The 57671-nt window shown below is 42.6% G+C and carries 45 protein-coding genes, 1 tRNA gene, 2 pseudogenes and 1 riboswitch (1 of these 49 running past the window's edge); of the genes and pseudogenes, 28 read left to right on the forward strand and 20 right to left on the reverse strand.

Going from position 1 to position 57671, the window contains the following annotated elements:
* Positions 1-305: 305 nt before the first annotated feature.
* The 4 genes from F8S12_RS34650 to F8S12_RS34665 all read left to right on the forward strand — a co-directional run bounded on the left by F8S12_RS34650 (position 306) and on the right by F8S12_RS34665 (position 3452).
* Positions 306-911, forward strand: a complete 606-nt coding sequence (locus tag F8S12_RS34650; RefSeq protein ID WP_196520785.1) for a PEP-CTERM sorting domain-containing protein — start codon at positions 306-308, stop codon at positions 909-911.
* 183 nt (positions 912-1094) lie between these two features.
* Positions 1095-1916, forward strand: a complete 822-nt coding sequence (thiD, locus tag F8S12_RS34655; protein ID WP_196520786.1) for a bifunctional hydroxymethylpyrimidine kinase/phosphomethylpyrimidine kinase — start codon at positions 1095-1097, stop codon at positions 1914-1916.
* 226 nt (positions 1917-2142) lie between these two features.
* Positions 2143-2751, forward strand: a complete 609-nt coding sequence (locus F8S12_RS34660) for a hypothetical protein (RefSeq protein WP_196520787.1) — start codon at positions 2143-2145, stop codon at positions 2749-2751.
* 362 nt (positions 2752-3113) lie between these two features.
* A complete protein-coding gene (locus F8S12_RS34665) occupies positions 3114-3452 on the forward strand; it encodes a P-II family nitrogen regulator (RefSeq protein ID WP_196520788.1) in 339 nt (112 codons plus the stop codon).
* Positions 3453-3551: 99 nt separating this feature from the next.
* Here the strand turns inward: F8S12_RS34665 and rdgB are convergent, their stop codons facing one another.
* On the reverse strand, positions 3552-4133 hold the full coding sequence (gene rdgB, locus F8S12_RS34670) for an RdgB/HAM1 family non-canonical purine NTP pyrophosphatase (protein ID WP_196520789.1): 582 nt from the start codon (positions 4131-4133) through the stop codon (positions 3552-3554).
* 86 nt (positions 4134-4219) lie between these two features.
* Positions 4220-5656 (reverse strand): phosphoglucomutase/phosphomannomutase family protein, encoded by a 1437-nt coding sequence (locus F8S12_RS34675; protein WP_196520790.1) that lies wholly within the window; start codon positions 5654-5656, stop codon positions 4220-4222.
* A gap of 1632 nt (positions 5657-7288) precedes the next feature.
* Between F8S12_RS34675 and hetF the strand changes: the two genes are divergently transcribed.
* Entirely contained in the window at positions 7289-9841 is a 2553-nt protein-coding gene (gene hetF, locus F8S12_RS34680) for a cell division protein HetF (RefSeq protein ID WP_196520791.1), read from the forward strand.
* 122 nt (positions 9842-9963) lie between these two features.
* On the opposite strand, the gene F8S12_RS34685 is transcribed toward hetF, so the two are convergent.
* Entirely contained in the window at positions 9964-10104 is a 141-nt protein-coding gene (locus F8S12_RS34685; RefSeq protein WP_196520792.1) for a hypothetical protein, read from the reverse strand.
* Positions 10105-10290: 186 nt separating this feature from the next.
* On the opposite strand from F8S12_RS34685, the gene F8S12_RS34690 reads away from it, so the two are divergent.
* On the forward strand, positions 10291-10638 hold the full coding sequence (locus tag F8S12_RS34690; protein ID WP_230968482.1) for a hypothetical protein: 348 nt from the start codon (positions 10291-10293) through the stop codon (positions 10636-10638).
* Here the strand turns inward: F8S12_RS34690 and F8S12_RS34695 are convergent.
* The 3 genes from F8S12_RS34695 to F8S12_RS34705 all read right to left on the reverse strand — a co-directional run bounded on the left by F8S12_RS34695 (position 10572) and on the right by F8S12_RS34705 (position 12205).
* The gene (locus F8S12_RS34695; RefSeq protein ID WP_196520793.1) at positions 10572-11192 is read right to left on the reverse strand and encodes a Uma2 family endonuclease; all 621 of its coding nucleotides are present in this window, start codon (positions 11190-11192) and stop codon (positions 10572-10574) included. The two genes, F8S12_RS34690 and F8S12_RS34695, sit on opposite strands and share 67 nt — an antisense overlap.
* Positions 11193-11243: 51 nt before the next feature.
* A complete protein-coding gene (locus F8S12_RS34700) occupies positions 11244-11867 on the reverse strand; it encodes a Uma2 family endonuclease (RefSeq protein WP_196520794.1) in 624 nt (207 codons plus the stop codon).
* 167 nt (positions 11868-12034) lie between these two features.
* Positions 12035-12205 carry a hypothetical protein gene (locus F8S12_RS34705; protein WP_196520795.1) on the reverse strand — a complete coding sequence of 57 codons (171 nt, stop codon included), beginning with the start codon at positions 12203-12205 and terminating at the stop codon, positions 12035-12037.
* Between F8S12_RS34705 and F8S12_RS34710 the strand changes: the two genes are divergently transcribed.
* Both F8S12_RS34710 and F8S12_RS34715 read left to right on the forward strand, forming a co-directional pair.
* Positions 12198-12365, forward strand: coding sequence for a hypothetical protein (locus tag F8S12_RS34710; protein ID WP_196520796.1), 168 nt, complete (start codon positions 12198-12200; stop codon positions 12363-12365). The two genes, F8S12_RS34705 and F8S12_RS34710, sit on opposite strands and share 8 nt — an antisense overlap.
* A gap of 239 nt (positions 12366-12604) precedes the next feature.
* The gene (locus F8S12_RS34715; RefSeq protein WP_196520797.1) at positions 12605-13870 is read left to right on the forward strand and encodes a Na/Pi cotransporter family protein; all 1266 of its coding nucleotides are present in this window, start codon (positions 12605-12607) and stop codon (positions 13868-13870) included.
* A gap of 244 nt (positions 13871-14114) precedes the next feature.
* Here the strand turns inward: F8S12_RS34715 and F8S12_RS34720 are convergent, their stop codons facing one another.
* Together F8S12_RS34720 and F8S12_RS34725 are read right to left on the reverse strand one after the other, a co-directional pair.
* Entirely contained in the window at positions 14115-14717 is a 603-nt protein-coding gene (locus tag F8S12_RS34720) for a thioredoxin family protein (protein WP_196520798.1), read from the reverse strand.
* Positions 14718-15166: 449 nt separating this feature from the next.
* On the reverse strand, positions 15167-17077 hold the full coding sequence (locus tag F8S12_RS34725; protein ID WP_196520799.1) for an acetate--CoA ligase family protein: 1911 nt from the start codon (positions 17075-17077) through the stop codon (positions 15167-15169).
* Between the two features lie 316 nt (positions 17078-17393).
* On the opposite strand from F8S12_RS34725, the gene F8S12_RS34730 reads away from it, so the two are divergent.
* From F8S12_RS34730 to F8S12_RS34760, 7 genes and pseudogenes are all read left to right on the forward strand, one after another.
* Positions 17394-17597, forward strand: a complete 204-nt coding sequence (locus F8S12_RS34730) for a hypothetical protein (protein ID WP_196520800.1) — start codon at positions 17394-17396, stop codon at positions 17595-17597.
* Between the two features lie 459 nt (positions 17598-18056).
* Positions 18057-18914: a cyanophycinase gene (locus F8S12_RS34735; RefSeq protein ID WP_196520801.1), complete on the forward strand. Its 858-nt coding sequence runs from the start codon at positions 18057-18059 to the stop codon at positions 18912-18914.
* Between the two features lie 482 nt (positions 18915-19396).
* Positions 19397-20191, forward strand: a complete 795-nt coding sequence (locus tag F8S12_RS34740) for a peptidylprolyl isomerase (RefSeq protein ID WP_196520802.1) — start codon at positions 19397-19399, stop codon at positions 20189-20191.
* A gap of 82 nt (positions 20192-20273) precedes the next feature.
* Positions 20274-20522 (forward strand): annotated as a pseudogene (locus F8S12_RS34745) (DUF29 domain-containing protein); the annotation flags it as partial.
* A 330-nt stretch (positions 20523-20852) separates the two neighbouring features.
* Positions 20853-21329, forward strand: coding sequence for a hypothetical protein (locus F8S12_RS34750; RefSeq protein ID WP_196520803.1), 477 nt, complete (start codon positions 20853-20855; stop codon positions 21327-21329).
* Between the two features lie 30 nt (positions 21330-21359).
* Positions 21360-21707: a hypothetical protein gene (locus F8S12_RS34755; RefSeq protein ID WP_230968483.1), complete on the forward strand. Its 348-nt coding sequence runs from the start codon at positions 21360-21362 to the stop codon at positions 21705-21707.
* A gap of 277 nt (positions 21708-21984) precedes the next feature.
* Positions 21985-25005 carry a HEAT repeat domain-containing protein gene (locus F8S12_RS34760; RefSeq protein WP_196520804.1) on the forward strand — a complete coding sequence of 1007 codons (3021 nt, stop codon included), beginning with the start codon at positions 21985-21987 and terminating at the stop codon, positions 25003-25005.
* 232 nt (positions 25006-25237) lie between these two features.
* Here F8S12_RS34760 and F8S12_RS34765 read toward each other — a convergent pair whose 3' ends face one another.
* The gene (locus F8S12_RS34765; protein WP_196520805.1) at positions 25238-26080 is read right to left on the reverse strand and encodes a methyltransferase domain-containing protein; all 843 of its coding nucleotides are present in this window, start codon (positions 26078-26080) and stop codon (positions 25238-25240) included.
* 156 nt (positions 26081-26236) lie between these two features.
* Here F8S12_RS34765 and F8S12_RS34770 point away from each other — a divergent pair, with 156 nt between their 5' ends.
* A complete protein-coding gene (locus tag F8S12_RS34770; RefSeq protein ID WP_196520806.1) occupies positions 26237-27574 on the forward strand; it encodes a TrkH family potassium uptake protein in 1338 nt (445 codons plus the stop codon).
* A gap of 164 nt (positions 27575-27738) precedes the next feature.
* Positions 27739-28434 (forward strand): potassium channel family protein, encoded by a 696-nt coding sequence (locus F8S12_RS34775; RefSeq protein WP_196520807.1) that lies wholly within the window; start codon positions 27739-27741, stop codon positions 28432-28434.
* A 10-nt stretch (positions 28435-28444) separates the two neighbouring features.
* On the opposite strand, the pseudogene F8S12_RS42540 reads toward F8S12_RS34775, so the two are convergent.
* The 3 genes and pseudogenes from F8S12_RS42540 to aroF form a co-directional block, all read right to left on the reverse strand.
* Positions 28445-28534, reverse strand: a pseudogene (locus F8S12_RS42540) (tetratricopeptide repeat protein); the annotation flags it as partial.
* 138 nt (positions 28535-28672) lie between these two features.
* Entirely contained in the window at positions 28673-28864 is a 192-nt protein-coding gene (locus tag F8S12_RS41855; RefSeq protein ID WP_196520829.1) for a hypothetical protein, read from the reverse strand.
* Positions 28865-28880: 16 nt separating this feature from the next.
* Positions 28881-29975: a 3-deoxy-7-phosphoheptulonate synthase gene (gene aroF, locus F8S12_RS34790; RefSeq protein WP_196520808.1), complete on the reverse strand. Its 1095-nt coding sequence runs from the start codon at positions 29973-29975 to the stop codon at positions 28881-28883.
* Positions 29976-30454: 479 nt separating this feature from the next.
* Here aroF and ureE point away from each other — a divergent pair, with 479 nt between their 5' ends.
* The 5 genes from ureE to F8S12_RS34815 all read left to right on the forward strand — a co-directional run bounded on the left by ureE (position 30455) and on the right by F8S12_RS34815 (position 37536).
* Positions 30455-30901: an urease accessory protein UreE gene (gene ureE, locus F8S12_RS34795; RefSeq protein ID WP_196520809.1), complete on the forward strand. Its 447-nt coding sequence runs from the start codon at positions 30455-30457 to the stop codon at positions 30899-30901.
* Entirely contained in the window at positions 30876-31568 is a 693-nt protein-coding gene (locus F8S12_RS34800; RefSeq protein WP_196520810.1) for an urease accessory protein UreF, read from the forward strand. The genes ureE and F8S12_RS34800 overlap by 26 nt, the downstream gene beginning before the upstream one ends.
* 138 nt (positions 31569-31706) lie before the next feature.
* A complete protein-coding gene (locus F8S12_RS34805) occupies positions 31707-36515 on the forward strand; it encodes an eCIS core domain-containing protein (RefSeq protein WP_196520811.1) in 4809 nt (1602 codons plus the stop codon).
* Positions 36516-36555: 40 nt separating this feature from the next.
* Positions 36556-37062 carry a hypothetical protein gene (locus F8S12_RS34810; protein ID WP_196520812.1) on the forward strand — a complete coding sequence of 169 codons (507 nt, stop codon included), beginning with the start codon at positions 36556-36558 and terminating at the stop codon, positions 37060-37062.
* A gap of 321 nt (positions 37063-37383) precedes the next feature.
* Positions 37384-37536: a hypothetical protein gene (locus F8S12_RS34815; protein ID WP_196520813.1), complete on the forward strand. Its 153-nt coding sequence runs from the start codon at positions 37384-37386 to the stop codon at positions 37534-37536.
* Between the two features lie 65 nt (positions 37537-37601).
* On the opposite strand, the gene F8S12_RS34820 is transcribed toward F8S12_RS34815, so the two are convergent.
* Entirely contained in the window at positions 37602-40646 is a 3045-nt protein-coding gene (locus F8S12_RS34820; RefSeq protein WP_196520814.1) for a PA14 domain-containing protein, read from the reverse strand.
* Between the two features lie 1526 nt (positions 40647-42172).
* Between F8S12_RS34820 and mgtE the strand changes: the two genes are divergently transcribed.
* Complete coding sequence (gene mgtE / locus F8S12_RS34825; RefSeq protein WP_196520815.1) at positions 42173-43573, forward strand: magnesium transporter; 1401 nt, start codon at positions 42173-42175, stop codon at positions 43571-43573.
* A 62-nt stretch (positions 43574-43635) separates the two neighbouring features.
* On the opposite strand, the gene F8S12_RS34830 is transcribed toward mgtE, so the two are convergent.
* From F8S12_RS34830 to F8S12_RS34845, 4 genes are all read right to left on the reverse strand, one after another.
* Positions 43636-43893, reverse strand: a complete 258-nt coding sequence (locus F8S12_RS34830; protein ID WP_196520816.1) for a hypothetical protein — start codon at positions 43891-43893, stop codon at positions 43636-43638.
* A gap of 264 nt (positions 43894-44157) precedes the next feature.
* Positions 44158-45027, reverse strand: a complete 870-nt coding sequence (locus F8S12_RS34835; protein WP_196520817.1) for an inositol monophosphatase family protein — start codon at positions 45025-45027, stop codon at positions 44158-44160.
* 259 nt (positions 45028-45286) lie between these two features.
* Entirely contained in the window at positions 45287-46051 is a 765-nt protein-coding gene (locus F8S12_RS34840; RefSeq protein WP_196520818.1) for a cobalt-precorrin-6A reductase, read from the reverse strand.
* Positions 46048-46473, reverse strand: coding sequence for a DUF1636 family protein (locus F8S12_RS34845; protein ID WP_196520828.1), 426 nt, complete (start codon positions 46471-46473; stop codon positions 46048-46050). Before F8S12_RS34845 ends, F8S12_RS34840 begins: the two co-directional genes overlap by 4 nt.
* Before the next feature lie 22 nt (positions 46474-46495).
* Positions 46496-46680: riboswitch (cobalamin riboswitch) on the reverse strand.
* 162 nt (positions 46681-46842) lie between these two features.
* Here F8S12_RS34845 and F8S12_RS34850 point away from each other — a divergent pair.
* Positions 46843-46916 (forward strand) — tRNA-Val (locus tag F8S12_RS34850).
* A gap of 234 nt (positions 46917-47150) precedes the next feature.
* Here the strand turns inward: F8S12_RS34850 and F8S12_RS42545 are convergent.
* The 3 genes from F8S12_RS42545 to cas12k all read right to left on the reverse strand — a co-directional run bounded on the left by F8S12_RS42545 (position 47151) and on the right by cas12k (position 49931).
* Positions 47151-47423 (reverse strand): hypothetical protein, encoded by a 273-nt coding sequence (locus F8S12_RS42545; RefSeq protein WP_442946847.1) that lies wholly within the window; start codon positions 47421-47423, stop codon positions 47151-47153.
* A 17-nt stretch (positions 47424-47440) separates the two neighbouring features.
* Positions 47441-47662 (reverse strand): hypothetical protein, encoded by a 222-nt coding sequence (locus tag F8S12_RS42550; protein WP_442946848.1) that lies wholly within the window; start codon positions 47660-47662, stop codon positions 47441-47443.
* A gap of 349 nt (positions 47663-48011) precedes the next feature.
* Positions 48012-49931, reverse strand: a complete 1920-nt coding sequence (gene cas12k / locus F8S12_RS34855; protein ID WP_196520819.1) for a type V CRISPR-associated protein Cas12k — start codon at positions 49929-49931, stop codon at positions 48012-48014.
* Between the two features lie 80 nt (positions 49932-50011).
* On the opposite strand from cas12k, the gene F8S12_RS34860 reads away from it, so the two are divergent.
* The 4 genes from F8S12_RS34860 to pglX all read left to right on the forward strand — a co-directional run.
* Positions 50012-50464: a MerR family transcriptional regulator gene (locus F8S12_RS34860; RefSeq protein ID WP_196520820.1), complete on the forward strand. Its 453-nt coding sequence runs from the start codon at positions 50012-50014 to the stop codon at positions 50462-50464.
* A 290-nt stretch (positions 50465-50754) separates the two neighbouring features.
* Positions 50755-51348 carry a DUF1788 domain-containing protein gene (locus F8S12_RS34865; protein ID WP_196520821.1) on the forward strand — a complete coding sequence of 198 codons (594 nt, stop codon included), beginning with the start codon at positions 50755-50757 and terminating at the stop codon, positions 51346-51348.
* Positions 51345-54887 (forward strand): BREX system P-loop protein BrxC, encoded by a 3543-nt coding sequence (gene brxC, locus F8S12_RS34870; protein ID WP_196520822.1) that lies wholly within the window; start codon positions 51345-51347, stop codon positions 54885-54887. Before F8S12_RS34865 ends, brxC begins: the two co-directional genes overlap by 4 nt.
* 64 nt (positions 54888-54951) lie before the next feature.
* Positions 54952-57671, forward strand: the 5' portion of a protein-coding gene (gene pglX / locus F8S12_RS34875; protein WP_196520823.1) for a BREX-1 system adenine-specific DNA-methyltransferase PglX. The gene runs 838 nt beyond the window's last position; only the first 2720 of its 3558 coding nucleotides appear in the window; it begins with the start codon at positions 54952-54954; the stop codon falls past the right edge of the window.

Here is a 57671-nt window from a genome sequence, read left to right on the forward strand (position 1 = left end):
CCCCTTTTCCTCTTCGCTGACTGCATAGTTATTTTTGCCATGCTGCAATATGTTCAGCCCGGAAAACAGGGCTAAAATCCTTACTACTCATTGATCTATAGGGACAGGTATCTTTGGTGTTAAACTACCATTGGTTTTGGGTTGTGCCGTAGCTTAACTCAACCTATATAGAACTTACGCATAGAGACCCCCTTTTTAAGGCTTGCTCCGGGGGATCAAGCTTTCAAGTTTTCAGTGCGTAAGTCCTGCTATAAGATCCGCGTTCGCCTCTCGCGTGCTGAAAGTAATCACACTAACTACCTGCCATGAAAAATTTAGTTGTATTATCTGCCACAGCCCTCGCCGCCACATCTGGAATGGTTTTTGGGACAATGCAAGCCGCCTTTGCTTTAGGTTGGAACTGGAATTATTCTGGTACTGGCATAGCGGCAAGCGGTACTTTCACCACTAATGATACCCCTAACGACTTGGGTTTTTACCTAATTTCTGAAATTACTGGTACACGAAATGGTGAAACAATTACTGGTTTGCAAGCTACCGATACTCCAATACCGGGAAACGAACCTTTTAATGTTGACAATTTAATCAGTCTAAATATTCAGCAGTTAACGGGTGACGGTTTTGGGTATTCCACCTCAGAGGGAAACTATTCTAGCCCGTTTTTCGCTAGTTTTTTGCCGACACCGGGTTATTTAGAGGTTTTTTCAGCACCACCATTCATACCAGGTTTTGAAAATTTGGGACTGGAAGATAGTGAGTTACCAATTAGTTTTTCTGCAACCATAATCACCGTACCTGAACCCACCTCTATCCTGAGCTTGCTTGCCCTCGGCACTCTCGGCGCTGGTTCTGCACTGAAACGTAAGAAGCTATCCAAGTTCATCGAGAATAAGCTCGAAAAAGTTTCCTAAAAACCATCAATAAAAACTGATAATTCCTCCTTCATTTACTCTCTTGAAGGAGTTATTTTTTTCGTGCTAATCCAATTACTATCATGCGATCGCTATCCACTGGATACAATTGCATCAAATGATATTAAAAATTACTTCACCCACTGCTGTTACTATAATATCCCACTGAGTTGAACCCGCTATATGAACGCTGAAATAAACTCCAGGATACCTGTTGCTTTAACCATTGCTGGTTCAGATAGTGGTGGCGGTGCAGGAATTCAAGCTGATTTACGCACCTTTGCTTTTCACTGTGTCCACGGTACTAGCGCTATAACCTGCGTCACGGCACAAAATACTCTAGGAGTGATAAGAGTTGATGCCATGCCAATAGAGGCTGTTGTGGCTCAAATTCAGGCAGTTGTTGAGGATATTGGCGTACAAGCTGCCAAAACGGGAATGTTGCTCAATCAGGAAATTATTTTTGCTGTTGCCCAGCAGGTGGAAGCTTTACAAATCAATAATCTAGTAGTTGATCCAGTAATGGTGTCACGTACAGGGGCACAATTGATTGATGATGATGCTGTAAAGACTCTGTGCCATGTCTTGATTCCCAAGGCGGTTCTTATCACACCCAATCGTTACGAAGCCCAGATTTTGAGCGGTTTACAAATTAATTCCTTGGAGGATATGCAAGCTGCTGCTGAAATTATTCACAAGAATTTACGGACGAAGGCTGTTTTAGTCAAAGGCGGAGGTATGCGGGGGAATTTGCGTGGCGTTGATATCTGGTTTGACGGGGACAAGTTGGAAGTTTTGACTTGCCAGCAAGTAGAGACAAAAAATACCCACGGTACTGGTTGTACACTATCGGCTGCGATCGCTGCTAATCTGGCTACGGGAAAGGATTTATGGCAGTCAGTGCAACAAGCAAAGGAGTATGTTACTACTGCACTCACTTACGCCCTAGATATTGGCGAAGGGCAAGGCCCTGTGGGACACTTCTTCCCATTGTTACTGAAATAGTGCTGAGTAATGAGTGCTGAGTGCTGAGTAATGAGTGCTGAGTAACGAGTTGGGAATCTCACTTCTTTACTCAGAACTCGGAACTCGGAACTGTTTTTGCCCAGTATCCAATCCTTAATAAAAAATCTTTGCTCTTTCGGCATTTTTCTATTATTCTTGGGCATAGTTTCAGGGATGACTATCTCTGTACGATCTAATCACTTTGATTTTTAATACCAAGTCCCCGATGCGAGCAACCACAGGTTCTGTTCACAGGAATTCGCCAACACCGACTACTCAAGCCTACCCTCCCTCTGTACCACTATCTGTATACCGGGAATTGTCAGCAGAGTTGCAAGCAACACAGGCGAGGTTACATGCCCTAAATACCACAAATCAGCAACTAGCACAAGAAAATCAGTTACTACGCCAAGAAATTACCAAAGTTGTTGAGTCTTTTTCACACTTGCAAAAGTTTGTGGATTCCAATGCTACCCCTAGTTATCACCGAGCTACCCAAGCTTCTGGCGACGTGAAAAGTGCCGCTAAACAGCGAGTAACTGAAGCACATCCACATCAGCAGGTTTTTCATTCGCGTCCACCCGTTGTCCCCAAAGCCCCACCTGAAAAAAGCCGTCGCCAAGACTTTTCTACACCTGTAATGGAAATAAATTTCCCGATACCACAACAAGTTTTTATAGAAGAGCAACAAGTAAGCTATTATTCCACTACTGAGCCAGATGTCAAGGGACTCAATGGCTGGTGGTTAATTATCACCATCTTGTTAATTATGCTTACTGCCTTTAGTGCTGGATATTTCGTTGTACGTCCCTTGTTTGAAAATCAAAAACGTTAGTTGACACTCCCACAGTCAGCAGCAGCACGCTTTCGAGCTAACGAGCAATTTCTCTGGAATTACTTTCTAAATATCTAAGCTGATCTCCTAAATAGCGTAATTTATTCATTTTTAGGTTATTAAAGCTACATAAATTACTAATTTACGGTAACTTCTTCATATTACAACCTCAAAGATTATCCAATTAATAAATTCTTGCTGCTTCTCATGTCGCAAGCCCTCAGGCAAAGCATCTACATTATTTTTTTAAAAAAGTGGCAATTATTACATATATTTTAGGAAAAGCACTGCTAGTTACAGCTTCAGACATCGGATCTGGTTAGATATATAAACGAAGCTAGTAGAAGTCAGGAGTCAATAAAATGAAAAAAGTAGAAGCTATTATCCGCCCATTTAAACTAGATGAGGTGAAAATTGCCTTGGTTAACGCTGGTATTGTCGGCATGACTGTTTCTGAAGTCAGGGGGTTCGGACGGCAGAAAGGTCAAACTGAACGGTATCGCGGTTCTGAGTATACTGTTGAGTTTCTACAAAAACTCAAAGTGGAAATCGTAGTTGACGACGATCAAGTTGATATGGTGGTGGACAAAATTATTGCTGCTGCCCGCACTGGTGAAATCGGCGATGGTAAAATTTTCATCTCGCCTGTTGAGCAGGTGATTCGGATTCGTACAGGGGAAAAGAACACAGAAGCAGTTTAAAAAAGTTATGAGTTAAGAGTTAAAAGTTATGAGTTAGGAATAATGAATGAAGATTTAGCATAACTCCTAACTCCTGTAGAGACGCGATTAATCGCGTCTCTACTCCCAATTCCTAACTCTCTCCAGTTGCGGAAGTAAAGCTGTAAAAGCTTTGCCTCGATGGCTAATTGACCCCTTCAACTCGCGTGTCATCTCAGCAAAGGTCAATTGCAACTCTTGGACATAAAAAATTGGGTCGTAGCCGAAACCACCATCACCACGAGGTGTATGGAGAATTTCGCCGCGACAAATACCTTCAGATTGTAATACGATCGCACCATCAGGACGAGCGATCGCTACTGCACAAACAAATTGAGCTTGCCGATTTACCTCGTTGTCTAATTCCCTCAATAGCCTAGCAATGCGTTCTGAGTCGGTTTTGGCGTAACGTGCAGAATAAACACCTGGTGCGCCATTTAGGGCATCTACTTCTAAACCAGAATCATCAGCAATTGCCCAGTTTCCTGTAGCTTTAGCAATTTGTGACGCTTTTAGACAAGCGTTGGCGGCAAAGGTTTCGCCCGTCTCTTCAATTTCCAATTCTTCCGGTTTGAGGGTTAATTCCCAACCAGAATTTGTTAGGTAAGCTTGCATTTCCCGCAACTTACCTGGATTTCCTGTAGCTACAACAAGTAATGTCATGAATTACGAATTATCAGTTAGGAGTTAGGAGTGATGAGTTAGGAGTTATTAATTCCTAACTCATCACTCTCAACTCCTCACTAATTTTACTCCGCCCACTGTTTCGCCCAAGCAAGAGTTTGATGCACTTGCTCAATTGTTGGGGCTTCGCAGTAGAGGCGTAAAACTGGCTCAGTACCGCTAAACCGAATCATTAACCAGCTTTTATCAGCTAGGCGATACTTGTAGCCGTCAATTGTTTGGCAATCAATCACTGCTAAAGAGGCAATTTCTGTTAAGGGTTGGGTTTGCAGTTGTTGCAAAAGACGCGATCGCACTTCCATACTTGCTAAGGGTAAATCAATGCGATCATAAGCTGAGGTAAACCCTGTTTGTTTCTGCAACTGGCGATAATATTCACCTAAATCCAAACCAGATTCTACGATCGCTTCTAGGACGTATAATGCTGACAGCAGTGCATCGCGTTCGGGAATATGGCTGCCATAGCCAATTCCTCCCGACTCTTCACCGCCTAGCAACACTTCTGCTACTAACATTCTGTCAGCGATGTATTTATAACCAACTGCTGTCTCAAAGACTGGCAGGTTATGTAGTGCTGCCACAAGGGGCATTAAGTCGGAACCACTGACAGTTTTGACTATTTCACCACTAAAACCGCGCCGCAGGGTTAAATGGTCGATTAATATCGGGATTAATACTTGAGAACTTAGAAAGTTGGCTTCTCCATCCACTGCTGCAATGCGATCGCAATCCCCATCAAATACCAACCCCACCGTTAAACCTGATTTATCTGTGTCTCGGTGAGTTTTGATGACTTCAAATAGCTTTGAAAGGTATTTAGGTAAGGGTTCCGGCGCACCGCCACCAAATAGGGGGTCACGTTCTGAGTTGATTTCTTTGACCTGATTGCCTAATAGTTTCGCTAATCCGCCAGCAGCAGCGCCATGCATCACATCGGCAAATAATGTCAATTTACCAGATGCGATCGCTTGCCGAAGTTTGGCAATATCAACTTTACCTTCTAGCGCTTGGGTATAACTAGGCCAAGGATCGAATTTCTCTTGCTTGCCTGGGGTAGCTGCTAATGGCACTCCAACTGACAACTGCGCTTCTATCTCTTTTGTGACTTCTGGCGGCACTGATCCACCAAAAGAACCCTTGACTTTTAAACCTAAATATATACCAGGATTATGACTTGCCGTAATTACCAGTGCCCCCAAAGCATTAAGCTGTTTTGCTGCCCAACTATAAGCTGGAGTTGGAGCATAGGTTTCGCTCAACAACACATCAAATCCTATAGCAGTGACAGTATCGGCAACAGCACGAGCAAAGTCTTCCGCCATGAATCTGCGATCGTAACCGACAATTATTGTCCGGCTACCCACAGTAGAAAAATATGTATCATATAATACTTTTGCAGCGACTGGTGCAACCAGGGCTAGACGTTCAAAGGTGAACTCTTCACCAATAACGCCCCGCCAGCCGTCTGTACCGAATTTGATTGAGTTAGCTACAACTGGCATCTAGGTATCCTAACTTTTTACTTTAAGGATTGTAGCATTTATACAGTGTAAAAAAAGAATCTAGTAAAAATATGTACTAGTAATAATAGACTGTTTAAACACAAAAGTTATCGAAGAGGAAAAGGAGCAGTTCTTGCAGGAGGCAGGGGGGAAACCCCATAAATTTATTGGCTCTGAAAACTTGGACGCATTATTTCTCTCTACGAGACGCCAAAGGCGAACGTGCTACGCATCTCAAAATAAATATTTTTGCTTTTGGACATAAATTTATTTGATCTGAAACCATGAGTGCAGGGGAAATGAGCGTATCTTTCCCCCCTGCTCCCTGCTCCCTGCTCCCTGCTCCCCTGCCTCTTGGTCAGGGAATTTATGCATGTAGAGTTACAAACGCTTCAACATTAAAATCTAGAAAAAAAATTAAGAATGTGATTAAATATCATAGCAATCATTTTGGAGTGGCACATCTAGCTCACAATCAAAGGAAAGCGATTTAGGGATTGAGTGAGCAGGTTTTGCTTTATCCTGGCAACAGGAAGATACTCAAGGTCTACCAGCAGTAAACAATATAGGCATCTAACGATAAGCCGCTATCTACGCCTAAAAAAACCCCCAGTGGGTGTTAGCCTACTAGGGGAGTTAGTTATCAGGGTGCATCTACCAATTAAATATTCTCAAGTTGAACACCATACTCCGGATAAATTTGTAAAAAGGTTCAGTTATTTTTTTAAATAAAAAACCCCAGTTGGTGTTAGCCTACTAGGGGAGTTAGTTATCAGGGTGCATCTACCACTAATCTTTTCTAGGGGCAACCAGTATCTTCCGGAGAAAATGAACTAAATCAGGGTTGATAGTGATCCCAACTAAAAAACCCCCAGTGGGTGTTAGCCAGCCAGGGGAGTTAGTTATCAGGGTGCATCTACCAATAATCTTTTCTAAAGTTAATGGGTAGCTACAGGATAAATTAGCAGAGGTTGAAATTGTTTCTATTTGCTCACCAGAAAAAACTCCCACCGAGTGTTAGCCACGGACAGAGGAGTTAGTTATCAGAACACACCTGCCAATTAAATAACCAGTGCGCTGCCTTCAAAAATTGATGTATCAAGGATAATTTGCTGCTTATATCCTTCATAAAAAACCCCCCGGTGGGCGTTAGCCAACCAGGGGAGCTAGTTATCAGGGTGCATCTACCAATTAAGTGTTCTAGCTTGGACTACCATGCTCCGGATAAATTTACTAGAAGGTTGATTGTTATTGTGTGCCAAAAAAAACTCTAGTGAATAGAGGAGTTAAAGATCAAGGCGCATTCATCTAACAATCAAGTATTCTAGGGTTAAGCACTATTTTTTGGTAGATAATATCTGCGTTAAAAGTTGGTGTTGTTTGCCAAAATTAAAAAAACCCCTAGTGGGTGTTAGCCAACTAGGGGAGTTGAAGATCAAGGTGCATCTACCAATAAAGTGTTCTAGATCCAAGTAATCTGATCCGGATAAAGTTGTAAAGGCAGAAAAAGCAAAACGACACCGAATCAGAAACATTCAGGGGTGGGAAGCATCTAAGTTATCAGAGGGAGCGAAAAATCGACTTGAAACTTTCGCGTTTCAAACCGAATTTAGGAGGCAAACAGGAGAAGCTGTGACCCAGGAATTTCACATCTCCGTAACCCCAGTAGGGCAAAATGACTACTTGGTGCGGACGGAACAAGTCGCGCCTGGGGTGCCATTGGCAGAAGAATTGGTGACTTGGCCTGTAACTGAGTGGTTGATGGCTGCTGGGCATTTGATGAATGACCCGTTGAAGTCGGTGTTGCAGGGGGATACAATCGCCTCAGGTGGGCGCGAAAGCGACATTGCCAGAAACTCTGTTAACTTAGTGGCGTTGGGTCAACAATTTTATAACGCTCTATTTCAAGGCACTCTTAGAGATAGTTGGATTACCGCCCAAGGTATTGCCCAGAACCACCAACAAGTACTACGCTTGCGCTTAGGGCTAAAAGACACGAGATTAGCTCGTCTGCCTTGGGAAGTGATGCACGCAGGCGATCGCCCTTTGGCTACTGGGTCTTATATCACTTTTTCCCGCTTCCAAAGTGGAATTTTGGGGGCTTCTCATTTGCGATCGCGAAATATGCCAACACCGCTAGAAGAAGGTGGTGTAAAAGTATTGATGGTGATTGCTTCCCCCTCAGATCAAGTCCGCCTTGACTTACTGAAACAGGAAGCGCTCAAACTGCAAGCTGAACTTCATCGTCCCATATCACGACTTGCTGAAAGTAGCAATCATCTCCCAGAAATTGAACTCACTGTACTAGACCAACCAGGACGGGAAGAACTGACGCAAGCTTTAGAGCAAGGTAGATACCACGTCCTACACTACTCTGGTCATAGTAATTTAGGTTCCAATGGTGGAGAAATTTATCTTGCTAGTCGCAGAACTGGCTTAACAGAAATCTTGACTGGGGACGATCTAGCAGGTTTGCTTGTTAACAATAACATCCAAATGGCAGTGTTTAACTCCTGCTTGGGGGCATACACAGCTGCGTCCGATCCCTCTGGAGATACTGGCGAACGTAATCTTGCAGAAAGTCTGGTGAAACGCGGGATCAGAAGCGTTTTAGCGATGTCAGAACGCATTCCTGATGAAGTGGCGTTAACCCTCACACAGTTGTTTTACCGCAACTTGAGTCAAGGATATCCAATAGATTTGTGCGTTAGCCGGGTGCGCCAAGGATTAATTTCTGCCTATGGTTCTCACCAGATGTACTGGGCATTACCAATTTTATATCTCCAGCCAGAATTTGACGGTTTTCTGAGCCAAGGAACTGGTTTATCCAAAAGCACGGAGTTGTTAAACCAGTATAATCAGCCTTCAGGGGCAACTTCCACGATGTACTCTGCGATGTCTACGACAGGCTACGCGATCGCAGATGATACCGAAGAAATGCCTTTAGGAATTGAGGATATGATTCCTTCTGGTTTAACGCGTGATTCTTCTGGGTTAGACTGGCTAGGTGAAGATACTTGGGGCGATCTCGTTGATGAAATTGAGTATGATGACCCAAGCTATGCAGAAGATTCTGCTATAGTTTCGGATTTGTTTCGTCGGCTGGATAATCAAAAAGCCTCGACTGAGTTAGAGCAACAAATTCACGAAAAGAGTCTTAACCAAAGGCAGGTTGCAGAAGAAATGACTTCCCCGCAAGAGGAAGCAGATTTGTGGGGAGAAGCCCCAGTACCAGCACCTCAAACTCCTGGTAACTTTGAAGAAAATTGGGAAAATTCTAATTTTTCGCGTAGGCATAGCCCGCCGCAGGCATCGCAACCACCTCCATCGCCATCCAGAAATCGTACCCGGCGGCGCAAGTTGTGGCCGATTGTTGGCATTGTGGGAATCAGTGCGATTACAGCTGCGATCGCTTTAAATTGGTGGTGGTCAAATCGACGCCAAGCAATGCCCAATATACCACCAATTCCTACCCAGTCTCTATTCACTCAAAAGCAGCCGAACATCGACTTAGAAATAGCTGCAACTGGAATTGTCACCGCGATCGCTACTGAAAAATTAAGCCAGGGCGATTTACAAGCTGGGTTGTTAGCTGTAGAAGAATTACTCAATCGTGGCGCACTTACTGCGGCTGGAACTGCCCTGAAACTGATTTCAAATAAGCAAGCTGACAATCCATCTGTCAACTTTTACAAGGGACGATTAGCTTGGCAATCTATCCAGACTGGCGACAATAATTATAGCGTCGATGATGCCCGTCGTTACTGGGAAACTGCTGCCAAAGCTCAACCAGAATCACTTTTGTATAATAACGCTTTGGGATTTGCTTATTACACAGAAGGCAATCTAAATCGAGCCAATGACTCTTGGTTCAAGGCTTTGAATTTAGCTCTCAAACAGCAAAATACAAACTCTACCGCCGCAATATCCCCAAAGACAGCAATGCTTCAGGATGCTTTAACTTCCTATGCTGGTTTAGCTATTGGGTTATATAAATCTGCACTTAGTCAACCTAGTATCAAGCAGACACAATATCTTAATGAAGCGATAAAGTTGCGACAAATGGTAATCAAGTCTGATCCAGTAAATTTCCAGGTAGATGAATTAGCTAGAAATTGGCTGTGGACGGAACAAGCAATTGTAGATTGGCGATCGCTCCTTCAGGAAAAAGGTGAAGAGCAGTAATATGTTGTGGTGGTGCGATCGCGGTTGATTAAATAGCAGTTCTCAATTCCATGTAATACAGTCGGTTTGTAGCCTTGGCGAATGGAATTCGCGGCTACACAAACAAAGCCCACCTCCGTGGGCTAAGAGAAAATAAAGTTGTAACTTAAATTCAGGGAGGTGAGTTTTTGCAGATGGGCGATCGCTTCTGGCAGTATCGTTAATTTGACAATTATTTCGTCTTCTTCTTGCCAAGCATAAGGAACATATTTTTTATGTTTCATGCAAGTAGAAATATGCAAATAACTACTTTGCACCGCCTAAATCTCTACCCTCTGCTTTTCCTTCATCCATAATACATTCCTGAAAACTAGGTTCGAGATAGGGTTTTGCTGGTGTAATAATCTCATCTTTTTTAAACTGGGATTCTCGTAATTTTTTATACGCTTCTGAAATCCGGGAGCCTACTTATGCAAGAGATCCAATCTTTGATACTCGCGGACGAGCCTTTGATACTCGTCGATGAGCCTTTGATACTCGTGGACGAGTCTTTGATACTCGTCGATGAGCCTTTGATACTCGTGGACGAGTCTTTGATACTCGTCGATGAGCCTTTGATACTCGTGGACGAGTCTTTGATACTCGTGGACGAGCCTTTTATACTCGTTGATGAGCCTTTGATACTCGCGGACGAGTCTTTGATACTCATGGACGAGCCTTTGATACTCGCGGACGAGTCTTTAGCCGTTTTTTACACTTCTCCAGCCCGAAAAATCTGTTCAGCAGTTAAATTCAACTCTGGGAACGCTAGCGACTGAATGCAGTCATTTTCCCTAAATTGCCTAACTTGATACTCACCTTCAATTAATTGATAAATCGAGATAGTTGGTTGTTTAGGATTACCAATAAACCACCTACCACCTAAACCTAGATAGTCTACAATCCAGTATTCAGGTATTCCAACCTCTTCATATTTACCTGCTTTAGTAAAATAGTCGTCGCGCCAGTTGGTACTTACCACTTCAATTACCAAAGGAATTGATGCAGCTTGGCTTACAGTAGATTCTTTTTTCCACAGAGGTTCATTTACTAAATTAGAGTTATTCAACAACAGTACATCTGGTGAGTAAGCTGCTTCGCTCTGGTTCGGTTTAATGAAAGCTGTTTTGGGAATGAAATAAGGTAGTTTTAAACGTTTGTATTCTGTAACTATTTCCCCAACTAAAAATCCAACAATCTGTTCATGTTCACCTGTGGGGGGAGCCATTTCAACAATTACTCCATCATGCAGTTCATAGCGTCGTTGTGAGTTTTCTGGATAACAAGCGATAAATTCATCAAATGTTACTAGTTTGCGTAAGGTTTGAGTCATACTTCCTCTTGCTTTAAAGTCAGATAAAAATTTAAACCTTAACCACCTAAATTACGCGACTTCTCCAGCCCTAAAAATCTGTTCAGCAGTTAAATTCAACTCTGGGAATGCTGGCGACTGAATGCGGTCATTTCCCCTAAATTGCCTAACTTGATACTCACCTTCAATTAATTGATAAATCGAGATAGTTGGTTGTTTAGGATTGCCAATAAACCGCCTACCACCTAAACCTAGATAGTCTACAATCCAATATTCAGGAATGCCCAAAGACTCGTAATCTTCTAGCTTCAAAGCATAATCATCACTCCAGTTGGTTGAAACAACTTCTACAACCAACTTGACGGAACTACCCCGCGTAATGATAGATTCTTTTTTCCAACGAGGTTCATCCCTAATAGCTTGTCTATCAAGAACAATGACATCTGGTTCATAACCTGAATCAGTGTTAACTGACTTGATGACGCATTCTTTAGGGATAAAGCAAGGGATAGACAACCGAGTGATTTCAATAAACAAAGAACCATTAATAAACCCAGCTATCTCCGAGTGCTTCCCTGTTGGCTTGGGCATTTCAACAATTACCCCATCATGTAGTTCATAATGCCTGTCTGAAGATTCGGGATACCAGGCGATAAATTCGTCAAATGTTACTTGTTTGGTTAAGGCTTGAATCATACTTTGCCCCCTTACTTTATGTCAAATTTGACCCCTCTCCAAACCTCTCCCCGACACAGCTACGGTGTACACACAAGTCGAAAAAAGCGCGATTCTCTCGTTCCCATGCTCTGCGTGGGAATGGCTGATTAGAGGCTCCGCCTTCAGTTAGACATTGAGCCAGAGACTCAATGAATGCATTCCCAGACGGCAGCCCAGGAACGAGGAATAAAAATGGAAACAAAGAAATTGCGATCGCTGCGCCAACGCCTGCCGTAGGATGCCCGTTCGCGTAGCGTCTCCTTTAGGAGAAGGGCTGTAGGGCGATCGCATATTGGCACAGATGGGATATTGCACATTCAGACACCCACTAATTATAAAGATACATCTGTAGAAGTGGTGGTAGTTGTGCAGCCGTTAGATAACAGGACTTACGCAAACAATAGCCGAAACCTTGATTTTCAGGTAGGGGCAATTCATGAATTGCCCCTACAGCGTGTAGTTTTGCGTAAGTCCTGACATATTACGATAATTATTATTGTTTGTTTAATTTAAGTTTAAATCAAGTTTAAATCTTCAAATACAAACATCAATCTCCTTCTTAAGATGCAAGTAATCTAAGTTTAAATTAGAGTAAATTTTTATTGTCTAAATTTAAAGCAGCTTTACAGCTATTGCATTGATGTTTAATTTTTGATGTATGAATGATTAACCTTATCATTCAAATGTGAAAATAATAATAATTTTGAATAATCATTATGTTGTCATCAAAAGTTTTAAAAAAAGCGTTGAACGGATTAGTATTGAGTATTTTAGTTTCAGCTTTGATTGTTACTCCTTCTATATTAGGAAAGAGTTTGCATTGGCTTGATGCACCATTACAATCTTTAGAAATTAGTGTTAATGCTCAGACTCCTGCTGGAGTAGAAGAAGTACAAAATAGAAACACTAACCAAGCTCAGAATACTAAGGAAGAAACGAAAAATAGTGAGCAGGGTAAGAGCGGTGAGTCTAAAGGAGAAGAACAGGGAAAATTAGATATTTTTAAAATCGTCACGGGTGCGCTGGCGGGACTAGTGCTGTTTTTGTATGGTGTAACGCGAATGGCGGAGGGACTGGAAGCGATCGCAGGGGATCGGGCGCGATCGCTAATTGGTAAGTTTACCACCAATCGCTATGCTGGCGTAGCAACTGGCACGGTAGCGACAACAATATTAGATTCATCTTCAGTGACAATTATTATTGTGATTGCAATGGTAAGCGCTGGTTTACTATCATTCGTGCAATCTTTAGGCGTGGTTTTGGGTTCCAATATTGGCACAACTATTGGCGCTCAAATAGTTGCTTTTAAAATTAACGAGTATGCGCCAATCGCAATGTTCATTGGTTTATTACTAATTCTTTTGGGTAAAAAAGAACGCTGGAAGCAAATCGGATCAATTATCCTTGGCTTCGGCTTGCTATTTTTTGGACTTGACACCATTGAAAACGCAATGGAACCTTTCAAGGATTACCAGCCATTTCTCAAATTGATGGAAACTTTGGGTAACAACACGCTGCTAGGTGCCGGAGTTGGGGCGCTGTTTACAGTCTTAGTTCAATCTTCTTCTGCTACCGTTGCGGTTATTGTTACTTTGGCTAGTCAAGGATTAATCTCATTACCCGCAGGTATAGCGTTAATGCTGGGTGCTGAAGTTGGTACTTGTGCTGACACACTGGTAGCTACCTTCGGACGCGATCGCCCAGCACTGCGAACAGGTGTCTTTCATTTGCTATTTAATCTTGTTTGTGCTGCTGTAGGGATTTTATTTGCCAGTCAATTAGCAGGATTTGCTCAGTGGTTTACTCAGTTACTAGGTGCTGGTGATGATGTTGCCCGTCAAATTGCCAATGCCCAATTAATATTCAACGTGCTGGGAGTGACATTAGCGATCGCATTTTTGCCCTGGATTGCCCGTGGATTGGAACGATTAATCCCCGATACACAAAAGCAAAGTCGGGAGGCTGAAACAGTAAAAGGGTAACTAAATAATTATTAATTCATAATTCATACTTCTAGCCCAATACACTTAGGTTAAGATCCCCCCGCCTCCGGCGACCCCCTTAAAAAAGGGGTAAAAGAAGTATGAGCAAGCCTTTTTAAGGGGAGACTTTGAGAGTTTCTTGCCCCCCTTTTTAAGGGGGGTTGGGGGGATCAAAAGCATATGGGTCAACTCTAAAAAACTTATACTCCTTTGGAAAACCCGCAGGGGTAGCAACTGACGTGCGTCAGTTGTTTTTGCTATCTACCACTTGGCTTCCATGACTGCGGGGATCATCTTGACTAGCAGTTGGTGCTACTGGGGCAGAGAATTTGGAAACTTCCCCGCTAGCTTGAGCATAGGGGAGAGCCGAACCAGTAACCAAAGCCTCTAAATTGCTAGCCATAATCGTGCGGGGTTGATCGCCGATCGCTTGTGCTACAGTTTCTCCTTTCTGACTCAAAAACACAAAATGAGGAATCCCATCCACCCGATATTTCAGTAGTTCCGGCAACCACTTCGTATTATCCACATTCAGCATGACAAAATTCATCTTGTCAGCATACTCTGTTTCTAGTTGAGTGATATCTGGTGCCATTTTTTGGCAGACAGTACACCAATCAGCATAAAATTCCACTAGAGATGGTTTGCCATTGCTGATTGCTACTTCTAACGGTATGGACGCATCACTTAATTTGGCAAGGGAAGCCGAGGTTGTTTCTGTTCGTAATCCTAAGACGAGGGCAACACTAAGGGCGATCGCTACCATTGCAATTAAGAAGTTTCTCACACGCGTCCCTAATGTAGATTTAGGTTTTTCGGGAGAACTAACAGGTAAATTTGTACTCATAACAGAATTATTAAAACTTAATTAAGCCATTTCTTCTTTAGTTTAGCTGACTTAAACCGCTCTTCAACTTTGGAAGCTTCAACATTCTACATTTTACTAGAGGGAGACTTTTGCTCAAATATAGAATTAATTGCTAGCGATCCTTTCCTCGTTCCCAGGCTCCGCCTGGGAATGCATTCATTGAGTCTCTGGCTCAATGTCTGACTGAAAGCAGCAGCCCATGCAGAGCATGAGAACAAAGAACAATGAGAACCCGAGCTTTTTTTAACTTATGTGTACACCGTAGCTTTTTAAGGGCGATCAAAATTTCAGGTTTTTAATGCGTAAACCCTGATGGTCAAACCATAAATCAACCTCCTTAAGTTAATTTAACTTAAGGAGGTTGATGCACCAATTGTGATTCACTCGTTGAATTCAGAAATATTAGGCTCAGTGCATATTTACCTAACTTACAAAATCGTGCCGATTTCTTTTAGATAAACCCGTGTAAATGGTTCATCTTCACCCAAAGTATAATCTTCAATCAACCCTTTGCGGCGAATAGAAATGTCCTTGCCTTTTTTAATCACCACAGTAGAACCGTCGAAGACATCCCGCACCAGCATCATCTCAGTTTCGGTAGGATTATCCAAGACAACCATATTACTACTTTGGTAAAACATACCCTCTTCCTGTAGGATATCTTCCGCGTACTCTGCAATCAGCAAATCAAGTTTGGGATGACGCAGTAAAGTTTGAACATTATTGTTGTAATCTTTGCTTAATACTTTTTTCGAGCGATTGATAAAAACTCCATCACGACAAACAGCGCCTATTGTCCAATTGGGATGTTGCAAAACGATATGGTCAATTGTCGCTTGCAGTTCTTCAACTGAGATTTTATTAAAGGTAATAATTGGTATCCTGGCATCTGTACCCGACTCAAAAAAGGTTTCTAAGATATGGGAAGGTACATCAACGCTTTCACCAACAGAAGGTTTAAGATGCATTAAAACGCCTGGTGCAGCATTGATTTCCAGAATGGCAAAGTTACTAGACTTCCAAGAGTCTGCGAGACTTTTAGTCATGACATCAATACCGAGGCAAGTCAGTTGGAAATGTTGGGCAATATCTTGTGCCAAAATAATATTGTCATCATGAACTGTGCGGGTTGCATCAATGCTTATACCTCCGGCGGAAAGATTGGCTACTTTACGCAGGTAAACGGTGCGTCCCTTCTCAATTACACTGTCTAACGATAAGCGCTGTTCCTGTAGGTAGAGTTCCATCGCATCATCGATCTGAATTTTACTCATTGGCGAGGTTGGCGTGTCTAACCGTGCAGGTTTCCGGTTCTCTTGGCGAATTAACTCTGCAAGCGTTAAATACCCATCACCAATAACCGATGCGGGACGGCGTTCTGTGGCGGCGACGAATCTGCCATTGACACACAACAAGCGAAAGTCTGATCCTGAGATGCTTTTCTCAACAATTATCCGATTTAGCTGATCTTCGGGAATCGCTGCCAATGCCCTATTAAAAGCAGATTCCAGTTCTTTTGAATCTTGGATGTCAGCCGTGACACCAATTCCTTTGTGACCTACTACTGGCTTAACTGCCACTGGGTAGCCAATTTTTCTGGCTGCCGCTAAGGCTTCCTTTTCGGAAAAGACAATATCACCTTCGGGTACTGGAAAACCCAAGGTTTTCAAAAATGCTTTGCAGTCATCTTTGCGGGTAGTAAACTCTGAATCTAGATGGCTATCACTGTTAAATGTTGTCGCTACCCCCCGGACATGTTTTTTTCCCAAGCCATATTGCATCAATCCTTCTTCCCACAAATAAAAGACGGGAATACCTTTTTCATGAGCTGTTCGCAATAGGGCGTAAACTGTTGGGCCACCGTAGACAGAGGCGCGAAATTTATTTTGTAACCTCTCTAGTTGATCCTCAAACAGGAAACCCTCGGACTGGGTAATGGCTTCAAACCAATCCCAAACCAAGTAAACTACCTCTCTAGTTGTGCGTTCATGTAGCGATTGGACGCTAATCCGCGCAAAATTTGGATATGGCTTGACACTCCAGTGGTTGAGGTGCAAATCCATGTCCAGCTTGCCGAGTTCTGACACAACTTGGGCAAATAGATGAGCGTGAGATTCGTAGCTTTGGTTGCCCAGTTTTGGATAGCGATCGCCAATACTTGCAATATAATCTTCTATGGGTAAAGGCTTTTTAGAGTCAACTAGAGCCAAGTCAAATACTAGCGCCCCTCTATCTAAATAGGGGTTGGGCCCAATGTAATGTTTGAAGTTGAATATATCGAATACATCTGTTCTTCTAGCATTAATCCGGGCTAAATCATTGCTTTTTTGTAGAACCATTGATTACGAACCTTTGGCTAAATACCCTGAAATTTAAATGCTGAGTTATGGTTACTCAGACTTCTCGATTGTAAATTAATTGACATTAATTGTGGAGACTGATGGCTTTGCCATTGATCTAATCAAAACTCAGACTAACTCTCTCAGTAAGCATCTTCAACTATCTCCAGGCATAATTAAACACCCATTCGTCAGCAACGAATAAATAACAGTAAATTCATCCTCATGACTAATAAAAGATATAACCTTTGAAAGGTACAATCCTCTCCTAATAATTTGTATAAATAAATATGCGGTATTGAAAAGACAGCAAAGCATGAATAGCACACAAGCTGATCTAAGAGAAGAAATTCGAGAACTTGCTGAGGAAGCTTTTCGCGAAAAGCTGATCTCTGGGCATGGTGATGGGCCAGACATAAATGAGTATCAAATTGTCTATCAAGGCAAACCCAGACATCTGCCACTAGAACAAGCACGTTTTTTCTTAACTAACTTGCTTTACAGAAGTCGGATTCATTAAGGCTTCCCATCAGACATCTAATTTTACTTAGTTAGGTTAATACCAATCAATTACTTACAATTGTCCGATAAATTTCCAATCGGCAGTTAGCAATCTGGTCAACAATGCCTCTAGAAAATCTTTCTAGAGGTAGTTGACGTAGTGGATTTTATCAAACAGAAGTCAGGAGTCAGGAGTCAGAATGAATTCTGTACGACTGGCAGATGAATAATCGGGTTTAAGACCCCCACCAAGTTGATGAAAGTTAATTTTGAGGATAGTTATTTTTTAGGTAATTTTTCCGAAAAATCTCTTGGTTTGATGCAATGTCTAACAACAAGCCGCTTCTCTAGGAGACGCTCCGCGAATGCGTCTACGCAAATTTTAATCCTACCTTGCATCAGGTAATCTACCAAAAGGATGTTTTGATAGTTTTGATTGTCATGGTTTAGTGAAATTTATTAACTCAAATTAAGAGGCATGATCGTGGAAAGTAATATCAAACGGCAGTTGGTAATTATTGGGGGAGCCGAAGACAAAGATGGAGATTCCATCATTCTGCGGGACTTTGTGCGACGCGCTGGGGGTACGAAGGCGTACATTGTAATTATGACGGCGGCGACAGAATTACCAAAAGAAGTGGGAGAAAATTATATTAGAGTATTTGAGCGGCTGGGAGCTGAGAATGCTCGGATTCTTGATATAGAAACCCGCGAAGATGCAGCTTCATCTACCGCATTGGAAGCAATTAATAAAGCAACTGGGGTATTTTTTACTGGGGGAGACCAAGCTCGGATTACCAGCATCCTCAAGGACACCGAAATTGATTTGGCGATTCATAAACGATTTTCTGAAGGTGTAGTAATCGCAGGTACAAGCGCGGGTGCGGCGGTGATGCCAGACATCATGATTGTGGAAGGCGACTCAGAAACAAATCCGAGGATTGAAACTGTTGAAATGGGTCCCGGTCTAGGCTTTCTACCAGGGGTCGTAATTGACCAGCATTTTTCCCAGCGCGGACGCTTGGGACGCTTAATTTCAGCTTTGATACTACAGCCTGCTGTTTTGGGATTCGGTATTGACGAGAATACCGCTATGGTAGTGATAGATAACCAAATTGAAATTATAGGTCAAGGCGCTGTCACAATTGTTGATGAATCAGAGTCTACGTATAACAATATGGGCGAAATTTTGAAGGATGAGCCTTTGGCAATTTGCGGAGCAAAACTTCATATTTTGCCACATGGGTTTAAATTTGACCTAAAAACTCGTCAGCCTATCCTAAATAATCGCTCTGTGGCAAATGCTTCTGTACCTGTTGGTTCAACTAACGCTTAACTTTTAGCAGCTGCATTTAAATTGATTGAGTCTGTCAAGACTTTTAGATTATTGACATTTATCAAGAAGAATTCAGGAGCGGAGCCGGAGACGCTCCGGCTCCGTTCAGAATCTACAGTATGACTAGTGGATTGCCAGAGCAATCTGTACCCAGTAAAGCTGTATTTAAATGTTGTGCATTCTCAGCGAAACCCGCCTCGTTTTGCGATCGCTTGCTTTGATGATACACCGAAAAGGCCTAAACTCTTCCAATCCCTTTTAACCCTGTTTTCACACCTGGTAGTGTAGTATTTACGTAGAATCTTTGATAAAAACTCATATAAATTGTATATTCTAAAGTAACTTAGCAAATCATTATTTAATTATTGCGAAAGTGAGGTTAACGTACCTCAGTCAGTGGGACTAAAGCAAAAGCTCCCAGTGCATGGGCTACGGCATAGCTTCTTTGACAGACGAGATCTTCTTGAGATGCCCGAAAGCTAATGACTGAAGCGATCCAAATCGGTAATCGTACAATCACAGCTAGTGAACTGATTTCTTTACTGGCAAGCTACCAAATGCTGCCACAATTGCAGCGAGAATTGATTATTGATGAGGCAATTGGACAAAGCCCAGACTCCGCAAACAAAACAATAGAGTGTACACCTGAGGAAGTAGCCCAAGCTAAACAGCAGTTTTACACTGAAAAACAGTTCAAAAATGAAGAAGACATCCAAGCTTGGATGGCACGTCAAGGGCTAACTCCCGAACAACTAGAATTTATTACCACTCGTAAGCTGAAAATTGAAAAATTCAAGCAAGCCACTTGGGGTAATAAACTGGAATCCTACTTTTTTCAGTCCAAGGCAAAACTGGACAAAGTAATTTATTGCCTACTGCGAACCCAAGATGTAGGAATTGCCCAAGAACTTTATTTCCGAATTCAGGCAAAAGAAAACTCTTTTGCTGACTTGGCGCGGGAATACTCACTTGGGCCAGAAGCCCAAACTGGCGGTTTAGTAGGCCCGATTGAACTAAATGCACTACATCCAATAATGGTGCAAATGCTCTCTAGCAGTCAACCAGGTCGGGTATTGCCCCCTACCCGCATTGCTGAGTGGTTCGTGATTTTGCGGCTGGAAAAACTTATCCCCGCACAATTAGATGAATTCATGAAAGTGCGTTTGCTGAATGAACTCTTTGAAACCTGGCTACAAGAACAGCAAAAGCAAATCATGTCTGCACCACAAGGGGAGGGAGGCACGGAAGGACAGGGAGAGGGTGAACCGTCAACCTAAACGTCAAGAACTGCGAAACCATCTGAGTGTCTTGATTGGACATTTACTAAAATGGGAGTACTAGTCAGGGCGTCGTAGCCGTAGCTGGTTAGCAACACTTCGTATTCAACGCTTAGATATTGCTGAACTGCTTGAAGACAATCCTAGCTTAAAGCCCTACGTTGAAGAAGCACTTTCCAAAGCTTACCTTAAAAGTGTCGAATTAGCTGTTAGAGAAACAGATTTGCCCAAGCGCAATTTTCCGGTAGAGTGTCCCTACAGTTTGCTAGAAATTGTGGACTATGACTTCTACCCTGGTGAACCAAGCAAGTTAGTAGATGAATCAGAATAGTAATTTGATGCTGATTCTGATCAATGTTGATAGTTATTTTAGAGGATGTTTGAAAAGTCCTCTTATCGGTATCAAAAGTTTTAGATCCCTCTAAATCTCCCGATAAATTGGGAGACTTTAATTCCGGTTTCCCCCTTTTTAAGCTAGCCTTTTTTAAGGGGGGTTGGGGGGATCTCCGAACACTAAATATCACTAACCGAAGCGTATTGGGAGCAGGGGAGAACTTTCTGTAAGTCTTTCCTCAATGCCCCATGCCCTAAACATAAAGACTGTGCGATCGCATTTACCAATGGGAATCATAACAAACAGATTCACCACAGTAAATAACCAATGGCTTACCAAAACATTACAGGCTCCCTTTCCCCAGCAGATATCCAAGAAATTAAAGCAGCCTTTGCGACTATCCAAGCAAAGATGCCTTTTCTCGTGACTCTCAGTGTGGAAGAACGACGTAAGTTATTTAAGATGGGCGATAAAAGCCTAGCCTTTGTCAACACTAGCCTGACTGCTGCCCAATCTAACCGAGAAATTCTTCCAGCCAGTTTTGATGTAGACGAATTTGTGCGGGATTATCAACTAGCCGCCACGCTCACCGAACTTTTGATTGGACTGCAACAACTGACAGAACAAGTAGATGATACTCTAATGGCAGTCGGTAGTGAAGCAATGGGTAGCAGTTTGACAGTTTACGACTATGTAAAGACAGCTGCTAAGAAAACTCCAGGGTTAAAAACTCTTGCTGAACAATTAGGCGATCGTTTTAAAGCTATTAAAAGTAAACCTGCTAAAACTGCTTCTGATTCATAGGCTGTTAACTTTGCCAGAGATAAGAAAAGAGTGAAAGGGGAAAAGTTACAGGTAGATTTAATTCCTTTTCTTTTCCCCTTTCTATTTTATAAACTGGTGAATGAGTCTTTGATACTCGCAGGAGAGTCTTTTATACTCGTGCGAGAGTCTTTGATACTCGTGCGAGAGTCTTTGATACTCGTGAGCGAGTCTTTTATACTCGTGCGAGAGTCTTTGATACTCGTGCGAGAGTCTTTGATACTCGTGAGCGAGTCTTTGATACTCGTGAGCGAGTCTTTGATACTCGTGAGCGAGTCTTTGATACTCGTGAGCGAGTCTTTGATACTTGTCGGAGAGTCTTTGATACTCGTCGGCGAGTCTTTGATACTTATTAAATAGCCTAAGAAAACCTCACCCTGGTTCTGCTACGCAAAACCTGTCCCTCTCCTTAGTAAGGAGAGGGATGTCCGTTAGGACAGGGTGAGGTTTTCAGGGACTTTTGGGTAATTGTATAACTTGTGTGTACACCGTAACTTATTGACAGAGGCTTTGAAACTCCTATTGCTTTGTAGGGAAAGAGTTAAATTTCGCAGGACTTGTACTTACCCTTTAGAACTCCGGGCAGACTGGGTACTATACCGTTAATCGCGTGTAATCTGCCACCTTGCCCCCAATTATGCTCACCATACCCCGCCACACCAGCAAGCTTTCCCTCTTTTTCATTTTCTGTTTCACCCTACTCCTGACTTTCCTCCTCTCCCTATCTTGGGTAAACGCCAAAGAAACCCCCAAACCCAACCCCCAAGATTGGCAGATTAATGGTATATTAGCAGCCCTTGATGATGGACACGACCAAGTGAAGGGAGGTGCTTTGTACCAATTAGTTCAATATGATCTAAAAGATTTAAAATCCCTGGGCAAGAAACCGGAGGATGTTGCTCAAAAAGCTGCCAAAATCCTCAAGGATAAAAGCGTTGAATCCGATGTTCGTTCCCGTGCAGCAGTAGCATTGGGAAATCTGGGGGAGGCAGCCAAACCCTACGTCAAAGATATCGCTGACTTCCTCAAGGATAAAACCGTTGACTCAAATCTTCGTTCCCGTGCAGCAGAGGCATTGGGAAATCTGGGGGAGCCAGCCAAACCCTACGTCAAAGATATCGCTGACTTCCTCAGGGATAAAACCGTTGAATCCGATGTTCGTGTAAGTGCAGCAGTGGCATTGGGAAATCTGGGGGAGGCAGCTAAACCCTACGTCAAAGATATCGCCGACTTCCTCAGGGATAAAACCGTTGACTCAAATCTTCGTTGCCGTGCAGCAGAGGCATTGGGAAATCTGGGGGAGGCAGCCAAACCCTACGTCCAAGATATCGCTGACTTCCTCCAGTATAAAACCTTTGACTCAAATCTTCGTTCCTGTGCAGCAGAGGCATTGGGAAATCTGGGGGAGCCAGCTAAACGCTACGTCAAAAGTATCGCTGACTTCCTCAAGAATAAAACCGTTGACTCAAATGTTCGTGGAAGTGTAGCAGTGGCATTGGGAAATCTGGGGGAGGTAGCCAAACCCTACGTCAAAGATATCGCTGACTTCCTCAAGGATAAAACCGTTGACTCAAATGTTCGTGGAAGTGTAGCAGTGGCATTGGGAAATCTGGGGGAGGCAGCCAAACCCTACGTCAAAGATATCGCTGACTTCCTCAAGGATAAAACCGTTGACTCAACTGTTCGTGGAAATGTAGCAGTTGTTCGTGGAAATGTAGCAGTGGCATTGGGAAATCTGGGGGAGGCAGCCAAACCCTACGTCAAAGATATCCTCGACCTCCTCAATGATAAAACTGTTGACCCCAATGTTCGTTCCGTTGTAGCACAGGCATTGGGAAAGATAGAACAACTGAACCTAAATAATATTGTTGTAATTCTGGATAGCGTCTATTATGCAGGTCAATCAGAATTTGAAACGTGGCGATTTTTTACCTATTTTCTTAGTGGCGGCACTGATGAAGTAAAAACCTTGCTCACATGGCTAGGCACACCAAAAGCAATTCCTGATAAGCTGACACACGCTGAAGGTGTAAAAACACTAGAAATCTTTCGCCAAACCTGGGAACCCAGCCAAGAACTAGATCAATTAAGAAAAGATTTAGCACAGCAAATTTCCGAAGTTGCTGCTAACAAAAACGTTCCTTGGAAATTACAGGATATTGGTTTATTGCAAAGCCATTACAACAACCTCAAAAAAGTCAACTCCACCAATGCTAATGCAGTGCAGTCAGCAATAGATAATTTGGAGGGGTGGCGGTGGTTTGTCAATAGCAGAAACACCATCCTCATTCACATTGCCTTTTGGCTAGCCCTCATCTTTGCCTACCCCAAATTTCCCCAAGTCCAAGCCATCTTCTTCTGGAACCCTTGGGTAAGACGCATTTTAGGCGTGGGCTATGTCGGCTTTCTCCTCACCTGGGTTCCTTTCCTGCGCCACAAATTATTTGAACCATTCAAGCCTTCCCTATTAGCCGATGCCGGGTTAGATAATTTTCACGATCAATCATACTTCCCAGAGTCTAAAGTCAAAGTTCCCGCCTCAGGAGACATCCAGCCAATTAGCGCAGCCTTACCCAGTATTCAAGGACAAATTATCTTAGAAGGAGATTCCGGCTTAGGCAAGTCGATGTTTCTCCGTCATCTCTTAAAAACCTCCCAGCGCATAGTCGTTTATCTCCCCGCCCAAAAATGTCATAAAGGCGTAATAGAAGCCATCCAAGACAAGCTACACGGACAGGCACAAGATGCCGGCTTCCTGAAAAACCTCATTTACAGTGGCGCCATAGATATCTGCATCGACGGACTCAACGAAGTCACCGCCGAAACACGGGCAAAAATCTGCCAGTTTGTCGAAAGCTATTTCCGGGGCAACATTATCATGACTACCCAGCCCCTAGAGTGGACACCCCCCTCAACAGCCAAAACATACTACTTGCAGCCCCTTGAGCAACAACAAATTCAAGAGTTTTTGATGTCCCGTCAGCCGCGACTCCCCAAAGATGCCAAAATTCAAGGTGCTGATTACGCCCAAGCCAGCACCAGCTATTTAACAGAAGTCCTCAAAGAGCAGCAAGCCAAAGAAGAGTTAAATGCTGTCCGCCGAATTCTTTCTAATCCAATGGATCTAACAGTGGTAGCGCTGATGTTATCACAAGGTAAAGATCCAAACTTGTTTCGCCTGCAAGAACAGCAATACAACCTGATGGCAACAGAATACCTGCAAGAATGGAGTCAAGAATTTCCGCTCAAAAGATTTTCCGCCGCCGTCTATCAAATGCGACTCGAAGACAAACAAGCCTTACCAGGGGATGAATTTCACCAAATTGTCATGTCTTTGGAAGACGAGAAATACAAGATGGTAGTCAGCCGTCAGTGGCAAGATGAAAAAAGCGCAGCGAAGAAAGAATGGTACTTCCGCCACGATAAAATCATGGATTTCTTCTTGGTGCAAAACTTTCTGGGCGAAACTGATGCCGCCGAAGGACTATTAGTTGATAGAATGGGCGATCCGCGTTTTCGTGGCGTTTATTTCTTGCTAGCAACCTTACTTCCTTTAGATGCAGCCAAAGAACTGCGGGAGAAGTTGATTCAATACGCTGCGGATACTAAAGACAATACGGTGAGTAATACCTTTGTGCAGTTGTTGAGAACTAGATAATTCGTAATTCGTAATTCGTAATTCGTAATTTTAAGGAACAATATTAGGGCTTCTCGTTTGGATGCAATAGATTTTGACCTCTCTCCAAACCTCTCTCCTAAAAGGAGAGAGGCTTTGAATCTTACTCCCCTTCCCTTGTAGGGAAGGGGCTGGGGGTTAGGTCTGTATTGAACTCAACCGAGAAAGTTAGTGTCGATGACCACTCGGAACGTCATGCTTGGTGAAAATGTTTCTACTTATTGCCGCACAATAAGCCAAACCGAACTAACCCACGCTCATAACCGCGACGCATCAACCCCAGTGACAACGCTCCTTGAATGGTAGTCCAACCGGCATTTAGTAAGCCCCAAAGAGCTTGGGGGGTGAACGCGGAATCAATGACGACATTCCAAAAGGGGGCGACGGCGGTTGACCAATCGGCGGTGCGGATATTATGTAATGGTAGTTGAAGTGCGATCGCTTCATACTCTGGCAAAGAAATTACATAAGGCAAACAATACACCCGATAAATATCCTGCAAGTGCTTTTCTTCATCCGCAGTCAGTGGTAACTTATCAGTCGGTCGATGACACCAAGTGACCATAATCAAAATGCCACCTGGTTTTAACACCCGGTAGCACTCCTGGAGAAACTTCGTTTTATCTGGCATGTGTTCACCACTTTCCAGCGACCAAACCAAGTCAAAAGAATCGTCAGCAAAGGGCATTTCTTGGGCATTGGCTACGTGAAACTGTGTTCTCAGACTCAAACCAGCCTCTATTGCGCGTTCCGTTGCTCTGGCAGCTTGCACAGGACTCAATGTAATCCCTGTAGCTCTAGCATTAAACTTTTCTGCTAAGTATAAAGAACTGCCGCCAATACCACAACCCACATCTAGGATATTTGACGCTGCTTTTACCCCTGCCCAATTGAGCAATTCTTCGATTAAATCAATTTGAGCCTGACGACGGTCTTTTTTCTGGCTACCATCAGCGCCGTAATAGCCGTGGTGCATGTGTTCGCCCCAAATCTGTTCCCACAGACCAGAGGAAGCATCGTAAAATTGCTGGATTTGCTGGTAAAGTGTTGCACTCATGAAAAAAACAGTGTTAAGACAAAGCCGAATTTAAAAAACATACTGGTAGGCTACCACGTATGTTTTTAATTAAATAAGGTGTTTTTGTTTCCAGAGAGGGTGAACCCCAGTTTATCTTCCCTGGAAAAAAGTTTATAAATTTTACCTTAGTATGACATGACCGTTGCTCGCACAATTTGTTTAGGATTTCTGGCTGTTATCGCTCTAGGTACTATTCTGTTGATGATGCCTTTCTCGACCAGCGATGGTACGTGGAATGACATAATTGTGGCGCTATTCACCTCCACATCCGCAGTTTGTGTTACGGGTTTATCAGTAGTTGATCCTGGTACTTATTTTTCCTTTTGGGGCCAATTTTTTATTGCACTATTAGCTCAGATTGGCGGGTTGGGTTATATGACAACTACCACATTTCTGATTTTGCTTCTTGGACGTAAGTTTAATATGCGGCAAAAAATAGCAATTCAACAAGCTTTAGACCGACCGGGGATGAGTGGTAGCACCCAAGTTATCCGTTCAATTATTGCTACAACTTTAATCTTTGAAATTACAGGCGCATTCTTACTTTTGCCAGCTTTTGTTCCTGAGTATGGATGGAGTCAAGGACTCTGGTTAGCAATTTTTCATAGTATCAATGCTTGGAATAATGCTGGTTTTAGTTTATTTAAAGATAACTTAATTGGGTATCAGTCATCTTTCTTAGTAGTCTTTACAATCACAACGTTAATTATCTTTGGGGGGATTGGCTATCAGGTAATTTTGGAAATATATCTTTGGTTACGTGATCGCCTTTTCAAACAATCTATGAAAATCCAAATATTTTCTCTAGATTTTAAAGTTGCAACTAGCACAACTATTATATTATTAGTAATAGGGTCAGTTGCCTTTTTCTGTATAGAGATCAGAAACCCTGAAACATTTGGTTATTTAAATTTACGTGACCAGATATTAGTAGCTTGGTTTCAATCAGTTACTCCTAGAACTGCTGGTTTTAACACCATTGATATTGGTAAAATGACCACCGCTGGTCTATTTATTACGATTGCGCTAATGTTTCTTGGTGCAAGTCCAGGTGGTACGGGAGGAGGCATGAAAACAACAACTCTGAGAGTCTTAACCAGTTGCACCAAAGCGATTCTCCAGGGTAAAGAAGAAGTTTTATTGTATGATCGCAAGATAGCAATATCTTTAATTTTGAAAGCTGTGGGTGTGTTGGTGGCTTCAGTAGCAACCGTGATTTTAGCTACTATCCTAATAAGCCTTACAGATCCAAGGTTGGATTTTATTAAAATTTTGTTTGAAGTGGTATCAGCCTTCGCCACCGTAGGGCTTTCTACAGGCATTACAGCAAGTATCTCTACAGCAGCAAAGCTCATCTTAATTGTCACGATGTACGTTGGACGAGTAGGTGTTTTACTACTGATGTCCGCAGTATTAGGAGATCCACGTCCTACTAGAATTCACTATCCTGAAGAAAATTTACTTGTGGGATAGTTAGGGAGTGAGGGGAGAATAATTATTGACAGATAACTAATGGCTAATGGCTAATGAATAAAGTGATAAAATATACAGTGGAAGGCAAAAAATAAAATTTTTAATTCAAGCGGTATAACCGTTTTTTGCTCTAAATACAGGGAGTCATAATAAGGATAACAACGGTGAATCTATCATCATTAAGTTTTTTTCGCAGTTTACGTAAAGATAACCACCAATTTGCTGTAATTGGGTTAGGTCGTTTTGGTAGATCCGTTTGTTCAACACTGCACAATTTTGGTTATCAAGTGCTGGCAACAGATATTGATGAAAAACGAGTTTCAGAAGCATTAACTGAGGGAATAGTTGGTCATGCTTTGCAACTAGACTCTACAGAACCAGCCGCACTCAAAGAAGCTGGAATTTTTGAATTTGATACTGTAATTGTAGCGATTGGCAACTACGTTCAGGAAAGTATTATAACCACCCTAAATGTTAAAGAGGCTGGTGTACCCCACGTAGTTGCCAAAGCTTCTAGTGAAGTTCACCGTAAACTGTTGCAGCGAGTAGGAGCAGATCATGTTGTTTTTCCTGAGTATGAAGCGGGTTGCGCTTTAGCGCGTACCCTTACCAAACCAGCAATCTTAGATCGGTTTGACCTCGACCCAGATAACAGTATTGTAGAGTTGATTGTGCCTGATGAATTTCACGGCAAAACAATCACTGAGCTTCAACTTCGTAACCGCTACGGTTTAAATTTGCTAGCAGTGAGTCAGGATGGTAAATTTCAAATTAATCCTGTCCCTACTAAGCGTTTAGAGCGTGGTTCAGCAATGGTAGTTATTGGTTGCAATAAAGATATCAATCGTTTGCCAATTTAAAAAAGTTAAAAGTGACTCCCAAGTTATAGTAAGCTAAGGCATTTTTAGGATTTAGGCGAATAGCTTGCCGATAAGTGGCGATCGCAGGCTCTATTTGACCGAAACTAGGGTGTAGGGTGTGGGGTGTGGGGTGTAGGGTCAAAAGAAAAAACTCTCTTATTTATGTACACCCAAGTACACCCTGATTTATTTCCTACCCCACACCCAACACCCTACCCCCTACACCCTGATTTATTTCCTACCCCCTACCCCCTATACCCAACACCCTTGTTTTTGACCTTGTTGGTGCAAGGCCGATCGCTAAGTTAAAATGAACATTGGCGTTGCCGCTATCTCGATTAATTGCTTGCTGGGATGCTGCGATCGCTTTTTGTAGCTGTCCTTGAGGTAAGTTAGGGTTTGACGCAAGGATATTATGTAATGTCAGCAACGCCAATCATTTAGACTTAAACTAAGCTAGAAACTCGGGTAGTGAACTTTGACATTGCAAATGTGCTATCGCTTTTAGACCAACGGCCAAAGAATTTGCTGACGCTGGCTAATTCTTGCATTAATTCTTCAAATGCTTCCAATGTCAAAGACTGCGGCCCATCAGAAAGTGCTTTGGCTGGGTTGGGGTGTACCTCAATCATCAAAGAATCTGCACCAGCAGCAATAGAAGCCATAGACATAGTTGAAACAAACTCTGATTTACCAGTGGCGTGGCTAGGATCAATCATGATAGGTAAATGAGTCAGCGATCGCAATACTGGAATTGCAGATATATCTAAAGTGTTACGTGTATATTCTCGGTCAAAGGTGCGAATTCCTCGTTCGCACAAAATCACATTGGGATTACCTGCTGCCAGAACATACTCGGCTGACATCAACCAATCTTCAATAGTTGCAGCTAGACCCCGCTTCAAGAGTACTGGCTTCCCAATAGCACCAAGTTTCTTCAGCAGTGAGAAATTCTGCATATTACGGGCACCAATTTGGATCACATCTGCCACTTCCGCAACCTTGTCCAACTCAGCTGCATCCATCAGTTCTGTGATAATTCCTAAGCCGGTAACTTCTCTAGCTTTTGCTAGTAAACCTAAGGCACTCTCACCGTGACCTTGAAAAGCGTAAGGAGAGCTACGAGGTTTATATGCACCACCTCGCAGAAACTGCGCTCCAGATGCTTTTACTACTTGCGCTGTTTCAATAATCATTTCTTCATTTTCAACAGAGCAAGGACCAGCAACTATAACTAAAGGATGCTTTTGACCAAAGGTTACAGGCCCATTGGGTGTGGGTACTACTACTTCACTATGTTCTCCATAGCGGAATTCCAAAGAAGCGCGTTTAAAGGGCTTTTTCACCCGGATAACTTGTTCGATAAAAGGACTGATGTTTTGAATTTGGCTAGGATCAAGTTCTGCGGTTTCGCCTACTAAACCAATAACTGTTTTGTGCTGACCCTTACATATTTCTCCTGTAAGTTCACGACGACTAATTTCTGCCGCTACGCGCTCAATTTCAGTGGATGGAGTACCCAGTTTCATAACTATAATCATAGTGATTAATTTCCTTAAAGATTTCAGTTTGTTTATGGACTTGTGAGAGTTCTTCGAATGTGTAAACTTGCGATTGAATCCTCAAATATCAATCGGACTACTTGGAATGTTTTACGCAAGTCTCTAAAAACTTTATATTTCTTTAATTGGGACTGTATATTTCTTTACATTCTGACTATCTGACGACAAGCCGCTTTACGTCTACGCCCACCAAATCTCAAAGCCTTAAAGCTACGTTGTCTATTCTCAATAAAAGTGAGTTTTTATCGAGAAAAATAAGGGCTAATTTGTCAAGTTAGCAAGAAAATACAAGCCTTGTAAGCTTTATAAAACAATGGTTTTAAGATTGTTAAGAAAAATGTTACTAATGGATAAGTATCTAGAGGATTTCTCCCTGCCCTCTTCCCCCTGCCCCCTCCCTCAAAAATTGGTGTTTAGACTAGAACATAATAAAATGCAGAAGATCAAACAAAACTCTTGTGCTGACATTTACCCAACTTAAACCACCTAACCCTGATGCCACAGTCATTTTTACTCTGGCGCTGACAGCAGAAGAACGTACCCGCAGCCGCCATCGCTTTGAAACGGAAGATGGCAAGGTTGTATTTTTGCATTTACCTAGAGGAACTGTCTTACACGATGGTGATATTCTCCAAGAAGAAACTCACGGCAGTTTAATCAGAATTATTGCCAAATCAGAACTAGTGCTGACTGCCTTTGCCCAAACACCGCTTTTATTACTACGGGCGGCATACCATTTAGGAAATCGCCATATACCTGTAGAAATTACCCTGACTTATTTACGCTTGTCCTCAGATTCCGTTTTACGCACGATGTTAGAACAACTGGGGTTAGAAATTAAAGAGGAAATTTTACCGTTTCAGCCAGAATTGGGAGCTTATGGACAACACCATGACGCTCACTGACAACCATCTTTTGAGTATTTTGCAGCTGGCTAGCCCCGCTTTGCCTGTGGGAGCATATAGCTATTCTGAAGGCTTGGAAACGCTGGTGGAAAATGGCATCATTGCCAACCAAGCACATCTCAAACACTGGTTAGAAGCAGAGTTGCTCTACGGGGCAATTCGGTTAGATGCAGCAGTGATGGTACGATCTGAGCAAGCTGCAAAAATGGGTGATATGGAGTCGCTATGTCGTTGGAATCTGTGGTTATCTGCTGCTAGAGAAACAGAAGAGTTACGCGCCTCTAGTTGGCAGATGGGGCGATCGCTGATTCAATTACTTGGTAAACTAGAATCGCAGATAGTGCCTATTGCCAAGGCTGTGGGTAATCCTTGCAATTATGCGATCGCTTTTGGCATTGCTGTTGCCCATTGGCAAATTAGTGTCAACGCCGGATTACTGGGATATCTGCATAGTTGGGCAAGTAATTTGATTACTGCTGGCGTGAAACTGATTCCTCTTGGACAAACAGCAGGACAGATTTTATTGCTAGATTTGCAGCCATTAATTAATACTGCGGCGTTAGAAATTCTAGCGTTGAAGGATGATGAACTCGGTTGTTGTAGTTGGGGTTTGTCACTGGCGAGTATGCAGCATGAAACGCAGTATACAAGATTGTTTAGGAGTTAGTCATTGGTCATTGGTCAGAGTGGGTTTGCCGAAAATTTAGACTTTTGACGAATTGTGTTAAGAGTGCGATCGCTGTACTTTAGATGTTAGTAACAGTAAAATACTCATCGACCCACTGCTTGGGCATCAGGAGAAAAAATGAGAGAACGCATAGGCCAGCCTAAAAAAGCTCCCACTGCTTCCTTCTCAATCCCTACACTCAAAGAACCAACACGCAATTTTGGTTTAAACTCCTCTGGTGCTTCATCCCAAGCAACAAGTGAGGTGCGATGCCTACGGCGGCAAGCTACGCAAAACTTACCTTTACGGCACGACATTAGTCGAATATCACTGCGCCCACAAACCAAACTCACAGTTAACCAGCCAGGAGATGTTTACGAGCAGGAAGCTGATAGAGTAGCAGGGCAGGTCATGCAGACGATAAGCGAACCTGTAAATAAACAATCTGTGCAACGGGAAGAATTGCCAGAGGAAGAAGAAGAATTACAAATGAAATCCCTGGTAAATTCCGATATTTCGCTGCAACGGGAAGAATTGCCAGAGGAAGAAGAAGAATTACAAATGAAATCCCTGGCAAATTCCAATATTTCGCTGCAACGGGAAGAATTGCCAGAGGAAGAAGAAGAATTACAAATGAAGCCCCTTACTGCTTCGCCCCAAGCAGTTACCGGGGTGCAACGCTCAAACAAACCTCTCACCCACGACATTAGTCGAATGTCACTGCGTCTACAAACAAGACTCACAGTTAACCAGCCAGGAGATATTTACGAGCAGGAAGCTGATAGAGTAGCAGGGCAGGTAATGCAGAAAATGAGCAAGCCGGGAAATCGCCAATCTATCCAACGGGAAGCATTGCCAGAAGAAGAATTACAAATGAAATCCCTAGCAAATTCCATTACTCCTGTAGTGCAGCGTCAGGGTGGTGGAGTGGCAGCTACCTCCGACCTGGAAACCTCAATCCAACAAGCACGCGGCAGTGGACAGCCACTCGCAGACGATATCCGCCAACCAATGGAACAGTCCTTTGGAACTGACTTCAGTGGTGTCAAAATCCATACAGATAGCCGCTCTGACCAGCTCAACCAATCCGTCCAAGCGCGTGCTTTTACAACAGGACAGGATATCTTCTTCCGTCAAGGAGAATATGCTCCAGAAAGTCATGGAGGGAAAGAATTACTTGCCCATGAGTTGACTCATGTTGTGCAGCAAAATGGCGGTGCTGTGCAGCGGAAAATACTTTCTAACCCAGAGACGAAGGAAAATAAAATACAGGCAAAAGCCCTAGATTCTGGACAATCACTAGCAACCGAACTCAGGGGAAACCCGCAAAAAAAAACTGAGCAGGATAACCAGGGACAGTCACAACAGGTAGATTTGCAGGCTAAAACTGAGACAGGAGAGTCCAAGGGTCAGGTTACAACAAAAAAAGGTGCGATCGCCGATACGCCTCCAAGTGATGGAAATGGTGCGTCAGCAGTAAATCCCCCAGCAGCGCAGAACAAAGACAATCCACAGAAACAAACTGAGCAAGATAAGCAAGGGCAGCTAGAACAAGCAGCTCCCAAAGCTAAAATTGACACAGAAGGGCAGGTTCAGGCAGTAGCAGGCAAAGGCGAGGTTGCAGGATTATCTGGAACAGCAGGTGGGCAAGTGAAGGAAGCGCCTGTGAGTAATGCTCAGACAGAACAAGTTGTTCATGATGCGAATGGTAAAAAGCAGCCAACTACTGAAGTCAAAGCTGATGCGACACCAAAGCTCGCATTGTTAACGCCAGATATAGCAGGTGTAGCAACCCAAGCCTTCGCTCCTATAACTAATGGAGTGCAGCCAGATACCCAAACTCCCCAGAGTACTACAGATAAAGAAGGCTCGGATGAATTTGCTCAATTCCTCCAGCAAGCAGATGCACAACGAGAGGGACTGCTTCAGTCGGCTGAACAAAAGAAACAGCAAATTCGGGCTGCTACTGAGGCACAAAAGCAGAACGCTCAACAGTCTATATCAACAGAAGAGAAACGCCTCGAAGAAATTTGTAACCAAGCAATTGAGCGCATCGAGCAATCAACAGCACGTATACGCACCCAAATTCTGTCAGATAGGGATGCAAAGGTAGAAGCTACACGAACTGGTACACAGAATGAGCTGAATAATCTTAAGCAGACAGTTCTGGAAAAACAAAACGCCCTAAGAAAAATGGGCGACAATAAAGCTACAGCAATTACCAGTGTAGGACAAGAGCAAAGTCAACGCGCCATCAACGTTAGCAACCAAAAGGCTTCTCAAGCTCAAACCTTTACTAATAGTAAAGTGCAGCAGTATGCAAGCTCAGAACATGGCAGTGATATTGCCCGTGGCGCTCAACAAATGGCTGCCAAAGCTACTCCAGGTATGCAAAAAGCCGGAGACGATATGGCTCAAGCCGCTTCCAAGGGTGCGAATGAACTAGCAAGCAGTTTCCAAAATGGCGCAAGCCAGCTTGCCCAAAAATTCAATCAGGCATTGGAAGAAGGACAGACAAAGATTTTGCAGGTACAAGACCAAACAATTTCAGTGCTGAATCAGATGGCTCAGGAGTCAGTGTCTCAGCTGGAAGCATCCAATAATGAGGCGGTAACGAAGCTCCAGGCTGGTAAACAAAATGCTGTGCAGCAGCTACGTAACAGCGCTCAAGGAGCTATATCAAACATTGATAAATCAGCAGAAAATTCTTGTGGTGAAGTGGATCAGGCGACAACCCAAGCAACAGGTAAACTGAGTAACTTTACAGCTGAAGTAAGTGCCAACCTGAGTACAAATCAAGGCGAGGCGGGTTTACAAACCGTGCAAGCGGCCCAAACTCAACTCAGCCAATTCCGCAAAGAGTGGGATGCAGGACTTAACCGCTTTGGTATTGATGCAACACAAATACTACAAGATCAAGCAAAGGAGATCCACGACCAGATAAGTAAACAGGTTGAGCAAGCTGCTGATCCTGTTCAAAAAGCAGCGACTGATTTCGAGACAAAGGGCGCTGATGCTTACAGTCAGGTGAGCCAGAAAATGGCAGAAACAGTCTCGAAGGCTACCGAGACCATGCACCAAGTCACAGGGGAGGCACAGAAAGAGCTTCAGAGACAAATCAGCGAGAGTGAGAGCAAATTCAATACTGGACTAGATCAAGGTAAGGTGCAATTAACTGGCATGGTCGATCAGGGTCTTGCCAAGCATGATGAAGCCCTATCCCAGTTGTCTACAAACGTCTCTAGTATGGCGGTACAAGCCGCTTCTTCATCAATTCTTGGCACAATTGGGAATTTCCTGAAAGGAGTTTGGGATGGCTTTTGGGATGCGATTGGGGATATCTTCAAAGGTATTGGTAGTTTACTTTCAAAATACTGGGAGAACCTGAAAAAAGGTGACTTTTGGACTTGGGTGATTACGATTGTTGTCGTTATTGTTGTCGCTGTAGTGATCATCCTAGCGATCGTGTTTCCCCCATTTGGTGCTGCTCTACTTGGAGTTCTAGCTGTTGTTGGCAAAATACTGCTTTATGGTGGAATAATTATTGGTGCGATCGCAGCTTTGTATTACCTATACAAGGCGATCTTTACACCTAACGTGAGCGCCTACGAACGTGGCAAGTATGCTGGTAGGGCATTATTTGAAATTCTCTTACTCTGGCTTTCCTGGAAGGGTATTGCTAAAGGAGCTTCTACGGCTGGAAAAGCGGCAACGGCTGCACGTTTAGCAGAACTCGTACCAGATGCTAAGTTACTAGCAAGGCTTGAGGTAATTGTCCAAGATCAAACCAAGCTGATAGAACTCCTAGAAACATGGAAGGATGCAGAAAAACTTGCTGAAATTTTGGAAAAAGCTGGCGATGTCGGAAAAGCTGAGGCACTTCTGAAGCAGTTTGGTAATATCGAGGAACTTTGGCAAATTTTACAAAAACCAGGTGTAACGGCGGTTGATCTCGAAGACTTGCTGAAGATTCCCGGCATGAACGTAGCTGAACTTAAGGATCTGCTAAAGCTACCCGGCATGACCGTAACGGATCTCAAGGATTTGTTGAAAGTTCCCGGCATGACCGTAACGGATCTCAAAGATTTGTTAAAGGTTTCCGGCATGACTGTAACGGATCTCAAGGATTTGTTGAAAGTTCTCGGCATGACTGTAACGGATCTCCAAGATTTCTTGACCAAGCCTGGTATGACTGTAGGCAAACTCAAGGACTTGCTGAAATTACCTGGTATGACAGCGACCGAACTCAAGAACTTCTTGACAATGCCTGGTATGACTGTAGAGCAACTTGAAAAGCTCGTGGCTCTCACAGACAATGCGCCTCAACTTAAGCGTCTCCTGCAACTGGTCACAGCAGCCGATCTTGAACTCTATATGCTGATGGCAGGAGGCAAAGGTCAAGCGGCTCGACTGACAACTCTCTTAGAGAAAGCCGCAGCATTGGGAGATGTCAAGCGAGTTGAGGATATTCTAAATTTAGCTAATGGAAATGCTGCTAGGTTCGCGAAACTGGCAGATGCTGTGCCGCTCTTTCAAGTGCCACCGCTACCAAATCCCGGTCTGACTCTACCGACACCAAAGCCTCCTTATACTGGATTATCTGCCAATGCGTCTCATTTCTTGGATCACACGTTCGAGTTTATTAATTTTCCAGCAAGGCTGAATAAGACACTCGGTACGACTTTCTGGCCACCGGGTACGTCTCCTGCAACCCTCGAAACGTGTTTGCAAGAGGTGGTTGATTTTCTAACTTCCACAACACCACCACAAGTCATCAGTTCTGGTACTCCACAATTTATTCCTATCAGTGGTTTTACTGTCCAGGTCGGTACTCAAGGAAATCCAGCTAATTTGAAAATAGGGCAGTTCTTCCCAACGCCTGGAGGTGGAGGAATTCACTTCACGATGGATGAAATAAGGGCATTTTGGAGATTACTGCAACCTTAATTGATACTTAATGCATGGACATTTCAAAAGGAGAGCATTGATGACTGTTAAAGTAACCTTTTGTGCACAGATTCGAGAAGGAAATGACTTTCTTTGTATTGCAGAAGACGACTTAGAAGCAAAATTTGAAGATTATCGCGAAAAATTATTCAGTAATACGGGCAATGATGGATTTATTATTATTAGTTCTCCAGAGCAACCTGATGTCCAAATTCAGGATGAACTATGGGCAATCATTCAGAATCTTTGCTTTATTGCAATTCCAGATTTAATTGCTCACAAATCTGTTGTTATCCGAATATACAATAACTATGGATATGTGAGATTAGATCCAGAAGCAGACTTGGTTCGCATTTCAGGAGACGGTCTGCCAGATGTGAGAGTAACCCGTGCAGAGTTAATTACCAGTCTTTATGCTTGTGGGAAAAGGTTTATACAGTTTCTGCGTAAGTTAGGAGAAGATGATCCAGAGTATAAAGACATTATAGAAGGTGTGGAAGAACACGCTAAACTAGCTCAACAGACACTAAATGAATACAAACCCTAAGAGTGGACACTATATCCTAGAGAAGAGGCGATGTCTAACGACAAACCGCTATGCGTCTCGCCAAAATCGAGGAACAAGCAGTGTGATCGCTGATATTATAGGCATCCAACTTCTAATAGCGATTTACGGCGCAAAACACAACAGATTCGTTTATATTGACCAAAATTGCGCCTAACGCCTTCTATCCAAAAACGATCGCCTCATACTGGCTTGACGTAGGATAATGTGTAGGGCGATCGCACTTTTTGGTCTTATATTATTAGTCCAAAAGCCTCGGTTAATCTGAGTTATAATTCTGACAACTGGTTGAATTGCAATTCTATGAAAGCTACTAAAACCATTGACGCATCTGTAACGTTGCCAATTGAGCTATGCAGGCGATGGCTGCGCCAACGTCTGGGACGAACGCAGAAGATACACAGTCTCCAGCAAACTTCCAAGGATGTGTTGCAATCATTAATTGAATTTGTATAAGTTGAATGTAAGTAAGGAGGAGTTAAATCCCCTTAGATATTCCTCCTGCTTTCTTCAAGTTATCTTTAAACAGCTCGGAAGCGATTAATCTCACCTGCGAATAAGTTTGCGTAGTACAAATTGCCATCCTCTCCACTGCTGATTTGTACAGGTACCCCCACACTGGAAGCAAACCGCCGAACTGAGACAACTTTACCCTCACTATTCAATGTCAAAGCATCAATAGTTCCTCTACTGGAATCACCGACGAATAAGGCATTGTTATAGATTGAAGAGAAAGTATTGCCTGTATAAAAGTCACCGACGATGATCGAAGCAGGATTACCAAGATGCCTGTAAGTATAAGTTGGGGCTGTAACAGGTTTGTCACTATTATAGAACTCTTGCGCTGATGCTAGATCGCTATATCTTGGTTGTTGTCGGCTGACGAGATTGCCTGCTGAATCTGTGCCACCCTCAAAGTACGGCCACCCAAAGTTAGCTCCTGGTGTTCCGATATTCAGTTCTTCCCAAGTAAGCCAACCAACATCACCAATATAAGGTGTATTGGTGCGCTCATCAATTGTGAAGCGGAAGGGGTTACGCAAACCAAAGTTATAAACTTTGGAACGATTGCTATCAGGATCGCCAGCTTGGTAGAAAGGATTACTTGATAGACCATCACCAGTAATCGGGTCAATCCGCAGAATTTTACCAGACAGATTATTGACATCCTGGACGCGAATTGCTCGCGGATCTCTTCCATTGTAAGAAGTGCCATCGCCAATGCTGACGAACAGGGAACCATCAGTTCCAAAACGCACAGCCCCAACTGAGTGAGATTCACTATCGGTTGCGATAAAATCCTGGATATTTTGGACTTTATCGAGATTATTCAGATAATCCTGCAAGCTGGTAAACGGCCTGCCGGTTTCTCTGTTAAGAATTCCTGATGGTGCGAAGTCAAGGCTGACATTTGTACTGTTGTCGTCAGGACGAATAATATTATCCCAAGTGCTATTGTTGCCCAGCAGCACAACTTCGCTACCTGCGATCGCAGTCTTGTAGTCGTTGTTGGCGTCGGCTGTCACCCGAATTAGCCGCGCAGCCCGGTTCCCCTCCTTATCGGGATTGTCCAATATGCTATTGGCATTGTTCTTGGAATTGTTTGGATTAGTTTCTACTGGATCGTAGGTAAACAACAAGTAAACGTAGTTCTTGCCGTTTGGATTTTGGCCAAACTCTGGATGTACAGCGATGCTTAACAAACCGCGATCGCGCGCATTATTTACCTGTCCAGAAATATTGATAAATGGCGTTGCTAATAATGTGCCATTGTCCAATACTCGCACTACCCCATCTTTCTGGGCAATGAACATGCGCGTATTGTCAGGCGTCCAGTCAAAAGCTGTAGGATCAACTAAACCAGAGGCCACCGTCTCTGAAATAAAGTTACCGGGGTCATTATCGATAATACTGATAGTTGTATATGAGTCAACTAGTTGCACTCCAACTGCATTACTAAACCTCAACCTAAAGGTTTCATTTGGTTCCCCAATGGTGTCATCTATAAGAGCGATAGAAATGTTTTTGCTTGTTTCTCCGATTGCAAAATTCAAGGTTTTAGGTGTAGCCTGACCTTGGTAGTCAAATGCACCTCTAGCAGTCACAGGCTCAGTTACGTAATCTACTCTAGCAGCCGCCGAAGCATTACCTCGTGTAACTGTCACTATAGCAGCACCGTCACTCTCATTAACTTCTGGCTGAGTAAAGCTTAGGACAAAGCCATCGTCATCTTGAATCGTAATTCCGAGAGTTCTTTGGGTTCCTAAATTTGCTCCTTCTGACTGATCAACGACAAAACCAAAAGTTTCATTTGACTCTATTAATGAATCATTCAGGATAGGAATGGAAACCTGTATGCTGCTTTCCCCCGCCAAAAAAGTAATTGTTTCAGCGCTTTCCGTGCCTTCACTTCCGTAGTCAACTCCTGCTGTGGCAGTACCAGCTATAGTCTGATACTTGACTGAAGATATGCCACTTAAATCACCACTTCGCAACACAGTGATGGACACACTATCATTGGATTCGTTCACAGTCGTGGCAGCTGATCCTAAGGTGATGGTCGCCTGTGAATATAGTTGAGACTGGGGAATGAATTCCTTGGTCTGAGAGTCGCTTGACCAAGCCAGTTTAGCAACGGCATCATATCTATTTTCGTAATACTCAAGTTTAATATCGTACTTCTGACCTGCAACTAGTCTGATTGAACCACTGTATTCTGTGGCAGATTGATTGACAAAGCGATTGATGATTTGCTGACCGTTGACCGTCAACCGTACACCATCATCACTAGTAGTGTAGAAGTTGTAAGTTTCACTGTACTTAGCCTCCACCTGACCTGCCCAACGGACTGAGAAGGTATCTGCATCTGTTATTAAAGGATCTGGAGAACTCTCACCCCAGTTAAAGTTCACTGTCGCATCTGTGCGAGTTAGCTTCAGATTGGTGAAGTCTCTGTTGTCGTAGTACTCTCCTTTGAGTCCGCTGCCATTACTAGCTATGCTGGCAGCACTATATAGTTGCGACTGGGGAATGAATTCCTTGGTCTGAGAGTCGCTTGACCAAGCCAGTTTGGCAACGGCATCATATCTATTTTCGTAATACTCAAGTTTAATATCGTACTTCTGGCCTTTAACTAGGCTGATTGAACCACTGTATTCTGTGGCAGATTGATTGACAAAGCGATTGATGATTTGCTGACCGTTGACCGTCAACCGTACACCATCATCACTAGTAGTGTAGAAGTTGTAAGTTTCGCTGTACTTAGCTTCCACAAAACCTGTCCAACGCACTGAAAAGGTATCTACACCTATTGTGGAAGGTTGTGGAGAACTCTCACCCCAGTTAAAGTTCACTGTCGCATCTGTGCGAGTTAGCTTCAGATTGGTGAAGTCTATGTTGTCGTAGTACTCTCCTTTGAGTCCATCTCCCTGAGAAAGCACACTGCTAGCCCGAGCGGAAATACTCGGTTGTGCCTGATCAATGGCTGCTAGAGATGATGATTGAGAATCAATTATTGGAGTTGTAAATGTTGGCGACAGTTGATTAAGACTTTGTAAATTAGTCATTGAGATATATCCCTCATAGTAGTAATAAAACTAATTGCTATAATCAATGGTTCAGAATTAGTTTTATGTTGAATCTTTTGAAAGAAAAATATATTAATAGGTTAATCATAATTGATTTATTAATATATTAATTAATGCTGATGTGACATACCTTCCTATATCTCCACTAAAAGCAGATATATAGGAAAATTATGTATAACCAAAACTACTAGAGATTATTTTTAGGGCGCATTAGTCCTGATTAATCTCTATTAAAAAGGCAGAGGTCAGAAGGAATTTATTCTTTTTCTGATTGCCCAAACCGTCTGGTCTACGGTCGGTCTCCAGAGGTTTAAGATAATAGCACCAAATTAAAAATTTGGTTGCTATCGTTTAGGTGAGGTTTAAATCTCCATCTGAACAAAACCTTCTGCCTTCTGTCTTATCCAATTTTCCGAGTTTTTAATGTATGTAAATTCAGTTTGGTTAATTTAGTTAGAAATTATAAACTACCATTCTTGAGACCTTCTAGTCTAACTGATGTACAAGTACATAAAGTTTGAGATCAACCAACGCCTAATTAGGGCAGATACATACTTAAGTGCCTGAAATATTATATCTTTACCATTATTTACGTTTAGATGTTTTTCTTGAATTAATCAATATACATTTGAAACTACATCACGTGTTATGTCTATCTCTTTGGCAGAAATTTGTTTAAATATTCACATTAATAGATGGCTTTTTAAAGCTATCTCAAAGTTTTGATGATGTTTAAATAAAATTACTGATATCCTGAATGATCTCATATTTTTATCTGGATAAATATTAAATATATAAAATTTGTATGAAGAAATTTTATATATTTAAAGATTTCAAAAAGTACTCTTAATCCATCGCTTCATCCTAACTGTCAATTTATATTTTTGTTACACAAACTAACACAAATAAAGTAACAGCCTAAAGTTCAGTGGATAGAAAAGTTTTGCAAAAGCCTTACCAGTCATTCATTTACACCGCTTTTTAAGTAAATACACTACTGGGTAGCACGGTATTGGCCATTGGTGTCAAATTAACGTGAAAGCCAGTATAGAACCAGGTTTTAGAGATTGTCTCATTCCTAGTCAGAGACTGGGAATACCTACAAATACGGTTCGGTTAAGAAAAGAGACGCGATAAATCGCCGTCTCTGCAAGCCGCCTTCCTTGCTCATGGCAGCAGCCCAATGAGGTTTTAAAGGAGTTTTAGCTTAATTGGAATCCCAGAATCATCTACTTTTCGAGCAACCTTGTTGTTGGTGGACTATCCAGCGATCGCAATTATTCACATGAAACCCTTATTCTTTCGTTAATTTAACGAAACAGTGCTAAGTAAAAAAGCAATAACCGCAATCAACATCAAACTGGTTTAGAGCAAGAACATGCGGCATGGAAAATATTAAGATTTGTACCCTTGACTGAAAAATCACAAGTTTGATGTTCGACATCCCCACTTTCCCCTAGACTAAGGGCAGCAACCTTGTTCAAACTGGCTGAGGAAAGTGGACTTTGACTGAGACAAACAATTTAAACTCTACCATCCAGAATGTCTCACGCTGGGAATTGCGAGACTTAGTGCGGACTCAGCTGCAAATGCTGCTAGAAGCAGGGGACTTGCAGGCAGCAAAAGCTATTCTCGTACCTGTGCAGCCTGCGGATATTGCCGAGGCGATTGAGGGTTTACCAGAAGCAATGCACGCTTTGGCTTTTCGCTTGCTTTCTAAGAATGAGGCGATTGAGGTTTATGAATATCTCGATTACAGCGTTCAAGAACGATTAATTGGGGAACTGAAAAGTCAGGAAGTTTGCGATATTGTCGATCAAATGTCGCCCGATGACCGAGCTAGGTTATTTGATGAATTACCAGCAAAGATCGTCAATCGCCTGCTAGAACAACTAAGTCCGGCGGAACGTCAAGCTACAGCCCAATTATTGGGTTATGAAGCTGATACTGCTGGGCGAATCATGACGCTTGAGTTAATTTCGCTGAAAGAAAACTTTACAGTATCTCAAGCCCTAGAGCGAATTCGCAACTTAGCTAATGCTAGTGAGATGATTTATTATCTTTATGTCACTGATGCGGAAAAGCGCTTAACGGGGATTGTATCGTTACGGGAGTTGGTAACATCTCAACCTGAACAAGTTATTGGCGAAAGTATGACCCGTGATGTGGTGTTTGTCCAAACTGATACAGATCAGGAAGAAGTTGCAAGATTAATCCAAAGATATGACTTTCTGGCTGTGCCTGTGGTAGATCGAGAACAGCGTCTAGTAGGTATTGTCACGGTGGATGATGTGATTGATATTCTGCAACAGGAAACCACCGAGGATATCTATGCCTTGGGTGGTGGTGTGCAGTCGGGGGGCGACAACTATTTTCAGATGAATTTATTAGAAATTGCTCGGAAGCGGGTTGTGTGGTTATTGGTTTTACTTATAACCAATACCATTACAGGAACGATTATTAAATCGCAAGAAGATATTTTGACAAAAGTGGTCACACTGACAGCATTTATTCCTTTGTTGACTGGTACGGGTGGTAATGTGGGTGCCCAATCTTCTACAGTGGTGATTCGCGGGATGAACACCGACGAAATCCGATCGCTTGGAGTATTGCAGGTAATCGGGCGGGAAGCGATCGCTGGGGCATTATTGGGAGGTATGTTAGGGACGATCGCTACTGTCTGGGCTTATTTTCTGCAAGGACAATTAGAAGTAGCGATCGCTGTAGGCGTCAGTCTAGTAGCTATTTCTATTTTAGCTTCTATCTCCGGTTCAGCACTGCCGTTTTTATTTCGCTACCTCCGTTTAGATCCGGCACTAATGTCAGCACCATTCATTACCACAGCAGTTGATGTGGTAGGCGTTTTGATTTACTTCAATTTAGCGCGGGTAATTTTAAAGTTATGAAAAGAGTCATTGGTCATTTGTCATTTGTCATTAGTGAATAACAAAGTACAAATGACTAAATTTTACAATTCTGATGCTGTATCTGGAGCAACAATTTCGCCACCACCTAATTGTAATATCAAGTCTTGGTCAGTAATCAATCCGCTAAGTTCCTTCACTTGTAAATTCATTTCTTCACAAGCTTGTCTGAGTTCTTGGGCAAATTTATTGAGGTCTTCACCATAGCCACATTGATAAGCAGCAGTTTCAATTCCTTGCTTGGCATTTGCTCTAGCACAATCTACTAGTTCTGTGCCATGCAGTGGTGTAAGAGATGCCATAGACGTAGTTATTCTTTCTTAAATGTTTGCTGTTGGATAGACTATCAATATTTTAACATTAATTCATCCCTCCAATGGATGACGATGAAGGTAGATTAAAAACTAATCTTGTATGTGGCTAAAGCCACTTATCGGCTTATCCCCATGTCGCATCTTGGGGCTTGCGCCTCGTTTTTCGGTCAACCGTATTCAAGACTTTGCTAATTAAAAATTAAGTAATATAATGCATATTATTACTAATCAAAGATGATCCAGTATACATCCTTAAACAGGTAGGCTTTGCATCGCTGACAGCAGATGTTGATGAACGGATTTTGATGCAGCTATTATCAATCCAGGCAGACTATAGTTTTTACAAGTATGCAGTGGCGGTAAAGTCGAACCGTCCAGAGTAGTTACAATACAGCCAGCCTCTTTCGCAATAAAAGCGAGTGCAGCACCATCGATAAATTTGCCCGATTTTATGACTGCTCCACTCAAGTCGCCACTGAGAATACCATTGAGATTAGGAATTTGAATATCACTGGAGTAGTCAGTTGCGATATCAATTACTTGATATTGGTCTTGTATTAAAGGTGCTATGGAATTCATTCCCCATCCCAACAATACAGAAGGTTTGGCCGATGTTATATGTAATGGGGCGCAGGCTTCTAAGTTCATCTCCAGCGTTCCTTTAAAAGCACCTTCGCCTCGAAGAGCATAAAAATAAACGTTTTGGGCAGGGGAAATGGCGAGTACTGCTTCAAAATCATCCGAATTTAGAATACTGAGAATAATTTGGTAGTTAGAATGTCCATCCATGTAAAATTTAGTACCATCGATTGGGTCAAGGGTGACTAAATAATCACCTTTTGAACCAAGTTCGGTAGCGCGAAAATACTTGGTGTTGTTAGAACTTTCATACTCCTCCCCATAAAAGCGAATCTCTGGGAAAGTACCCAGTAGTACTACCTCCACAAGGTTTTGAATAGCCACATCCGCATCAGTAAGTGCGGCGGCAAAAAAGTTTTTTGCTTGTTCTTTGGCAGGAAGTGCAGCAATTTTTGGTTGCAGAAAACGGGCATAAGCTGCTGCTACTTTGAGATGGGGGAGTAAAGTCTCCAAAATCAGTCGAGCCGTCGGTGCTGTGGACATTGCAGCAAACTCCTTTGAGAAATAATCTACCGTTGATAGGACGATAAAACTTTATATGTAAACACAATTACAGTATCATTTTGATGCAATGATACTACCGTTGCTATATTACTTTAATATCTGTGTCTCAATGAAACGACAGGGACATTGCAGTTTTTATGGAACGAAAAGATGATTGCAATAGTTAAAATGGTAGGAAACTTTTGGTCTGAATTTCCAAAGGTTAATAGAGTAATACCATTTATAAAAATGCCCCTAATTAGCCTGGGGTAACATAATTCGTATTTATTTGGTCAAATAGCCATGCCAAAGCACCATCAACATTAGTAACCTGCTCCCCTGGTGGTATGGCTGGACGATTTACCATCACAACCTTTACCCCAAGTTCTCGTGCCGCAATAATCTTGGGCTTTGTTGCATCGCCACCGCTATTTTTGCTCACAATGGTGTCGATGTTGTGGTGAATAAGGATTTCCTTGTCATTATTGAGAGTAAAAGGCCCGCGATCGCACAATATAATTCCCAGTGGCACTAAAGCACCATCGGTAGGAGGGTCAATCATCCGCATCAGAAACCAAATTTCCTCTAAGTGAGCGAAGGCGGCGAGTTCTTGCCTACCAACAGTCAAAAATACTCGCTGTGCTTGGTTTTGCAAGGTTGTGGCTGCGGCGTCAACGCTGTCAACTTCAATCCAGCGATCGCCACTTACTTTTTCCCAAGGCGGACGAATTAACATCAGACGGGGTACTCCAACTTTGATTGCAGCATCTACTGCATTGCAGGAAATCTGACTAGCAAAAGGATGGGTTGCATCAATCAGCAAGTCGATTTCCATCTGACACAGATAGCTAGCCAATCCAGCCACACCACCAAAGCCCCCAACCCGGATATCGCCCAACGGGACTGATGGTTCACGGGTGCGACCAGCTAGAGACGTGATTGCTTCTACCCCTTCGATAGTCGCTACCCTAGCCGCTAATTCTGCTGCATCTCCCGTCCCACCCAGAATCAAAACGCGGATCATTGAGATAAAGGTAAAGGTGGAATCTTTGCCAAAATGCCCTTTTTTAAAGCTTCTGGACGCTCTGACCAAGGCAATAAACCACTTGGTTTTGCATAGTATTGATTAGCACACTCAAGTACCGCAGATGCACTGCTATCACTAGCTAAATCACCAAATAGATATGTTAATTTACCTTTGGCAGCAAAGGCGACTACGCAGGAACGATTACAAGCACTCATGCATTCAACTTCCTGAATTGGAAATTCATCTCGTAAGTCCCAATCTTGTGCCAGGTGCTGAAGTTGATGTAGTAGTTGTTGACCACCACTTTCACCTAAGGGTTTTCCATCTTGCCAAATGGTTGCACAGGTTTTGCAAACAAATAAAGTATGGTCAGCAACACCAAAACAACTAGTTGTAGGAATATTTGCAGTAGTAGTCATCTGTACCTCGCAGATATGTGGAACTGATAAATTTAGTTCGGCGGGCATCCTGACTCACTCAATTTTGTTAGATTTTGGATTACTTAGTTTGCTAATCTTAAATCTCAAATAAGCTCACAGTTGCGGGACAGTGCCGGATTTGCACCGAACTTTCCCCGTTACCTCTGGTAGCTGACTCCCACCAGAACCGAATAACTTTAACAATCATACACTGCACAAGTGAATGTTGTTGTAGCTTTGAGTGCCAGTGCAATGTTTTTGCTGTTTTGGAATCACGGGAAGAAGGCGATCGCATTAATTCTCAAGTCAAATTATATATCTTGCCTTTATCAAGAAAATCTATGCTATTATTAATAATTGTGTGGTTAAGGACGTATAGCTCAGTTGGTTAGAGCGCTACGTTGACATCGTAGAGGTCACTGGTTCGAATCCAGTTACGTCCATTTGTTGTACAGTGACTAATTATTTGTCGTTAGTGACAGATTAATGTCGTTTGGACTAATTAACTGTCGTCGGGACAAATTGATGTCGTTTAAGTACCAGTGACAGATTAATGTCATTTATTTACAGAGACTATAGCGATAATGTCAACGTAGCGCTCTCTTTCAACCCTCCCTAATAAAAATTATGATAACCCACCCAGTACCTGGAGGGTTGTTGCCACATAATTGACGGACTTACCAGCAATAATCTGCATATACTTTCAACCCACCCAGTACCTGGAGGGTTGTTGCCACGATGCCCTGGTAAATAAGCACCTCCAAAATCCAACTTTCAACCCACCCAGACCTGGAGGGTTGTTGCCACCTGTACATCATGGGTGAAAAGGCGTACAAATGCACTTTCAACCCACCCAGTACCTGGAGGGTTGTTGCCACTGTAATGCCAAAGGAAGATTGCAGGTTCATCACCGCTTTCAACCCACCCAGTACCTGGAGGGTTGTTGCCACATAGTGGAATGCGTAGTTTACTGAATTTGCACCACTTTCAACCCACCCAGTACCTGGAGGGTTGTTGCCACTTTAATGCACATATTGACTGGGCAATAGAGAACAACTTTCAACCCACCCAGTACCTGGAGGGTTGTTGCCACCCACTCAGTTTCAAAATATTGTAGGGCAACTTTTCTAGATTTCCTCAGCGCGTATGTCTCCCAATTTCCTATTTGAGCCTCAGTCACAAGAATCATATCTGGATGGAAAAACGATAAATTCAGACGGGGCAAGGTATCTGGAACTTGCGCGGAACTCTTAGAAATTTTGCCTTGATTTTAGTCCTTCAAATGAAGAATTGGGGAGGGTTCCCCCTTGATCGGGGGTGATTCAGTAGCCACTACAGCAGTACATCCGCGCCCTTATTGCTGGGAGCGCACCTATCCTGTCATAAAGACAGCAGCATCAGGGTGAGCAGCTACTAGGGTCAGAAAGCAAGACTGTATTTCTACAGTCAAACTAACCCTCATTTAACACAATTCAGAGGCTGCAAGCAGCATGAATTGCGGCGCTATTAATATTCTATTATCAAGGTTCAGATATTTGTCAACTTCGCCTAGCTAGCCGATCATGGTAAGTAGAAAGTGCTAATTCTTTTGCTTGTTCATGAGGGCTACCTCTAACAGGTTGTTTTCCCTCTTCAATCACAATTCCTGCCTGGGTAGCTTTACTTTGAATACTCTGTATTAATCTGCCATAGCTCCACTTGTGAACATTAACCCGGTATTGTTTAGCGTATTTTTGCTGACCTTCAACGTAGCCAGGAAATTTTTGTTCGGCTAGGGCTTGAATTTCACTTTGGAGAATCTCTCGCATATCCCCTAGCTTAGGCAAAACGATGCTGCCAGCTTTATAGGTTTGTGCGATCGCAATAATTTCTTTAGCCAATAGTCTGTCTATATACTGCCCTAACTCAGATGTCCCAAATTGATTAGGAGAGAAGCTTTTCTGTGCCTTGTGGCGATCATGGGATAACGATCGCTGTTGTTGTCTCTGGCGATTTAGGAGTTCGTAATTTTCACCTAGTAATTGCCTAATGCTACGGTAAGCTAAGACTTTGTTTGCGATCGCATCTACTACGGCGACAGTTGCAGGTTTTTCTAGTCCCAGGCTGACTCCAACCAAAATGTGTGATTGACCTTGGTAAAGGGGTTGACTAGGACGCTCAAAGCTATTATTCATTCGATTAAGCGTTGATTCTTTACGTTGAATAAAAGCTTTCTGTGTATCCTTTAGGTCACTTTTTTCTTTCATCTTCGTGATGAGTTTGCTAATTTCTTCTGCTTTCTCTTGGCGAACCTGTTCTGTTCCGTCAACAGTCCATAGGCGATTGTCAACACAGCAGTAGAGGTTCAATCGGTTAAGGTTCCAAGGTTCGCCCTTACCCTCTCCTTCTTGCCAAACTAGATGACCATTTCTGAGAGTGAATAAGCCACTAGAATACTGGCTTTTACTTTGGCGTTTAGTTTGTTGATCTTCTAGGAAACGTTGAAACCAGTGAAGTTGGCGATTGTCGCAGTATACCTCAAAGCTAAGATCGCTCAATCCATTGAAGTGAACACACAGCCTACCTTTTTGATTCTTTGACCAAACCATATCCTCGTTCGTTTCAAAAACAAGGGGGAATGGAAGAGAACTTGGTCGAGTTAATAGAATATCCTGCCAGCGCTTGGCTTCGGCGTTATCTTCAGGAAAGGTGGTTGTAGCAGTGAAGAGTGTCTCTAACCATTTACCATTGGTCAAATCTCGACCTTTAGGCATCCGACTTATTAACTTTTCGGTAAGCCTTTGAATTTGGATTTCAACTTGACGACGACGTTTAGCAAATTTTTCTGAATCTTCTTCTTTATCGCTAAGTTTGCAGCCATTTTTCAATAAGTAGCTGATGGCGCTGCGGCTAAGGATGTCTTCTGTCTCTTGGTAAGCTTCAAATAATTTATTGGATAAACTGCGGTCAGAACTAGATGACGAGGATTTTTTAGCCTTCTTGCCCTTTTTTCTTTTGGGTTGAGAGCTATCTGAGTCAGATGTTGACATAGCTTTTGCCAAAATTTCAGAGGCTTTGGTACGAATAGCCTCCATACTAGAACCGCTAGTTTCCACAAGTTCAACATCACTGTTGAGCATTTCTAGCCAGCGCATTTTGCCGTCTAGCTGTTGCTGTAGACGTTTTTGTATAGCCAGCCAAGATTTGTAGATGTAGTCCACAATATGAATCGCCGACATATATAAACGGCTAGGTTGACCTACAAAGCGAGGGTCAGTCTTGAGAGGTTGGCACAGTTGACTAACAACAGTTGTTGGGAGCTTACCTTGTTGTCGCCAATTCTCGAAGTCTGGGTGTTTACCAAGTTGTTCGACTAGTTCATTAATTAAGGGTGTGTTTAAAGTTGCCATCAATTTCCACAGTTTTTGGCGGGCTGATTCACTGGCAATAAAACGGCACTGAATAGTAATCTGACTCATAAAAATAAAATATCATATAAATACACTATGTATTCTTAAAAAATTTAAATTTAAAAAATTGCTTCTGTAGGATGATTTCTATGGAAGAAAAATTCTACACAAGCACAGAAGCTGCTGAAATTACTAATTGTTCCCGTCGTCAATTACAGTATTGGCGAGATAAAGGTGTTGTTATACCAACTGTGAATACCACAGGTAAAGGACGTAATGTTTACTACTGCGTAGCTGACCTGTTGACGCTAACTGTGATGCATTATTTATTGTCTGTTGGCTTAAGCTTTGAAGTTTGCCGGGAAGCTTTGGCTATGTTGCAAGATAAGGAGCCTTGGCTGTTTGAGGAATTTGTGTCTAAAAAAAAGATGAGGCGACTGATGCTGATATCTAACGCCTCTCAGCAAAAGTATTTAACACTAGCAGAATTTGATAAAGAGGCAGCGCTAAAAGCTCTTTGTCAAGGGCAGACTGTAATTCCTTTTTGGAGCGATCGCATTCACGAAGTCTTACACCAAAACCTCAAACGCTTTAGCGAGTAATATTAAGTACTATTACACCGCATAAGAATACTTGGGATTCAGTAACATTATGCTTTACCCAGAATCTGAAAAAGCCTAGACCTCTCTAAAAACTCAACTACAGCAGATCAAGCCTGTTGACATCTAGAAAAATACAACTTGTTAATTGCCTAACAAAAGCCGTAATTTCACATACAGCTTGTAGCCATTTACCGATTATCCTTGATAAAAAATATTGAGGATATATTTTGCTGTGTATATAAATAAGCACTTGAATACAGCCAATTTAGCTGCGGGTTAATGCGGAAGTTATGCCCACATTGACCATTAATCAGCGCCTTGATGCACTGCTACCAAAGCTGCAAGATGCACGCCTGCTGAGTAACCGTGGCATTGGTAACGAAATTGGCTTTTATATTTTTGATTATGACGCTGAATATGAACCACTGGTGCAGCGCTACATTGATCGCCTGAAGCCACAATTGATGAATTCACCAATTCAGCTTATTTTGCTGGAAATTGACCTTTACAAGACTATTCTCGACATCTTGTCAGAACGAGGGGTACTCAAAAAAGCTTTTGAGTTAGAAGCAACTAAAGGAAATGCTGCCCTGGCTAAGACCGTTGCGCCTCTTGTCCGACCTGACCAGGTTATTGCCTACATCCAAAAAAAACTTAGGGGTGATGAACAGCTTGTAATCATGACTGGAGTTGGTGCTAGCTGGCCTCTTTTACGATCGCACAGTATTCTCAACAACTTGCACCCAGTACTTGACAAAATCCCTCTAGTGATGTTTTTCCCTGGTTCTTACGATGGGCACGAACTACGCCTATTCGACACCTTTAAGGATGACAACTACTATCGGGCTTTCCCTCTGATTCCCCACCAACAACACCACCTATGAATATCGCCGAACTCTTCCAAAAGGACATTCACCGTAATATTAATGGCGTTATTAAAGTTGGGCAGAAGGACGACGAGAATATTCGTCAAGAATTAGAAGAGTATGTCGTTACCAACGAACTGGATAGGCACTTTCGGACATTTTTTGAACGCTACACCAATGCCCTAAGCAATCCTACGGATAAAATGGGTGTATGGATTTCTGGATTTTTTGGGTCAGGGAAATCTCACTTTTTGAAGATTCTGTCATACCTATTGGCTAATCATCAACTAGAAACTAGCCGTGCCTTGGATTACTTTGATGAAAAACGTATTCCTGATCCGATGTTGCAAGCCTTGATAGCACAGGCGGCACATAGTTCTTGCGATGTGATTTTATTCAATATTGACTCCAAAGCTGATGCCAATAATAAAAATCATAAAGAAAGCATTACCAAAGTCTTTCAAAAGGTATTTGACGAGCATTTGGGGTACTTTTGGACGGTTCTTCCCATTGCTGACTTTGAACGTCAACTAGATCGCCAAGGTAAATATGCAGCTTTTCAACAAGCTTTCTTGGCAGAGAGTGGCTTGGAATGGAAGGAAAACCGAGATGCTTGGGGTTTTCATCAAGATGCGATCGCTAGTGCATTACAAACTAGCACGGGTATGAGTGCAGAAGCGGCTAACCGCTTACTGGATTTCAGCGAACAAAATTATACTTTGAGTCCAGAAAAGTTTGCTGGCATGGTAAAGCAGTATCTGGATAGTAAAGGGCCGCAACATCGCCTAATTTTTATGGTGGATGAGGTAGGACAGTATATCGGTGAAGACAGCAAACTGATGCTGAACCTACAGACTGTTGTGGAAGATTTGGGTACTTACTGTTTGGGAAAAGCTTGGGTGGTGGTGACATCCCAAGAGGCAATGGATGAGATTACCAAAAACAAGATTAAAGGCGAGGACTTTTCTAAGATTATTGGTCGTTTTTATCGCCCACTGAATTTGTCTTCTGCTAATACCGATGAGGTAATTAAGTTACGCTTGCTGGGCAAAACTGATGCGGCGCGGGCTGGGTTGGAAGCTTTGTATAGCCAGAAGATTGCTATTCTGAGAAACCAAATTGCCTTTACTCAGGACAGCGCCGATATGCCGGGATATGGCAATCCTCAAGACTTCTTTACCGCCTATCCCTTTATTCCCTATCAATTTAATCTTTTACAAAAGGTTTTCACTCAAATTCGCCTCATGGGTTCTGCTGGCAAGCACTTGGCATCAGGAGAGCGATCGCTATTGGATGCATTTCAGGTTGCATCCCAAGCGGTAGCCGGAGAACCTCTTGGTGTGCTGGTTCCGTTTCACACCTTTTACATGGCAGTAGAAGGCTTTTTGGATAGTTCGATCAACCAAGTTATTATTCAGGCAGGTCGGAATCCGCAACTGCATTCTTTTGACATTGACCTATTGAAGACTTTGTTCATGGTCAAGTACCTGAAAGAAATTCGGGCTAACTTGGATAACTTAACTACTCTTAGTCTAAGTAATATTGACCAGGATAAACTAGCTTTGCGGCAGCAGGTAGAAGCAGCTTTGGGGCGGTTGGAACGTCAAACTCTTATCCAGCGTAATGGCGATGAATATATTTTCTTAACCCATGAGGAGCAAGATATTGGCAGAGAAATCAAAAATACTCAAGTTGATTCAATCAAAGTTCTCAAAGAATTACAACAGCTTATCTGGGATTCAATTTTTACTGACAAAGAACTACGATACAGCCAGCGTCATAAGTATCCATTTAACCGCAAGCTGGATGAACAAACTTTTGGGCAGCAAACTAACGACCTAACCCTGCATATTGTTACCCCATACGCCGAAAGTTACGCTGCTATGCAGGATGATGCTTTCTGCATTGGTACTACGGGATCTCGTTATGAAGTCTTGGTGCGATTGCCTGATAACCAGCGTCTACTGGATGATCTCAATATTCTAATCAAAACAGACGAGTACTTGCGTCTGAAAAATAGCAGCAACCTCAGCCCTAGTATCCAGAGAATTTTAATTGCACGGGGAGACGAGAATAGCAAACGCCGTCAGGAATTGAAAGTTATCCTAGAGGATTTGATTGCTCGTGCTGATGTATTTGCCTGTGGTAGCAAGTTAGAAATTCGCAGTCGAGACACTAAAAGCTTGCTGAATGAAGGTTTGAGCTATTTGGTAGGTAATGTGTATCAAAAGCTCGGTTACGTGGCTAGTGGTTTTGAAAACGAAGATCAGGTAAGCAATGCCCTAACTCGTGAGAGTCAAGAACAAGATATTAACGGACAGCCTGTTAATGTGGCTGCTCATAGTGAAATGCGAGCTTGGTTAATGGAAGAAACCCGCCTTCGCCGCCTTGTCAGCATTAAAGCATTGGTAGATAAGTTTGCAGTTCGTCCCTATGGTTGGTCGGAATTCGACACTTTGGGGGTGATGGCAGAACTTGCTAACAAGGGTTCAATAGAACTGCGACACGCTCAAGGCAACGTTAATCTGCATGATAAAGGATTAGTGATGCAGTTGCGATCGCGCAAAGAAATAGATAAATATACCGTCCGCCTTACCGATGAAATTAACCCAGCAAACTTGAAGATTGCCAAAGATATGGCCAGCGACTTACTCAATGGCAATATGTCTAGCGATCCACAGTTGCTATTTGAACAATACAAAAATGCCCTAACAAAACGCTCTCAAGAACTAGAAAGTTGGTTAATCCAAGCAGAAGGTGGGCTTCCCTTTGCTGAATTACTACGTACTAACTTAGATTTGCTGACTGAATTGTTAAGCAAGGACAGTGCGGCTAAGTTTTTCGACACATTTCGTCAACGACGGGATGATATAGAAGAATTTATCGAAGATGTGCAAAAGCTGCAATCCTTCTTTAGCACACAAATTAAGCTGTTCCAGCAAGCTCGTAATGACCTGAAAACCCTAGAACCAGAACTACGCCATATTAGTGACCCAGATTTGCTTAAGCGGGTGGATTTAGTTAAGCAAATTTTGGCGATGTCTGACCCCACTGCCAAGATTCCAGAATTAGCAATGTTACTCCTACCTATCAAAGATAAGGTGCAGGAGGCGCTAAAAACTCAAATCTATCAGGTGGAGAGTAAAAGCAAGGCAATGCGGGAGAAATTAGCTGAGTATGTGACTTCCGCTCACGAAGACATTTCTGCACAGCTAGACCTCAGCAATATCACCCAAGACATCGATAAAGTTGTCACCTCAGTTAACCAAGTAACAAGTATCGATTCTGCGATCGCACGTCAAAGTGAACTAGAAAGCATCCTCCCACAATTGCTGCAAAAAGTAGATCAGCAAGCCAATGAAATCATTCAGCGTCAGTCAAACAATGGCAGTAACGGCAAAGCTACTTGTGTCAAACCCATCGTATCGGTGCAGGTAGCGAGAGTTGCGCCTAAACCCCTACTGGAAACACTCCAAGATGTGGATGTTTATCTAGAGGCGTTGCGGAAAACCCTATTGGATGAGATTCAACAAAATAATCGCGTTCGTCTTGAGTAATATTACTTATTTCTACCAATCATTTTCCTACCTTTATTGCATCACCCTATTCCCTCATCAGCTTATGAACCGCACTGCTATCAAAAACTTTGCTATTTGGGCGCGTCGTTACCTACGAGAACAAGTTAAAGCCCGTGCTGCTCAATTTGGCATAACTCACAAAAGTATTACAGAACCTCAGACAGTTGCAGGTGGACTGCTGGTAGCGGGTCAAACGCTAAATACCACGGAAGCAAACCAATATCATCAACTGCAAAATCGCTTGCAAGATTTAACCCTAAGTTCCAGCCAACCCCAGGCGGTAGATGCGCTGATAGATGAAATTGCCTACACCTGGTTTAACCGTTTGGCGGCGTTGCGGTTTATGGAGGTGAATAGATATATCGGGCGGGTGTTGAGTAGTAGCGACTCCAATTTGGTAGACCCTGATTTGTTACGGGATGCTAGTTCTATTGCCGAAATGGGGGATTTACCTGGACTTGACTTGGATACTCTCAATGAGTGGCGCAGTTTTGCCAATCACGATCCCAATCCCGATGAGTTTCTTTACCGCCGTCTGCTGTTAGCTCAGTGTAAAGCTTTGGCAGAGGGAATTCCGGCACTGTTTGACCCTCGCCAGAACTACCAAGCGCTGTTTTTGCCTGGAAATTTATTAAATCAGGATTCAATTGTACGGCGGCTGGTAAAGGAGATTCCAGAGGAGGACTGGCAGAATATTGAAGTAGTGGGTTGGCTGTATCAGTTCTACATTTCGGAACGCAAGGATGAGGTAATTGGGGCAAAGTCGAAGGTTGCGGCCGCAGATATTCCAGCAGCGACTCAATTGTTTACCCCCCACTGGATTGTTCGGTATATGGTGGAGAACAGTTTAGGGCGGTTGTGGTTAGAGGCGCACCCGGAATCACGCTTGCGTGAATATATGCCTTACTATTTGGAAAATCCTAACGATAATGGTGAGGGAGAAAAACCGCAAGCTTTAACGCCTCAAGAGTTGACAGTGATAGACCCTGCTTGTGGTAGTGGCCATATTTTGGTGTATGCGTTTGATTTGCTGTTTGAAATCTACAAAGAGCAAGGTTACTTAGAGCGCGATATTCCGGCGCTGATTTTGACGCACAATTTATATGGTTTAGATATTGATGAACGTGCTGCACAGTTGACAAGTTTTGCGGTATTGATGAAGGCAAGGGCGAAGAATTCGCGGATTTTGCGGAAATCTCTGGCTTTGAATATTATTGCGGTGCGTCCTACCCATAGTCAGACTTTACCACCTGCTACAGAATTGAATGCTGAAGATTGGCAACCGTTAATTGAGGCTTTTAAGGATGCAGATAATTTAGGAAGTTTAATTACTACGCCAGCTTTTGATGGTGAGAAGTTGAAATGGCAATTAAATAACTTAGAGGCAAGTGATTCACTATTTCGAGAGTGTATTCCGGCTTTACAAGCGTTATTGTTACAGGCAGAGTTGTTGATGAATAGGTATTGGGTTGTGGTTGCAAATCCGCCTTATATGGGAAGTAAAAGTTTAAATGATGTTTTAAGAAGTTTTGCCAATAAAAATTATCCTGATTCTAAATCAGACGCTTTCTCTATATTTATTGAGCGTTTTTTAAATATGAGTTTACAAAACGGGTTCATCGGCTTAATGACACCATTTACTTGGATGTTTTTAAGTTCTTATGAGAAATTACGTAGACGTATATTAAGTGAAAATACAATAACTAGCCTTATTAGACCGGAATATCATGCGTTTTTTGATTCAGCCTTTGTACCAATATGCGCTTTTACTCTATTGAATAAAGCTTTACCTGAATATCAAGGGACTTTTATTGACCTTAATAAATTTTATGGGGCTGATTTGCAACCAGTTAAGGTTTTAGAAGCAATTAAAAATCCTGATTGTGGATATCTTTATTATGCAAAGGCGGCTGATTTTGCAAAGATTCCGGGAAGTACAATTGCTTACTGGGCTAGCCAAAAAATTATTAAACTATTTGAAAATTGCTCTCCTTTGTATCAAACTGCAACACCAAGAGCAGGAATGATTACAGGTAATAATGATAGATTTATTCGATTATGGTACGAGGTAAGTTTTTTCAAACTTGGTATAGGTTTTGAAAGTAAGGCAATAGCTCAAGAAAGTAAATTTCAATGGTTTCCATATCAAAAAGGTGGTGAATTTAGGAAATGGTTCGGCAATGTTGAATATATCGTTAATTGGTACGATGATGGCAAAGAAATTAAAACAACAAAAGACAGGAACGGAAAAGTTCCAGCACATGCTTTTAATGATAATTATATTTTTAAACCTAATGTAAATTGGACAGGAGTAACATCTAGCAGTTTTTCTACAAGAATTACTCAAAAAGGAATGTTATTTGATGCTGGAGGTTCGGCAGTTTTTCCTGAAAAAGAATTTATCGCTATACTGGGTGGATTTCTCAATTCTCATATAGCCAATCATTTGTTAAGTCTAATTAACCCTAGCCTTAATTTCCAAGCATGGAACATTGGTAATTTACCATTAATCAAAATAAATGATAATACAAAAAAAATAATCAACTCTATTGTTAGCCAGTTATTTCAACAATCTCGCCAAGACTGGGACGACTTTGAAACATCCTGGGACTTCCAAACCCACCCCTTATTACGCCACAATACCAAACACATCTCCGAAGCCTTCACCATTTGGCAAAGCAAATCAGAAACCGCCTTCCGCGAACTCCAACGCCTAGAAGAAGAAAACAACCGCTACTGGATAGAAGCATACGGCTTACAAGA

It is taken from the genome of Nostoc sp. WHI (genome assembly GCF_015714725.1).
Classification (GTDB): Bacteria; Cyanobacteriota; Cyanobacteriia; order Cyanobacteriales; family Nostocaceae; genus Nostoc.

What these genes read in the sequence shown, in the direction of transcription:
- F8S12_RS34860 (WP_196520820.1), top strand. Translation starts at nt 50,012, where the DNA reads ATGGAAGAAAAATTCTACACAAGCACAGAAGCTGCTGAAATTACTAAT.
- F8S12_RS34730 (WP_196520800.1), top strand. Translation starts at nt 17,394, where the DNA reads ATGAATAGCACACAAGCTGATCTAAGAGAAGAAATTCGAGAACTTGCT.
- F8S12_RS34770 (WP_196520806.1), top strand. Translation starts at nt 26,237, where the DNA reads ATGACCGTTGCTCGCACAATTTGTTTAGGATTTCTGGCTGTTATCGCT.
- aroF (WP_196520808.1), bottom strand. Translation starts at nt 29,975, where the DNA reads ATGATTATAGTTATGAAACTGGGTACTCCATCCACTGAAATTGAGCGC.
- F8S12_RS34650 (WP_196520785.1), top strand. Translation starts at nt 306, where the DNA reads ATGAAAAATTTAGTTGTATTATCTGCCACAGCCCTCGCCGCCACATCT.
- F8S12_RS34765 (WP_196520805.1), bottom strand. Translation starts at nt 26,080, where the DNA reads ATGAGTGCAACACTTTACCAGCAAATCCAGCAATTTTACGATGCTTCC.
- F8S12_RS34685 (WP_196520792.1), bottom strand. Translation starts at nt 10,104, where the DNA reads ATGAAACATAAAAAATATGTTCCTTATGCTTGGCAAGAAGAAGACGAA.
- brxC (WP_196520822.1), top strand. Translation starts at nt 51,345, where the DNA reads ATGAATATCGCCGAACTCTTCCAAAAGGACATTCACCGTAATATTAAT.
- F8S12_RS34735 (WP_196520801.1), top strand. Translation starts at nt 18,057, where the DNA reads ATGATCGTGGAAAGTAATATCAAACGGCAGTTGGTAATTATTGGGGGA.
- F8S12_RS34720 (WP_196520798.1), bottom strand. Translation starts at nt 14,717, where the DNA reads ATGAGTACAAATTTACCTGTTAGTTCTCCCGAAAAACCTAAATCTACA.
- F8S12_RS34695 (WP_196520793.1), bottom strand. Translation starts at nt 11,192, where the DNA reads ATGACTCAAACCTTACGCAAACTAGTAACATTTGATGAATTTATCGCT.
- F8S12_RS34840 (WP_196520818.1), bottom strand. Translation starts at nt 46,051, where the DNA reads ATGATCCGCGTTTTGATTCTGGGTGGGACGGGAGATGCAGCAGAATTA.
- F8S12_RS34805 (WP_196520811.1), top strand. Translation starts at nt 31,707, where the DNA reads ATGAGAGAACGCATAGGCCAGCCTAAAAAAGCTCCCACTGCTTCCTTC.
- F8S12_RS34835 (WP_196520817.1), bottom strand. Translation starts at nt 45,027, where the DNA reads ATGTCCACAGCACCGACGGCTCGACTGATTTTGGAGACTTTACTCCCC.
- F8S12_RS42550 (WP_442946848.1), bottom strand. Translation starts at nt 47,662, where the DNA reads ATGATTCTTGTGACTGAGGCTCAAATAGGAAATTGGGAGACATACGCG.
- F8S12_RS34740 (WP_196520802.1), top strand. Translation starts at nt 19,397, where the DNA reads ATGACTGAAGCGATCCAAATCGGTAATCGTACAATCACAGCTAGTGAA.
- F8S12_RS34800 (WP_196520810.1), top strand. Translation starts at nt 30,876, where the DNA reads ATGGACAACACCATGACGCTCACTGACAACCATCTTTTGAGTATTTTG.
- F8S12_RS34750 (WP_196520803.1), top strand. Translation starts at nt 20,853, where the DNA reads ATGGCTTACCAAAACATTACAGGCTCCCTTTCCCCAGCAGATATCCAA.
- F8S12_RS34665 (WP_196520788.1), top strand. Translation starts at nt 3,114, where the DNA reads ATGAAAAAAGTAGAAGCTATTATCCGCCCATTTAAACTAGATGAGGTG.
- F8S12_RS34700 (WP_196520794.1), bottom strand. Translation starts at nt 11,867, where the DNA reads ATGATTCAAGCCTTAACCAAACAAGTAACATTTGACGAATTTATCGCC.
- F8S12_RS34725 (WP_196520799.1), bottom strand. Translation starts at nt 17,077, where the DNA reads ATGGTTCTACAAAAAAGCAATGATTTAGCCCGGATTAATGCTAGAAGA.
- rdgB (WP_196520789.1), bottom strand. Translation starts at nt 4,133, where the DNA reads ATGACATTACTTGTTGTAGCTACAGGAAATCCAGGTAAGTTGCGGGAA.
- F8S12_RS34715 (WP_196520797.1), top strand. Translation starts at nt 12,605, where the DNA reads ATGTTGTCATCAAAAGTTTTAAAAAAAGCGTTGAACGGATTAGTATTG.
- F8S12_RS34865 (WP_196520821.1), top strand. Translation starts at nt 50,755, where the DNA reads ATGCCCACATTGACCATTAATCAGCGCCTTGATGCACTGCTACCAAAG.
- thiD (WP_196520786.1), top strand. Translation starts at nt 1,095, where the DNA reads ATGAACGCTGAAATAAACTCCAGGATACCTGTTGCTTTAACCATTGCT.
- cas12k (WP_196520819.1), bottom strand. Translation starts at nt 49,931, where the DNA reads ATGAGTCAGATTACTATTCAGTGCCGTTTTATTGCCAGTGAATCAGCC.
- F8S12_RS34845 (WP_196520828.1), bottom strand. Translation starts at nt 46,473, where the DNA reads ATGACTACTACTGCAAATATTCCTACAACTAGTTGTTTTGGTGTTGCT.
- F8S12_RS34830 (WP_196520816.1), bottom strand. Translation starts at nt 43,893, where the DNA reads ATGGCATCTCTTACACCACTGCATGGCACAGAACTAGTAGATTGTGCT.
- F8S12_RS34675 (WP_196520790.1), bottom strand. Translation starts at nt 5,656, where the DNA reads ATGCCAGTTGTAGCTAACTCAATCAAATTCGGTACAGACGGCTGGCGG.
- F8S12_RS34760 (WP_196520804.1), top strand. Translation starts at nt 21,985, where the DNA reads ATGCTCACCATACCCCGCCACACCAGCAAGCTTTCCCTCTTTTTCATT.
- F8S12_RS34815 (WP_196520813.1), top strand. Translation starts at nt 37,384, where the DNA reads ATGAAAGCTACTAAAACCATTGACGCATCTGTAACGTTGCCAATTGAG.
- F8S12_RS34810 (WP_196520812.1), top strand. Translation starts at nt 36,556, where the DNA reads ATGACTGTTAAAGTAACCTTTTGTGCACAGATTCGAGAAGGAAATGAC.
- F8S12_RS34705 (WP_196520795.1), bottom strand. Translation starts at nt 12,205, where the DNA reads ATGTGCAATATCCCATCTGTGCCAATATGCGATCGCCCTACAGCCCTT.
- F8S12_RS34820 (WP_196520814.1), bottom strand. Translation starts at nt 40,646, where the DNA reads ATGACTAATTTACAAAGTCTTAATCAACTGTCGCCAACATTTACAACT.
- F8S12_RS34690 (WP_230968482.1), top strand. Translation starts at nt 10,291, where the DNA reads ATGCAAGAGATCCAATCTTTGATACTCGCGGACGAGCCTTTGATACTC.
- F8S12_RS34660 (WP_196520787.1), top strand. Translation starts at nt 2,143, where the DNA reads ATGCGAGCAACCACAGGTTCTGTTCACAGGAATTCGCCAACACCGACT.